The sequence below is a fragment of the Dietzia sp. IN118 genome (assembly GCF_032905965.1).
Classification (GTDB): Bacteria; Actinomycetota; Actinomycetes; order Mycobacteriales; family Mycobacteriaceae; genus Dietzia; species Dietzia kunjamensis.
In genome coordinates this window covers 109,287-164,987 of record NZ_JAUMSR010000001.1, presented here as the reverse complement: position 1 = coordinate 164,987, position 55,701 = coordinate 109,287, and the positions used below count along the sequence as shown (strand labels likewise).

Here is a 55,701-nt window from a genome sequence, read left to right as displayed (position 1 = left end):
CCTGCGATCTCCCGGGAGATGCAGTGGTCGACGAACGTGCGGGTGGCCATGACCTGGGTCTTGCAGTGCGCCAGCTCGAAGCGGGTGTTCTGGAAGTCCAGGATCGGCTTGCCGAACGCCTGCCGCTCGCGGACGTACTCGAGCGTCTCGATGACGGCGGCCTCGGCCATGGCCAGCGCGTCCACGGCGATCGCCAGGCGCTCGCGCGGGAGCTGGTTCATGAGCTGGTAGAAGCCCTGCCCCTCCTCGCCGCCGAGGAGGTTGGCCGCGGGCACGCGCATGTCGTTGAAGAACAGCTCGGCGGTGTCCGCGCCGTGGCGGCCCATCTTCTCCAGCACGCGCCCGCGCTCGAAGCCCGGCGTCGTGGCCTCCACGGCGAACAGGGCCATGCCCTTGTGGCCGGCGTCGAGGTCGGTCTTGGCCACCACCACCACGAAGTCGGCGGAGCCACCGTTGGAGATGAAGGTCTTGGAGCCGTTGATGACGTAGTGGTCGCCGTCCCGCTTGGCGGTGGTGCGCACGCCCTGCAGGTCTGACCCGGCGCCGGGCTCGGTCATGGCGATGGCGGAGATCCACTCACCCGAGCAGATCTTCGGCAGCCACTCGCGCTTCTGCTCCTCCGTGGCGTAGTTCGCCACGTAGTGGGGGGTGATGGTGGAGCCGACGCCCATGCCGAAGGCGGTGTCCCCGGAGTGGACGAGCTCCTCGGTGACGAGGTACTCCATGCCCGGGTCGCCGCCCTGGCCGCCGAACTCCTCGGGCACGTCGAGGCAGATGAGGCCGGCCTCGCCGGTGCGCAGCCAGGTCTCGCGGTCCACGTGCTTCTGTGTGGACCACTTCTCCTGGTTGGGCGTCATCTCCTTGGCGAAGAACGCGCGGGCGTGCTCGCGGAGCAGCCGGTGGTCGTCGGTCTCCCAGGTGGGGCGGTAGTCGGGGAAGAGTGCGGACACTGGGGGCCTCCATGAGGGGACGACGACGATGAGGTTCGCGGCAAGTTTACGTGTGCCCGTTCCGGCGACGGCGGGCACGCGAGCACCGAGGAGGGCCATACTCGGGTCATGAACGATTCCCCGGACCGGCCAGAGAACGCAGCCCAGCCCGAGAAGGCCACCACCCCGGCATCCTCGGGCCATTCCGTGCCCGAGGCGTTCCCCACCGACTGGACCCGAGGGCTGGTCCTGGTCGCCCACCCCGACGACCCCGAGTACGGGATGTCCGCCGCGGTGGCGCGCTGGACGGCCGAGGGCCGCAGCGTCGTCTACGTCCTGGCCTCCAGCGGCGAGGCCGGGATCGAGGGGATGGCACCGGCGATCGCGGGGCCGATCCGCGAGGAGGAGCAGCGGCGGTCCTCGGCGATCGTCGGTGTGGACGAGGTGGAGTTCCTCGGTTTCCCGGACAGCCGGATCGTCAACAACGCCGAACTGCGCGACGCGGTGGCCGACGCGATCCGCCGCCATCGCCCGGACGTGGTCATCTCCCTGTACTCCGGTGAGGAGTTCGGGCCGGGGATGCCCAACCAGAGCGATCACATGGAGTTCGGAGCGGCCGTGGGGGCCGCGTACGACGACCTGGTCGCCGCGGTCGGGGTGGACGCCGCGGAGGGGCGTCCGCAGATGTGGTTCGAGTCCTCGCCCGAGGTGACGCACTACGTCGACGTGAAGGGCTTCGTCGAGCCGGCCGTCGACGCGCTGGCCGAGCACTCCGAGTACCTGTCGGTGCTCGACCCGGAGACGCCGGTGCGGGACCAGGCGCGCGCGCAGGTCGAGGCCGTGTGCGCGTCGCGTGAGGGACTCGCCGGCGGCAACCCGGTGGTGGGCTTCCGGCGCATGCGGCCCTGAGCCGGGGGCGGACTCGGGGTCAGATCGATCCCTCCGCCGGCCGCAGGCGCTCGACGATCTCGTCGGCCCACTCGGCGTGGGGTGACGACATGGTGCCGTCGCCCGGACGACTGACGTAGGTCAGCCAGAAGCGCTGCGCGCCCTCGCCGACGACCGCCGAGTACACCAGTGCGCCCTCCGGGCCGATGATGTCCTGCTGGACCGCGGGGAGCACCCGGAACGACACCGACCAGCCGTCGCCGACGCGCGTGGAGAGCGGTTCGATCCGCTCCTCGACCGGCCGCCCCGGGACGGGGAGCAGGAACTGACCCATCCCGTTGGCCAGTGCGAGCGCCGCGAGCTGGTTGTCCGGGTTCTCCGGGTCGAACAGGTCCTCGGTGAGGCGAGCGGCCAGCACGACCCCGTCCGAGCGGCTCGGATCGTCGGCAGCCGCGACCGGACTCATGACGGTACTGCCGAAGACCAGCTCCCCCGACTCCGCGCGCCACCCCTCGGGGACCCGGATGACCAGGCCGGTCTCGGGATCGACATGGTCGGAACCGGCCGCCACCTGGATCTTCGGGGACAGGGTGCGCACCCCCGGGGCGTACGTCGCCGACGAGACGACCACCGTCACGACCGCGGCGACCACCGCCAGGACGGCGACGAGCGCCACCACGAGGATGGTCCGGCTCCGGCCGGCGGACGGGTTCTGCCCAGACGTCATTCGCCCAGCGTAGGCGGCCGGGTTTCCCGCAGCGTGATGTTGACCCTCCCCGGCTCCGCGCCCAGCACCTCGCGGCACCACGCGGGGGCGCTGCCGTCGAAGACCTTCGGGACGCCGTGGAAGGCCATCCGCGACGGCCCGCCGAACACCACGAGGTCGCCCGACTCCAGGCGCACGTCGGTGTACGGGCGCCCGCGGTGCTCCGGGGTCCCGAAGCGGAACGTGCACGCATCACCCAGGCTCAGCGAGACGACCGGTGCCATGCACGCCTCGTCGCGGTCCTGGTGCAGGCCCATCGTGGATCCACGGCCGTAGAGGTTCACCAGGGCGGTATCCGGGGTGTAGTCAGCAGTACGGTCGGCCCCGGGCGTGTGTGCCGACCCCGTGACCGCCGGCTCCACCGCCGCTGCCGCCGCGAGCCCGTTCCGCGCCGCCCGCACCAGCCAGTCCGGGACCGGCGGTACCACCTCGTCGTCGTCGTACCGGTACGGCACCCAGTGGCGCCCCAGGCTGAACGTGCGCACCGACATCCGGCCCCCGCCCGGCAGCACTATCGAGCGAGGCACGCGCACGGCGGCCCAGTCCACGCACGCCCGGAGGAGGAACTCCTGCTGCTCCCGACTCAGCCAGTCGGGTACGTGCACGGCGCCGGGGCCCAGGATGGTGGGCGCGCGGTCGACGCCGAACAGGGGATCGGTCACCCCAGGTCCGTGCCCAGCACCGCCCACGCCTGCTCCGCCAGCTCCGGGGTCGCGGCCGCCACGACCGTGCCGCCCTCGAGCGGCTGGCGGCCGTCCGGGCCGGTGATCACGCCGCCCGCGGCCTCGATGATCGGGATCAGCGCCACGATGTCGTACGAGTTCAGGTCGGCCTCCACGACCAGATCGACGCGCCCCGCGGCGAGCATGCAGTAGGCGTAGCAGTCCCCGCCGAAGCGCTGCAGGCGGACCCGGCGGCCGAGCTCGTCGTAGCGGCTGCGCACCTCGCCGTCGTCACCGAACATCGACGGGTGGGTGGTGTACATGATCGCCTCGGACAGCTCCGTGCACCCCGACGCGCGCAGGTCGATCGCGCCCGGGCCGTCGGAGCGGCGCCGCACGGTGGCGCGGCCGTGCACGGCCGCGAAGGTCTCGCCCAGGATCGGCTGGTCCATCCACCCGGCCACGGCGCGGCCGTCCTCCACCACGCCGACGAGCGTTCCCCACCCGGCCATCCCCGTCATGAACGCCTTGGTGCCGTCGATCGGGTCCAGGTACCAGGTCCGGGCGGCGCCGGCCGGCCCGGTCTCGCCGTTCTCCTCCCCCACGATCCGGTCGCCCGGGTAGACGTTCGAGATCCCCGCCCGCAGCAGCGCCTCGATCGCACGGTCGGCCTCGGTCACCGGGTCGTAGCGCCCGTCCGTCGCGCCGTTCCCGGCGTGCCCTGACTCACCGCGCCCGGCCACGCCGTTCTTGTCCGCGGCGGCCAACGACTCGAGGTCACCGTGGAAGTGCCGACGGGCGATGCGGCCAGTGGCGGCGAGGAGCTCGTCGAGGCGCTCGGTCAGGTCGTGATCCAGGGGGCGTGCGGGCCGTGACGTCATGCCCCCATGGTGCACCACGCCCCGCCACCGTCCCGACGGATCGGCGCATGTGCGCCCTCTACGCCCGCCGATCCGGCTACCGTGGGCGCACCCGAACACGGAACGCACCACCCACGGATGGAGCCGAGATGCGATGACCGCCCTGATGGACTTCATCTCCACCCGCCGCTTCCAGCTCGCGACGGACTCGTGGCAGCACATCAGTGCCACCGTGCAGGCCGTGCTCATCGCGACGCTGCTCTCGGTCGCGCTCGGGGTGGCCGTCTACCGCAGTCGGTCGGGGTCCGCGATCGCCACCGGCCTGGCCGCCACCGCCCTGACCGTCCCGTCGTTCGCGCTGCTCGGCCTGCTCATCCCGGTCCTCGGACTGGGCGTCCTGCCCACCATGACCGCACTGGTGATCTACGCGGTGCTGCCGATCCTGCGCAACACCATCGTCGGCCTGGACGCCGTGCCCGCGGCGACCGTCGACGCCGCCCGAGGGGTGGGGATGAGCCGGATCGGGGTGCTGGGCCGGGTCGAGATCCCGCTGGCGTGGCCGTCCATCCTCGCCGGGATCCGCATCTCCACCCAGATGTCGATGGGCATCCTCGCCATCGCCGCGTACGCCAAGGGCCCGGGGCTGGGCAACCTCATCTTCGCGGCCCTGTCCCGGGTCGGCACGCCCACCGCGCTGCCGATGGCGCTCACCGCGACCGTGCTCATCGTCGTCCTCGCGCTCGTCCTCGACGCGCTCCTCGTCCTGCTCGGACGTCTCACCATCAGGGGGAACCAGTGAGCACCTCAGAACCCGTATCCGGCGTGCCGATCGTGCTGGACGACGTCACCAAGGTCTACCCCGGTCAGGAGCGCCCGGCGGTGGACCACGTCTCGCTCGAACTGCCGGCCGGGCGGACCACCGTGTTCGTGGGCCCGTCCGGCTGCGGCAAGACCACCACGATGCGGATGATCAACCGCCTCATCGAGCCCACCTCCGGCACGATCACGATCGACGGCGAGGACAACCGGACCCTCGACGCCGACACCCTGCGCCGCAGCATCGGCTACGCCATCCAGGCCTCCGGACTGTTCCCGCACATGACGGTCGCGCAGAACGTCGGCACCGTCCCGCGGCTGCTCAAGTGGAAGAAGTCGCGCATCCGTGAGCGGGTGGACCAGATGCTGGAGCTGGTCGGTCTGGACCCGTCGGACTACCGCGACCGCTACCCCGCGCAGCTCTCCGGTGGTCAGCAGCAGCGCGTCGGCGTGGCCCGGGCGCTGGCCGCGGACCCGCCGGTGCTGCTCATGGACGAGCCGTTCGGGGCGGTCGACCCCATCACGCGCGCGTCACTGCAGGACGAGCTCGTGCGGCTGCAGGACGAGCTACGCAAGACCATCGTCTTCGTCACCCACGACTTCTCGGAGGCGGTCAAGCTCGGGGACCGGATCGCGGTGCTCGGCCCCGGATCGTCGGTGCTGCAGTTCGACACCCCGGAGGCGATCCTCACCAATCCCGCCGACGAGACGGTGAGCGGGTTCATCGGCGACGACGCCGCGCTGAAGACACTGACCCTCCGGCGCGTGGGGGACGTGGAACTGCAAGGGGCGACGACGGCGAGGGCCTCCGAGAGCCCGACCGATTTCGCGGCCCGGTTGCGCGGAACCAGCGACGAGTGGGCCGTGGTGCTCGACGACGCCGGCCGCCCCCTGCGCTGGGTGCGCGGGGACCGGGTGTCGCGAATGCCGGACCTGGGCTCGGGCGGGTTGCCGATCACCGGCACCGTGACGGTCGACTCCTCGCTGCAGGAGGCGCTGGACGGACTGCTGTCCACGGCGAGCGCCACCACGGTGGTCGTGGACCGGGACGGGGCCTACTGCGGCACCATCGGGATCGACGACCTGGTCGCCGAGTTGCGGCGTATCCACCACCGGCACAACGACGAGGGCCTCGCCGAGCAGGACGTGGCGCCGTGAGCGCCCCCGCCACGGCGACGCGCGGGGGCTCCGCCGGTCGTGGTGGCGCTGCCAATGGGGTCGCCGCTCTCCAGGACTCCGCGCGGCTGATCGTGCAACCGCTCCTCATCGTGGCCGCGGCCGTGGGCGTGCTGTGGTGGGCGTTCTCCAGCGAACTGGACGAGACACAGAAGGCCTCGCTCAACGCCGCCTCCATCACCCAGCGCACGCTCGAGCACGTGCAGATCACGGTGACGGTCGTGGCGATCGTCGTGGCGGTCGGCGTGCCGCTGGGGATCCTGCTCACCCGCAGGCGCACGCGGTTCCTCGCACCCGTGGCGGTGGGGTTCGCCAACATCGGCCAGGCGGCGCCCGCGATCGGCCTGATCGTGCTCCTGTTCCTGGCCACCAACCGGACAGGGTTCTGGATCGGTGTGCTGCCGGTCGCGTTCTACTCCCTGTTGCCGGTGCTGCGGAACACCATCGTGGGGATCCGTAACGTCGACCCCGCACTCATCGACGCGGCGCGCGGACAGGGGATGTCGAGCGGACGGGTCCTGCGCACGGTCGAATTGCCGCTCGCGGTGCCGTTCATCCTCGCCGGCCTGCGCACCACCCTCGTGCTGGCGGTGGGCACGGCGACGCTGAGCTTCCTCGTCGACGCCGGCGGGCTGGGGATCTTCATCGACACCGGATACCGGCTGCAGGACTACACCACCCTCGTGGTCGGCTCGGTGCTGGCGGTGTGCCTGGCGCTGTTCGTCGACTGGCTCGGCGGGGTCGGCGAGATCCTGTTCAATCCGAAGGGGCTGCGATGACGCGCGCCGGGCCGACACGAACCGGGCTGACACGAACAAGGCGCCTGGTCGCCGCGCTCCTGGCCACCGTGATGCTGGCGACGGGATGTGGGCTCAACAACGGCGGTTCCGTCCCGCTGCCCGTGGGCCCCGGCCCCGAGGGCACCGTCCCCGCGCTGGAGGGAGTGCGCATCACGGTCGGCGGCAAGGACTTCACCGAGGGCGTGATCGCCAGCTACCTGGTGGAGTTCCTGCTGGCGGCCGCGGGGATGGAGGTGTCCGACATGTCGTCACTGGCCGGGTCGAACAGTTTCCGCCAGGCGTTGGTGACCGGGCAGGTCGACATCGGCATGGAGTACACCGGCACCGCGTGGATGAGTTACCTGGGCAACTCCGACCCCATCCGCGATCCGCAGGGGCAGTGGGAGGCGGTGCGTGACGCCGACCTGGCCGAGCACGACCTGAGGTGGCTGGCCCCCACCACCGTGGACAACACCTACTCGTTCGCGATGAACCGGGCCACCGCCGAGGAGACCGGGGTGCGCACGTTCTCCGAGTACGCCGAGTTGGCCCGGACCGATCCACAGGCGGCTCTGACCTGCATGGAGACTGAGTTCTCCGTGCGTCGCGACGGCTGGCCCGGGCTGGCGGAGGCCTACGGGTTCGACGCGGACGCCGTGCCCACGCCGATCATGCAGCCGGGGATCATCTACCAGGCGACCTCGGTCGGCCGGGAGTGCCGGTTCGGCGAGGTCTACACCACCGACGGCCGGATCAAGGGCCTGGACCTGCTGGTGTTGGAGGACGACCAGCGCTTCTTCCCCGTCTACAACCTCGCGACGGTGGTCCGCGGTGAGATGCTCGACGCGCACCCGGAGATCGAGGACGTCCTCGCACCGCTGGTGGACATCCTCACCAACGAGGTGATGGTGGAGATGAACATGCGTGTCGACGTCGACGGCGAGGATCCCGCGCTGGTCGCACGCGATTTCCTCGAGGACCGGGGGTTGGTCTCGGTGGACTGACCGCAGGTGCGCCCCCGCGCGGCCGGATGCGCCCGCCCGCCCGGTGACACACAATCGGATACCACTACCAGGAGGTGCCCTGTGTCCAGGAGGTCGATCGTCTCGCTGCCGCGGACGGCCGCGCGACTACCGCGGATGATCCCCGACCTGGCGCATCTGCCACCCGGGCGGATCGTCACGCTCGCGGACGGTGTCACCACGAAGGTCCACGACACCGGCGAGGAGCACCTCGCACCGGCGATCCTGCTGCACGGGATGGCGGCCACCGGGATGCTGAACTGGTACCAGACGTTCGAACGGCTGCGGGGCGAGTACCGGCTCATCGCGTTCGACCAACGCTGGCACGGCAAGGGCTTCCACGGGGATTTCCGGTTCGAGACCCTCGCTGAGGACGTGCTGCGGGTCGCCGACCACCTCGACCTGGCGGCACCGGTGGTGGGCGGCTACTCGATGGGCGGGATCGTCGCCCAGCTGGCGGCCCGCCGCGACCCCTCCCGGCTCGGCGGCCTCGTGCTGGCCGCCACCGGGACGGGCGCACAGCGCAATGCCCTCGAGAAGGTCGCACTCAGCGGGTTCACCCGCTCCCAGCCGCTGCTCAACACCGTTCCGGAGGAGGTCGGCGAGGTGGTGGAGGAACAGGTCGACGACGAGGCGCTCAGGCCGCACGCGTGGGCGCTGCGCGAGTTGTCGTCGGTCTCGCTCGCCACGCACCGCACCGTGATCGCCCAGGTGGCCGGGTTCAACTCGACACCCTGGCTCCACGAACTCACCCTGCCCGTCGCGGTGGTCAAGACCACCCGTGACCTCGCGTTCCCGCAGTGGATCCAGGACGAGATGGCCGATCTGCTGCCGCACAGCGCCGTGTTCCCGATCCACGCCGGCCACGCAGTCTGTGCCACCCACCCCGGCACGTTCGCCCGCCGGATGCGCACCGCGATCGGCTGGGTCGTGTCGAACGCGCGCTAGAGCGCCGAGTACCGCACCGCGGTCACCACGAACACCACCAGGGCGATCACGCCCAGGACCACGCCCGCCAGTGCGCGACGTGGGTTCGCATCGTCGTTGGTGAGCCAGCCGGTGGGCCAGCGGGCGAGCAGGCCGAACGCGACGGCCATCAGGCCCGCGAGGAACGCGATGATGTTGAGCACCGGCACCCACGAGATCACCAGGGCCCCGACACCCAGCACCAGCGCCCGGGTCCCCAGGTCCATGCCGTCGGACGAGCGCCTGCGTGGCGAGGCGGCCTCGGAGCGGGGGCGGAGCGGCATGAGTGCAGCCTAGTCGCCGGGGCGTCCCCGCTGGTCGTCCAGACGAGCGACCCGCCGGCCCCCGGCGGTCTGCCGGTACGAGGATTCGACGAGCTCAGCCACCTCATCCCAGTCCGGTCCACGGCCGCCACCGTCCACTCCACCGTCCAGCGGCAATGCCAGCCAGCCGGCCGGCCCGTAGTACGCCGGGACGTGGAATCGCTCGTCCTGCGCCAGCGCCGCGCGCTCCCCCGGATCCGGCAGGAACAGGAGTGCCCGGGCCAGGAGGGGGTCCGAGTGATCCCCCTTGACCGAGCCGCCGTACACCGCGAACACCTTGGTCGTGTACCAGGTGGGCCGGCCGTGCGAGATCTTCTCGCCGGCGTCCGGCAGCGCGAGGCACACCTCCCGCAGACGCGTCAGCAGAGGATCCGCGGCGTCGAACATGATCGGATGACCCACACGGCCGAGACTACGACCGCCGACCGCATCATCCCGGGCGAACGGTCGCCGAAACCCGCCGCGGGCCGACTCAGCCCCCGAACTGCCCCGCGACGAACCCCGCCAGCAGCACCGCGAACCCGCCCATCTCGCCGACGATGAGCGCCACCATGCCGATGTGCAGCGTCGCCGTGGGGTGCTCGAACTGGTTGGTCGTGTCCCTCCGCGCGCCGTGGAGGATGTAGCTGCCGATCGCCACCAGGAAGAAGAAGACCACCACTGCTGCCGCTGTCAGGTTCACCCAGGTCGGCCAGCTGCTCAGCTCGACGAACGCGGCGATGAGCAGCGTCGCGAACGAGTACAGCAGCGAAGCCCGGTGCGCGATGTCGACGTACGGGTGGGCGAGGTGATCGGCGGTGGTGGCCATCTGCCGGTACTTCCACACCCCCAGGCCGAGCGCCAGCAGGAAGATGAGACCCGCGGCGAGCAGGGTGAGGCGCGTGTCGAGGCCGAGTTCCATGGATCCTTCCGAAGTGCACTTGACAGCAGTGCGTGATTTGTATGCTTCACGACCATAGGACAGCGCGCTGACCTGCGCGCTCGTTCGCGCGCGATCGCACACGGGAGGCCTCATGGACGCGCAGGTGGTGCACGCCGCGGCAGTGCAACTGGAAGGCGTGCCGGGGCACGTGGACCTCACACTGGGTCGACTGGAAAAGATGATCGTGGAGGCCGCCGGGCGGGGCGCGCGCCTGATCGCGGTGCCGGAGTTCTGCACGTCGCCGGTGCCGATGCGCGGGCAGGTCCACGACGCGGTCCTGCCGCGCGAGAACGTGGCCGTCGAGATGTTCCGACGCCTCGCCGCACGCCACTCCGTCACCGTCGGTGGGTCGATGCTCGTGGCCGACGACGACGAGGTGTTCAACCGCTATCACCTGGTCGAACCCGACGGACGCGTGCACATCCATGACAAGGACCTGCCGACGATGTGGGAGAACTGCTTCTACACCGGCGGCGGCTTCTACGCGGACGGCAGCGACGACGGGGCGTTCGTCACCGGGCTCGGCGGGGTGGGGGTGGCGAGCTGCTGGGAGCTGATCCGCACCGGGACCGTGCGCAGGCTCCGGGGGCGCGTCGCGGTGGCGGTGACCGGGACCCACTGGTGGACGGTCCCGGACAACTGGGGCGGGCTGACCCGGCGAGCGCTCGGTTCGCTCGCGCGGTACAACAGGGACCTGTCGGAGAACGCGCCGGCGGAGTTCGCCCGGCGGCTGGGCGCGCCCGTGCTGCAGGCCTCCCACTGCGGGGCGCTGCGGACGGACTTCCTGTTGCTGCCCGGTTCCGACGCATCGGTGCCGTACGCCACGGAGTTCGTCGGCGCCACCCAGATCGTGGACGCCTCGGGCACCGTCCTGGCCACCAGACGCACGGACGAGGGGCCCGGGATCGTCTACGCGGACGTGCCCCTCGGAGCCACGGACCCCGTCACGCCGCTGGAGGACCGGTTCTGGATCCCCGACCTGCCTCCGCTGCTACGCGGGTACTGGCACCAGCAGAACGTCGCGGGCAGGAGCTACTACCGCCGCCGAGGTCGCGTAGCCGGGCTGCGCGCGGCGCATCACAGGTGCACGTCGTTGTAGGCCCGCTCGTCCTCGATCGGCTCGAGGTGTGTGGTGATGTGCGAGCTCGGCAGGACCGCGTGGATCTCCTGCTCCACGGTCTCCACGAGGTCGTGCCCGCGTTCGACGCTCCACTGACCGGGCACCAACGCGTGGAACTCGACGAAGCGCCACCTGCCCGACTCCCTCGTCCGCAGTTCGTGGAAGTCGACGCGGCCGGGTTCGCGGTGGCGTTCGAGGACCTCCTCGATCGCCCGGTTGTCCTCGTCGGGGAGCGTGGCGTCCATCAATCCCATCCCCGATTCGTGTACCAGTCGATAGCCGATGAACAGGATGTTCAGTCCCACGCCGATCGCGACGATCGGGTCGAGCACCTCCCAGCCGGTGGCCCAGGCCAGTGCCAGCCCGGCGACGACGCCGACCGACGTGATGACGTCGGTGACGAGGTGCTTGCCGTCGGCCTTCAGGGTGGGTGACCGGTGACGGGTCCCCGCTCGCACGAGCGCCACACCCACCACGCCGTTGATCACGGCGGCGCCCACCGAGATCGCCAGACCGATGCCGAGTGCCTCCAGCGGTTCCGGATTGATCAGCCGCTCGACGCTGACGACCAGGATGAACGCGGCGGCGACGAAGATCATCGCGCCCTCGACACCCGCGGAGAAGTACTCGGCCTTGGAGTGGCCGTACTGGTGGTCGTCGTCGGCCGGGCGCTCGGCGACCGTGATGGCGCCGAGCGCGATCACCGCGGCCACGAGGTTGACCACGGACTCCGCGGCGTCGGAAAGCAGGCCGACCGAACCGGTGACCCACCAGGCCGCGATCTTGAGCACGATGGTCACGATCGCCGTGGCCACGGACAGCCACGCGAACTTCTTCAGAGTCGACACGTCCCAGCAGCCTAGTCCCGCACGCAGGAGACCTCCTGCCCGTCGCCCGTTGTCGGTAGGCTCGGTGTCATGCATGTGGGACTGGCCTGGCTCGGAGCAGCGGTGTTGCTCGCCGCCGGAGAGGCGGCCGGGGGCGAGCTGTTCATGCTCATGCTCGCCGGCGGCGCCCTCGGCGGTTCGGCCGCGGCGTTCCTGGGCGCGCCGGTCTGGGGGCAGGCCCTGGCGTTCGCCCTCGTCTCCCTCGTCCTCGTCCTGGGGGTCCGCCCCCTCGTCCGGCGGCGCCTGCTCGCCGCACTCCCCGAGCACGACACCAACACCGCCGCGCTCACCGGCCGGGACGGCACCGTCGTCGAGGCGATCGGTGCGGGCGGCGGACTGGTCGAGATCGCGGGCGACACCTGGACCGCGCGTCCGCTCCTCGAGGGCGAGACGTTCGAGGCCGGGGACAAGGTCCTCGTGCACCAGATCGAGGGCGCCACGGCGATCGTCGTGCGTGGCATCTAGAAGGCGCTGGTCTCCGGCCAGCGGACACGCACGAGAAGCATCGGAGGAACCATGGAAGGCTTGATCTTCCTCGCCGTCATCGTCATCCTCATCGCCTCGGTGGTGGTGAGCTCGGTCAAGCTCATCCCCCAGGCGGAGGCCGCGGTCATCGAACGGCTCGGCCGTTACCAACGCACCGTGAGCGGCCAGCTCACGCTCATCATCCCCTTCATCGACCGGGTGCGCGCCAAGGTCGATCTGCGCGAGCGGGTCGTGACCTTCCCGCCGCAGTCGATGATCACGGAGGACAACCTCACACTGAGCATCGACACGGTGGTCTTCTTCCAGGTCACCGACCCCAAGGCTGCGGTCTACGAGATCAACAACTACATCGTGGCCGTCGAACAGCTGGCCACCACCACCCTGCGCAACGTCGTCGGTGGGCTCACCCTCGAGCAGACGCTCACCAGCCGCGACATGATCAACAAGCAGCTGCGCGGGGTGCTCGACTCCGAGACCGGACGCTGGGGCCTGCGCGTGGCCCGGGTCGAGCTGCGGTCCATCGATCCGCCGATGTCCATCCAGGAGTCGATGGAGAAGCAGATGAAGGCCGACCGCGAGAAGCGCGCCACCATCCTCACCGCCGAGGGACAGCGCGAGGCCGCGATCACCACGGCGCAGGGTGCCAAGCAGGCAGCCATCCTCGACGCCGAGGGCAACAAGCAGGCCTCGATCCTCAACGCCGAGGCCGACCGGCAGTCCCGCATGCTGCGCGCCCAGGGTGAGCGCGCAGCCCGCTACCTCGTGGCCGAGGGCCAGGCCGCCGCGATCGCCCGGGTCAACGCCGCGGTCAAGTCCTCCAAGCCCACGCCGGAGATGCTGGCCTACCAGTACGTGCAGAACCTTCCGGAGATGGCCAAGGGCGAGGCCGCCACGATGTGGATGATCCCCTCGCAGTTCGGCGATTCGCTGGAGAACTTCGTCAAGTCCGTCGCCAAGAAGGACGACGACGGGGTGTTCCGCTACGAGCCGGCCGACGTCGACTCCGATGCCGATCTGCCGTCGGCGCCCGACGAGTGGTTCGACACCTCCACCGACCCGGAGATCGCCCGGTCCGTGGCCGCCGCGGAGGCGGCGGCCAAGAGTACGACCTCGGTGATGGACGAGCAGCCGAGCCGGCCCAAGCCCAAGCCCGGCGTGTTCGACATGGTCCCGGAGTCGGAGGGTGGCGTGGCGCCCGACAGCCCCTCGCAGTCGGCAGGCCAGGACACCCCCGCGATCGGCGGGCCTCAGGCTCCCGGGCCGGGGCAGCCGTCCGGGTTCGACCAGGCCGCTGACCAGCGGTCGGGCGAGGGTGCCTACCCCGTCGATGGTGGCGACCAGCCCCGGCGGTGACCCCCGACGGGTGGCATTCCGCGCAGCCACCTCGGCCGGGCGTCGTAACATGGGGGCGTGACTCGTAACACTGGCCTGGGTGGTGGCCGCGCGCCTGACGCCGAGGATGTCCGGTTGATCGAGACGGCGTCCGCGGTGTTCGCCGAGCGTGGCATCAAGGGCACGAGCACCGACGACATCGCGCGGGCGGCCGGTGTCACCCGCGTGACCCTGTACCGGCGTCTGGGGCCGCGGGACGACATCCTCCGCGCCATCTACGCCCACGAGGCGCAGCGCCTGATGATGACCGTCAACGCGCGCTACACGCCCTTCGAGTCCCTGCAGTGGGACCCGGTGAGGCACATCGAGGACCTGCTGGTCGGGACCGTCTTCGACATCCGGCAGAACGAACTGCTACGTCGGCTCGTCGAGGTCGACAAGGTCGAGGCCATGGCGTTGCTCGCGGGCCAGTCCGACACGGTCCTGGACGCGATCACCGAGATCCTCGCCCAATTCGTCCGAAGCACGTGGAACGCGGACGTCCACACCCGCCAGATGGACGACGAGGAGTGCGAGCAGCTCTCCCGCGAGGTCGCCAGCGTGGTCGGCCGGTTCCTCCATTCACTGGTCGTGATGACGGACGGCCCGCCCGCGGTCGACACGGAGGAGCAGATCCGGGCACTGGCCCGTCGCGTGCTCGTGCCGATGATCCTGCAGCGCTGAACGCTGCATCCTCCTGCGCTGAACGCTGCACCCTCCTGCGCTGAACGCTGCACCCTCCTGCGCTGAACGCTGCACCCTCCTGCGCTGAACGCTGCACCCTCCTGCGCTGAACGCTGCACCCTCCTGCGCTGAACGCGCTGTCCCCCTACAGCCCCCCGGGGAGCTCCTCGGCACCGAGTTCGTGGGCCAGCGCGCTCTCCAGCCACGGATGACGAAAACGGTGGTCCACGCCGGTCAGCGCTGTCGGCAGGATCCGCTGACTCGCCAGGGCGAGCTCGTCCGAACCCCGCCCGCCCAGGACGAGCGCCGGGGCCCATCCGGGCACCGGGACGACCGTCGGGCGCCGCAGGACCGAACCGAGAACCCGGGTGAACTCGGAATTGGTGACCGGTTCGGGGGCTATGGCGTTGACCGGGCCCGTCACCGCAGGGTCGACGATCGCCCGCAGGTAGATGTCGGTGAGGTCGTCCAGCGAGATCCACGACATCCACTGCCGTCCCGAGCCGAGGCGGCCGCCGAGCCCGGAGCGCGTGATGGCGGCCAGCGGCGGGAGCATCCCCCCGGAACCGGACAGCACGATGCCCGTGCGCACGTTCACCACCCGGGCCCCGGCGAGACGTGCGGGCTCGCAGTCGCGCTCCCAGTCGACGACGATGTCGGCGACCGGACCGGAGCCGGGAGCGGAGTCCTCGACGAGCCGCTCGTCGCCGCGGTCGGCGCCGTAGTAGCCGATCGCCGACGCGGACACGAGGGTGGTGGACCCGCCGCGGGCGGCGACGAGTTCGGCGAGACGCCGGGTGGGGCCCACGCGACTGTCGCGGACGAGTTCGAGATGCCGGTCCGTGAAGCGCCCAGCGATGGGGGCACCGGCGAGATGGACCAGGACGTCGACGCCCTCGAGGAGGTCAGCGGCGGGATCGCCGGTGTCCCAGTGGCGCTCCCCCGGGCCACGGGCGTCGCCGCGGACGAGGCGGATGACCCGGTGTCCGGCGACCCCGAGCAGCGCGGTGAGGGCGGTGCCCACGAGGCCCGACGCGCCGGTGACGGCGACGGTCAGAGCGCGGTTGTCGTACCGGGCGAGGCTGTCGAGGTCGGCGGCCATCTGGCGGTACCGGTAGGCGAACACCGGCGAGAGCATCCGGCCGGGCACCCGGGCGTCGACCCTGTCGCCGAGCAGGGCGGTGCCGTCCGGACCGGCCGTCAGCGTATGCGTGTGGACCCATCCGGTCGTCGCGGCGTACGGCTGGGACACGCAGCGGTCGACGAACCGCTCACCCTCGATGAACCCGGCGGGATCGTGCTGCGCGAGCCAGCGGGGTCCGAAGCGGACTCCGAGAGGTCCCGGCAGCGCCGTACGCGGTTCGAGGACCGCCACGCCGTCCCGCAGTGAATCGGCCTCGCTCACCGGTCGCAGCGGCATGAACGGGGGCGAGAGCCGGCGGAAGGCGCCGGGCGAGGCGAAGTAACGCCACGCCTCGTCGGGGGTGGCCGGAACCGTGCAGGTGAGATCGATGCTCATCGGGTGCTCATCACGGCAGTAGGCACAGTGGGGTCACGTCGCCGCGGCCGCCCGCCATAGGAACGGTGAGGAAGGCGCATGACCACCAACCGCGGTCCTCGATCACATCGCGGACGGTGGACCACTGCTCGGCGTCGAGGACCGGCTCGCGACTGAGCACGAACCCGGAGGACCGCGTGGGGTCGCCCACGATGGCCAGCGAGTAATCGTCGGCCAGGTAGGTGATCCGGTAGTTGACGGGTCCGCCCTCGTCCTGGAACGGGACCATCGGGAAGTTGACCCGGAGCGAGGCGTTGGTGTCGGTGTCGCGGACCTTCGCCTCGCCCTCGATCACCGAGTCCGAGCTGATGGCCGAGCCGCACGAGTTGCGCACGGAGACCGTGCCGGGCGCGGTCACCGCGTACTCGGCCCTGGTGTCGTTGGTGCACTGCAGCGTGTACGGCTGCGGGATGGCGGCGACCTGGAACCACTCTCCCTGATACCGCTCGAGGTCGACGGAGTCGACCTGGGTGAGCTCGGGTCCACCGAGGGAGCCCACGGCGACACCGTCGGGCAGGAGCTGCGAGGAGCCGCCGCCGAGGCGTCCGCCGTCGGTGACGTCCTGGGCGCTGGCCACGGGGGCGGTGCCCAGGCCCGCCGCGAGGAGCGGCGCGACGGCCAGGGGCGTCATCAGGCCTCGCAGGCGGGACCGGGACGGGCCGGGGCGGGAGCTGGTGCTGGTGCGGGCGGCGGTGCTGGTGCGGGCGGTGGTGCTCATGCGTGGATCTCCTCGGTCGTGGTGGGGCCGGCGCCGTGGTCGCCGGTGCGGCGGTCGGGGTCGTCGGACGCCGAGCCTGCGGTGGCGCCGCGGCGGGTCTGTCCTCGCGGGTCACCCGGCCACCACACCTTGTCCCCCACGAGGGTGAACAGGGCGGGCACGACCAGGGTGCGCACGACGAAGGTGTCGAGCAGGACACCGAGGGCGACGATCACGCCGACCTGGGTGAGCACGATCAGCGGAAGGACGCCGAGGACCACGAACACCGAGGCGAGCACGATGCCGGCGGAGGTGATGACGCCGCCCGTCAACGCGACGGCGCGGACCATCGCCTCCCTGGTGGCGTGGGTGGAGGCCTCCTGGCGGGCCCGGATGGTGAGGAAGATCGAGTAGTCCACGCCGAGGGCCACCAGGAACAGGAAGCTGTACAGCGGCACCGACACGTCCAGGCCGGGGAAGCCCAGGATCTGGGTGGTGACGAACGTGCCGAGCCCGAGAGCGGCGAGCGACGAGAGCACGGTCGCCGCCATGACCAGCAGGGGCGCGACGACCGACCGCAGGACCAGAACCAGGACGACGAACACCACGAGCAGGATGAGCGGCGCGATCAGGGTGAGGTCACGCAGGTTGCCCTGGGACGTGTCGACGGCCTCGGCCACCGACCCGCCCACCAGCGCCTCGGCACCGGGGACCGTGTCGACGGCCTCGCGGAGCGCGATCACGCTGTCCTCCGACCGGTCGGTCGCGGGCGCGGCGTCGAGGACCACGGTGACGCGGCTCCATCCCGTTCCGGACTCGCCGGCCGGGCGGGCGGACACGACACCCTCCACATCCCGGACCGCCTCGGTGATCTTTCCCTCGGTGCCGGTGCGGGTGAGCACGGTGACCGGGTCGGTGACGCCGGCCGGGAAGTGCTCGGCGGCGGTCTCCAGCCCGGCGGCCGCCTCGGAGGGGGTGCGGAACTGCTCGGTCTGGCTCAGGCCGATACGGGTGCCGAGCAGGCCGAGCGACAGCACGGCGAGGAGCAGGACACAGGAGACGAGGACCGTCACGGGGCGATTGACCACGCGCGCGGCGACGCGGCCCCAGACGCCCGGGGGGACGTCCTCGTCGAATTCCCGCGGGGTCTCGGGGGCACCGTCGTCGGCGTGCGTGCCGGCGGGCCCCTCGACCGGGCGCGGGATGAACGGCCAGAACAGGCCGCGGCCGCACACGGCCAGCGCGGCGGGCAGCGCGACGAGCGCGTAGACCAGGGCGACCAGCAGGCCCACGGCCGCGGAGGCGCCGAGCGATCGGTAGTTGGGAAGGGCCGCCAGGAGCAGGGTGAGCAGGGCGAGCACGACCGTGACGTTGCTGGCGACGATGGCCGGGACCGCGCCCCGGTACGCGTCGCGGAGGGCGGTTCGACGATCCGAGGTCTTGCGGAGTTCCTCGCGGTAGCGGGACACCAAGAGCAGAGCGTAGTTGGTTCCGGCACCGAAGACGAGGACGGAGACGATGCCGGAGGTGGACCCGTCGACGGTGATGTCGAGTGCCTCGCCGACCTCGGCGACCAGCAACGCTGCGACGCGGTCAGCGACACCGATGATGATCAGCGGGACGAGCCAGAGCACCGGAGAGCGGTAGGTGACGATGAGCAGTACCGCGACGACCAGGGCCGTGGCCGCCAGGAGTCGGAAGTCGGCGCCCTCGAACGCGGCAGCGGTGTCAGCGGCGAACCCCGGGCCGCCGGTGAGCTGGGCGCTGATGCCCTCGTCGAGACCGTCGGCGACGGCGTCCCTCATCTCCGACACCAGGTCGCTGGCCGCGCCCCCGGAGAGGAACTGGGCGTCGACCGGCACCAGCATGAGGGCGGCGGCGCCGTCCTCGGACGGGATGGGGCCCTCTGCGGGAGCACCGACGACCTCGGCCATGCGCTCGCCGGCACCGACGGCCGCGGCGATGCCCTCGGGCCCCAGCTCGCCGCCGTCCTCGCGGGTCACGACGAGGACCGCCGGAACGGACTCGGACCCCGGGAACTCGCGCTGGATCTCGGAGACGAGTGCGGCCTCGGAGTCGTCCGGGAGCGTCTGTGGCCCCTGCGACGAGCCCTCCGATGAGGCGAAGGCGAACACCGCGCCGCTCACGAGGAGCACGACCACGAGCATCAACCACGCGGAGAGCTTGCCCGTGACGACGCCCACCCACCCGTCGGCCGCCCCCGGCCGCCCCGTCGACCCTGACTCGTCTCTAGCCGAGCGCTCAGCTCTCATCGGCTCCCTTGGCTTCACACGTCGTATTCGGAGAGGAACGCCTCGAGGATGGTGGTGACCTCGTCCGGGCGTTCCATGCTGGGTGAGTGCCCCGCGCCGGGGATCTCGCGATAGCGCGAGCCCGCGATCAGCTCGGTGATGCGTCGGGATTTGTCGGGGGGCGTGGCCGCGTCCTCGGACCCCACCACGACCAGGGTCGGGGCGATGATGCGGATGGCCTCGTCCTCGCACGGGTCACGGTCGGCGACGGAGTCGATGGCCTTGACCAGCCCCACGCGATCGGTGCGCTCGAGCTGGGTCATCCACTCCTGCACCCAGGGGGCGTCGAGGTTGCCCTCGGCCAGCATGATCGGCGCCACCCGCGCACGCAGGGGCTTCATGCCGGCCACGCGGTACACCTTGGACAGCGTCTTGTACTTGCTGCGGTTGGCCGGCTCCTCCGCGGTGGCGGCGGTGTCCATGAGCGTCAGGGTGTGCACGATCTCCGGGTTGCGGGCGGCCAGGCGCATCCCCACGAACCCGCCCATGGACAGGCCCACGAAGTTCACCACCGGGATCTGCAGGTGCCGCAGGAGTTCGGACACGTCCACCGTCAGGGTGTCCATGTCGTAGCCACCCATGGCCCGCGGGGAGTTGCCCTGCCCGCGGAAGTCGATCGTCACGCACCGGTACTTGTCGCGCAGACGGGCGATCTGGTGCTGGAACATCCAGCCCGAGAACAGCAAGCCGTGGGCGAAGAACACCACCGGGGCGTCCTGGCGTCCCGCGGGGGCGCCGGTGTCCGTGTAGGCGATCGTCGTGTGACCGCGCTGGAAGGTGGGCATCGTGGCGTTCTCCTGACGTGCTCTCGTGGCCGCCTGGAACGGCCTCTACGGTCGTACGATACGACGCCCGCCCGGGCGCGAGGCGGCCTCGAGCCGATCCGACGTGCGGTCGGCCGACATCGTCACCTCAGGGTGACCAGTCGGCGCGGGTCGTCGGGTCCGGCCGCCCGCTCGAGGTGCTGGTGTTCGTTGACCGCGATACACGTCATCCCGCCCCGACCCACCACGACCCGGGCGGTCCCGGTGTTCACGGTCACGCGCTGCAACCGGGTCCACAGCCCCACGACTCCTTCGGGGTCGGCGAGGAGGCCGGCGACCGCCAGGGAGATCGTGCCGGCGGAGGAGACGACGACGGTCGTCCGGCCCGTCCCGGACCTCGCGGCGGCGTCCGCCAGGGCGTCGTCGGCGTCGCGTCGGTACTCGGCGAACGCCTCGAGTCCCGCCCAGTGTCCGAGGGCGGCGTCGAGTTGACGCTGGAACGCCTGTTTGGCCTCGTCGGAGGCACCGGCGGAGTCGAGGGTCCCGTGCTCCGTGGTCAGGCCGGCCACGCGGGCGGCCTCCAGCACCGCGTCGGCGTCGTACTCGGCCCAGCGCTCGTCGACCTCCACCGCGACGTCCTCGGCGGCGTCCCGGTCGTCGTGGGCGCGTAGCCCGGCGAGCAGGCCCTCCGCCGTCTCGCGCTGCCGGCGCAGGCCGCCGTGGATGATCACGTCGGGCCGCAGCCCGCGGCCGGCCATGTCCTCGCCGGCCAGACGCGCCTGCAGGTGGCCGGTCTCCGACAACCGGTCGTAGTCGCCGCTGCCGAACGAGGCCTGCCCGTGGCGGACGAGGTGGATGGACCCCATCAGCGCCCACCGCCCGACGTGCCGGTGGGTCGCCCGCCGATCACGGGGAGATCGCCGATCACCGGCAGGCCTCCGAGCAGACCCGTCACCTTGCCCCGGACGTCGTGGACGCCCCCGGCGAGCAACGGGAGCACGACCCGGGGGACGCCGAGCAGTTCCGGGACCACGTCACGCGGGGAGACCCGGGTCGGAGTGAGACGACCGTCGCCCGTGCGGATGATGCGCAGGCACCGCTGCTCGAGGAACGCCACTCCGGGGCGGAAGGCGCGGAACGCCGGGTTGGTGGTCTGCCCGTGGAAGTAGCGGTGGTTGATCTGCTGCGCGATCACGGCCAGGCGGAACAGACCGAACACCTCGTAGAAGCGCCACTGCTCCGCGGTGATGTCCAGTCCGGCCCGGCGGGCGTACCGCTCGACGACCTGCTTGCGGGTGAGCATCCCGGGCGCGTGGGTGGGCTGGCGGCGGAACGCCTTGAACAGCGGGCCGTCGTCGTCCTGCACCCAGTAGGCGAGTGCCCCGCCGAGGTCCATGAGCGGGTCGCCGACGGTGGCCATCTCCCAGTCCAGGACGCCGATGACGTGGGTGACGTCCCGGGGATCCAGCACGAGGTTGTCGAAGCGGAAGTCGTTGTGCACCAGGCAGTGGCCCACGTCGTCGGGCTGGTTGGCGTGCAGCCACTTCATCACCGGGGCGAAGTCGGGCACGTCGGGGGTGCGGGCGCGACGGTAGCGGGCGGACCAGCCCTCGACCTGGCGGCGCACGTACCCCTCGCCGCGGTCGAGGTCGCCCAGGCCCGCGGCCCCGACGTCCACCGAGTGGAGGTCGGCGAGCGCGTCGACGGCCGCCTCGGCGAGGCGGCGGGTGGTGACCCGGTCCATGAGCAGTTCGCGGGGCAGCTCCTTGCGCAGGATGGTGCCCTCCATCCGCTCCATCACGTAGAAGTCCGAGCCGATCACCGAGTGGTCGCCGCAGAACCCCACCATGCGCGGCACCAGCGGGTACACCGGTCGCAGCGCCGACTGGACGCGGTGTTCGCGCTTCATGTCGTGGGCACCGCGGGCCTTCGTCCCGGCCGGCGGGCGGCGGAGGACCAGGTCCGCGCCCGGGTAGCGCAGCAGGTAGGTGAGGTTGGACGCGCCACCGGTGTACTGCCGGACCTCGGGGATGACCGGCTCGTCGTCGTCGCCCAGATCCACCCCCGCCAGCACGGTCGGGTCGTCGGGCGTGATCGACCGCAGCCACGCGGCCACGGCCTCGACGTCGAACGCGTCCTCACCGCGCACCGCGTCGGTGCTGGGGACGCGGCGGCGCAGGGCGGCGTCGCGGTCGGGCGCGCCGTCTCGGGCGGTCACCGGTTCGTCCCGGTCTTCTCGGTGCCACCGGTGGTGGCGGCGTCGCGGTAGGGCGCGAGCAGGGCCCGGGCGACGACGCCGAGGTGGACCTCGTCGGGGCCGTCGGCCAGTCGCAGCGACCGCGCGGTGGCGTACGCCCCGGCCAGGGGGAAGTCGTCGCTCATGCCGCCGCCACCGTGGAGCTGCAGGGCCATGTCGATGACCTGCTGCGCCATCTTCGGGACGGCGGCCTTGATGGCACTGACCTCCACTGCGGCCTGTCCCTCGGTGTCGAGCTTCCAGGCTGCGTGCTGGACCAGCAGGCGCGCCTGGTCGATCGCGATGCGCGCCTCGGCGAGACGCTCACGGTTGCCGCCGAGGTTGACGATGGGCTTGCCGAAGGCGACGCGACCCGAGGCACGGCGGCAGGCCAGGTCCAGCGCCATCTCCGACAGGCCGATCAACCGCATGCAGTGGTGGACGCGCCCCGGGCCCAGTCGGCCCTGCGCGATCTCCGCGGCCCTGCCCGGTCCGGCGATGATGCTGGACACCGGGAGCCGCACGCCCTCCAGCGTCACCTCGCCGTGGCCGAGCGGTTCGTCGTAGACCCCCTGGGCGGTGAGCATGCGCTCGACGCGGACCCCGGGGGCGTCCATCGGCACCAGGACCATCGAGTGGCGCAGGTAGCGGTGCGCGTCCGGATCGGACACGCCCATGAAGATGCCCACCTTGCAGTCCGGGTGACCGACGCCCGTGGACCACCACTTCCGGCCGTCGAGGACGACCTCGTCACCGTCGATGCGGGCGGTGGCGGCCATGTTCGAGGCGTCCGAGGAGGCCACGTCCGGCTCGGTCATGAGGAAGGCGCTGCGGATCCTCCCGTCGAGCAGCGGGTCCAGCCACCGGTCCTTCTGCTCCTGTGAGCCGTACTTGAGCAGGACCTCCATGTTCCCGGTGTCCGGGGCGTTGCAGTTGAACACCAGCGGGGCGAGGAACGAGCGGCCCATCTCCTCGGCGACCGGCGCATAGTCGGTGTTGCTCAGGCCGGTGCCGCCGTGGGTGCCGTAGCGCTCGGCATAGGGCCCCTCGTGTCCGGCCGGGAGGAAGAGGTTCCACAGTCCCTGCTCGCGGGCGCGGGCCTGGAGCTCCGTGACCCGCGGATCGACCGCCCACGGGTCCTGGCCGGCGAGCCGACGCCGGGCGATATCGGCGTGGATCTCCGGCTCCACCGGGGCGATGTGGGTGTCGATGAACTCGCGGACGGCTGCGGTGAGCTCAGCGGCGCGGGGCGAGGAGGAGAAGTCCATGGGTTCATCGTGGCACAGCCCGACGAACGGGTCCCGGCTCCGCGGCGTCTCCACGCGCGGGCCGGGGCCGGGGGTCGCGCGCGGGCCCGCCGACGGGTGACCCACAATGGCGAGACGGAGACCCCCTCCGCGACCCGCCCGACCGGTGGGTCGTCACAGCGAGAGCGAGACGCCCGACGATGCTGCCGGACACCGAGGGTTGGTTCCGACGCCGGAGCCTGACCGCCCGGGACTTCGACGCCGCCGGGGTGGCCGCGGCGAAGGCCGGCCGACGCCTGTCGGTGGTGCTGCCCGCCCGCGACGAGGAGGCCACGGTCGGCGCCATCGTCACCGCGCTGCGCGAGCACCTGGTGGAGGCGGTGCCGCTGCTCGACGAGATCGTCGTGATCGACTCCGACTCCACCGACGACACCGCGCGGGTCGCCCGCGCGGCCGGCGCCGTGGTCCACGCGCAGTCCGAGATCCTGCCGGAGTGGGGGTCGGTCCCGGGCAAGGGCGAGGCGCTGTGGAAGTCCCTCGCGGTGACGACCGGGGACGTGGTGGCGTTCATCGACGCCGACCTGCGCGACTTCGACCCGACCTTCGCCGTGGGGTTGCTGGCCCCGCTGGTCCTGGATCCGTCGCTGGGCTTCGTCAAGGGGTGCTACGACCGGCCGCTCGCGGACGGCGCCACGGTGCTGCCCTCGGGGGGCGGGCGGGTGACCGAACTCGTGGCCCGACCGCTCATCGACGCCTGGTGGCCGGAGCTGGCGGGGTTCGTCCAGCCACTCGCCGGGGAGTACGCGGCCACCCGGGAGGTCCTCGAGCAGATACCGTTCGCCCGGGGCTACGGCGTGGAACTCGCGCTCCTGGTGGACGTGTGGGAACTGGTGGGACTCGACGCGATGGCGCAGGTGGACCTGGGCACCCGGCGTCACCGCAACTCCCCCGACGACTCGCTGGCCCGGATGGCCGCGCAGATCCAGCTCACCGCACTCGACCGTCTCATCCGCGCGGGCCGCGTCACCACGACGGCCGAGCCGCATCAGCGGCTCACCACGTTCACCCGGTCGCTGGCGGGGGCCTACTCGCCCACCACCACGCGCATCGAGACCGGCGACAGGCCTCCGATGTGCGAGGTGAGGGTTCAGCCGCGGGCGGGCTCCTGATCCTCGGGGCTGCGGGCGTCCGGCTCCTGCCGCGCCCGCGCGCGGCGGCGGTCGCGTAGCGCCCACACCGCGAGGCCGACGGCGGCCACGGCCAGCGCGGCGACGGCGAACCACAGGTCGTCGATCCCCGCGACCCGGCGCTCGATGGCGAGCTGCAGGTCGAACTGGGCGTCCACTCCCATCACCGAGCCGAGGGCCGCGGTGCCGTCGGTGAGGACGAACAGCAGTCCCACCACGATGAACAGCACCCCGGCGATGAGTGAGGTGGTGTGCGTGCGGATGGGTCCCAGGGTGACGTCGCGACCGCGGATCCATCGCCGACGCGACACGCCCAGCCGGTCCCACGCCAGGGCGAGCACCGCGAGCGGGACGACCATGCCGACCGCGTAGGCGCCCATGACGGCCGCACCGTAGGCGGGCGAACCCCCGGCCATCGCCAGGGTGAGGACACCGCCGAGCAGCGGGCCCGAGCAGAATCCGGCGAACCCGTAGAGGGCGCCCAGCGCGAGGACGGCCACGGGGCCGCTGCCCGTGACGCGGGACGAGGCGTCCGAGAGTCCGGGGAGCCGGAAGCCGCCCCCGAGCGCGGTGTAGACACCCAGGGCGACGACGACGAGGCCACCGATCAACGTCACGGTCCCGCGGTGGACGGTGAACAGCGAACCGATGGCCCCGACCCCCGCGCCGAGCGGGACCAGGACGATGGCGAGGCCGAGCAGGAACAGCCCGGTCCGGGCGAGGAGCACCCGGCGGGTTCCGAAGGCGTAGGCGAAGAAGGCGGGCAGCAGCAGGGCCGAGCACGGGCTGAGGATGCTCAGGACGCCGCCGAGGAATCCGCCGATCAGTCCGATCTGTTCGGTCATCGGGCCCACGTCACCCGTCGAGTGAGCTGTCGATGACGTTGCGGAACGTCTCCGTGGAGCGGGCGCCGATGATGCCCGTGCCGTTGATGAGGAACGTCGGGGTCGAGGTGGCACCGAGTGCGGTGGCCGCCTCGTAGTCGGCCCGGATCGCCTCGTCGTACCGGTCGCTGGTCATGTCCTCGCGGAAGCGCTCGATGTCGGCGACGCCGGCCTCGCGGGCGTACCCGACCAACTTCTCCTCGCCGAGGTCCGGATGACCGCGGTCGGGGGAGTCGGCGAAGACCACCTCGGTGAACTCCCAGAACCGCCCCTGGTCGGCGGCGGCGCGGCCGGCTCGCGCGGCGGCCATCGACTGCTCACCGAAGATCGGCAGGTCCCGCCATTCGATCCGCAGGTCGCCCTTCTCGACGTACTCCTCGACCAGGGCGGGCTCCACCTCGCGGGAGAACTTGGCGCAGAACGGGCAGCGGAAGTCGGTGTACATGGTCATCACGACCGGTGCGTCGACGGGCCCCATGGCCATCGGGTCGCCCTCCTCGAAGCGCGCGATGCCCTCCATGGACTCCGGGCCGGGGGCCTGTTCCGGGCTGGTCTGGCGGTCGTCGGACACCTCCGACGTCCCCGCGGCGGACCCGTCGGCCGACGGTTCGCCCCCGCCCACCTCGCGGGCGAGGAGGATCGCCACGAGGGCGAGGAGTACGGCCACCACGAGGGACAACGCGATGACCGGGACGCTCGGACGACGGGACACTTCAGGTCTCCTGCGGGTGCTATCGAGAACGGGGACCGACCCGCGAGCGGGCCAGTTACTACTACGTTGCATAGTAGTTCGCGTCGGTGGCGCGATGTCAACCCGCCAGCGCGGAGCACATCCCCAGCACGAGTGTCGTCGCCGCGGCCGCGGAGACCGCCGCCGGCGAGACCGCGTGCACGAGCGCCAGCGCGAGGCCGGGCCCCGTCCCCCGGGGCCCGGCCGGCACCGAGGACAGGACGGCCACCCGGCCGGCCGGGGCGCCGAGCTCGCCGAGGGCACCGCGCACGGCCGCCGCTCCACCGGCACCGAGCGCGGCCCGCCGGTCCGCGGCCAGCTCGGCGAGGACGGACACCTCCGCTGCCGCTCGCCGCAGCAGGGGCACCGGAGAGAACACCGTGCGCAGTGCCGCCGCCGACGTCACCGCGACGTGGTGACGTCCCCGCAGATGCGCGATCTCGTGGTCGAGCACGGCCCGTCGGCGCTCCTCGCCGAGATCCCACAGGGCGGTGGAGGCCACCACCGTCCCGCCGGGCGAGGCCGACCCGCGTCGCCCCACGCCCGGGAGCCCGCGCGCCGACGCCCCCGGCAACGCGTAGGCGACGGGTTCGTCGTCGGCGATCCACCACACCCGTACCCCGTCGACGTGGTCGGTGGCCTCGACCAGTGACCGCAGGGACCGGGCGTGCGCCCGCGCCGAGCGCCGGGCCCGGGACATCGCCGCCACGACCACCGTGACCGCGGACACCGCCGCCACCACGGCCACCGCGACGACCACGCCACGGACGGCGGCCGGCCACACACCGCTCGCCGCCGGATCGAACATCGTCGCGCAGGCCGTGACGGCGGTGGCGGCGGGCGCGAACCCCCTCAGCGGCTGCACGTGCATCACCACCGGGGCGGCGACGAGCAGGGTCACGAAGACGACGCCGGTGCCGATCCAGGCGCCCAGCGCGACGCCCGGCCGCGCCGCCGCGTCCACGGCGCGCCGCAGGTAGGCAGGGCCGGCGGCGCCGACGACCAGCGCCGCGAGCAGCATCCCGATGCCCATCAGGTGTCCCCGCCTCCGCGGAGGCGCGCGGTGATCCTGCGGAGCACTCCCGCCTCCTCCGGGGCCAGGTCTCCACCCTCCCTCGAGACGAAGTGCAGGAGGAGCTTCTCCGCGTCGCCACTCGACAGGAGCAGTTCACCCAGGGCGTCGGCGCCGAAGTCCTCGCGGCTGCGCGCGGGCCGGTACCGGTACCCGCGTCCGACCTTCTCGCGCGTCACCGCCCCTTTGTCGTACAGGTGCGCCAGCACGGTCATCACGGTCGTGTAGGCCAGGGGCCGCCGGTCCGCGAGCCGATCCGAGACCTCGCGGACGGACAGGTCGTCGCCGTCACCCGCGCACTCGTCCCACAGCAATTCGAGGACGGCGGTCTCGAGCTCACCGAGACCGGGCAGCGAATGCACCACGACAGCGCTCCTCCCGATCGATCTACCAGGGCCGGTGGCGGATACCCCGCCCGTATGCTGACCATGGTGGCATGAACCACTCGTCCGGCGCGTCGGCCGCCCCCCGGAACGCGCCCGCTCCCGAGACCGCCTCTTCCGAGGCCGCGTCAGCCCAGACCGTGCCTTCCGAGACCACGTCGACGCCGGCGGTGTTCGCCCCCGCCCGCGCCGCCCTGGCGGCGCTCGGGACCTTCCTGCTGATCGGCATCCCCACCGACATCCTGCCCAACCCGGTGTTCGGCCGCGAGATCCCCGTCCGCTGGTGGGAGTACCCGGTGCTCGCCGCCACCGTACTGCTCACCGCCGCCTGGTTCGGCATCAGGTCCGCGCGGGAGGCCGGCGTCGGCAGCGCCGCCAGGCATCCCGCCGGAGCCGAGCCGTCCGAACGCCCTGCGCTGGTCACCGTGGGCGTGGCGACCGCCTGGTTCGCGGTGGCGTGCCCCGTCTGCAACAAGATCGTGCTGATCCTGCTCGGCACCACCGGCGCGCTCGGGGTGTGGGCCCCGCTGCAGCCGTGGCTCGCGGCCCTGTCGCTGGCCCTCCTGGCCGGCGCCATGATCTACCGGTGGCGGGCCCGCCCCTGCGCCGATGGCGCCTGCGCGTCCGACGCCTGCGCGGTGCCGCCCACCGGGAGCGGGGACCGCGCTACCGACGCCGCGCGGACCCGCTGAGCATCGGCGTCAACGGCACCACCGGCGGGAACGGACGGGCCTGCAGGCCGGAGACGTCGAAGCCCGCCTCCGCGACGTGCCGGGCGGTGTCGCGGTTCGGGTGACACCCGCCTCCGAGTCGGCTCCACACGGGCTCGATCCGGTCGGCGACGCGACCCAGCCGACCGTCGGCCCGGACGTGTTCGAGCAGACGCAGCTCGCCGTGCGGGGCGAGCACCCGCCGGGCCTCGGCCAGGGCGGCCGGGACGTCGGGGACGGTGCACAGGACGAGCCCGAACACCACGGCGTCGGCCTCACCGTCGGCGAGCGGGAGCGCCTCCGCCACCGTGTCCACCACCTCGACGTCCACCGCCGCCCGCTGTGCGTGCCGGCGGGCGTACGCGCGCAGGTGCGGGTCCGGTTCGACCGCCACCACCCGGGTGACCTCCGGCGGGTAGTGCTCGAAAGTCACCCCGCTGCCGGCGCCGACCTCCACCACCGTGCCCGACAGGCCGTCGACCAGACGCCGTCGCGACTCGGACAGGCCGATCCACTCCAGCACCGGGCTGGCCACCACCCACGCGCGGGCGAAGAGTGACGCATCCTGCCGTTCGCGAGACCTATTCATGCGAAGATACGGTACCGGGTATCCGCCGGTCCCGGGGCCGGTCCAACGATTCCCACCGACACAGCGATTGCCACCGACACAGCTATTCTCGCCGACACAGGGAGGTCCGCCGCGATGCGCACGACGACCGGGTTACCGGACTGGGACACGGTTCTGGCCGTGGTCGCCCACCCTGACGACGAGTCCTTCGGCCTCGGCGCGATCCTCTCGACCCTCGCGGTCGCAGGCGCGCGTGTCCACGTCCTCTGCATGACCCGGGGCGAGGCCTCGACCCTCCACGGCGCCCGTGGAGAGGAGATCGAGGGCGAGCTGTCCGTGATCCGCGAGCGCGAACTACGCGCCGCCGCCGACGCGCTCGGCGCGCAGGGGGTCACCCTCCTGGACCTCCCCGACGGTGGACTGACGGCGCTCGGTGCGGCCGGGCTCGACGACGCGGTCGAGCAGGAGATCGAGGCGGTGAGGCCTGACGGGCTGGTCGCCTTCGACTCCACCGGCATCAGCGGCCACCCCGACCACGTGGCCGCCACCGCGGCGGCCGTCCGCGCGGGCGAGCGCCACGACCTGGGGGTGCTGGCGTGGGTCCTCCCCGACGACCTCTGCGCCACACTGGCGGGCGAGGGGTACGCCGGGTTCCTCGGGCGCCCGGCCGACGAGATCGACCTGGCCCTGACCGTCGACCGTGCCGCGCAGCTGGCCGCGGTGGAATGTCACCCCAGCCAGGCCGTCCCGGGCAGCGTGCTGTGGAGGAGACTGGAACTGCAGGGAGACACCGAACACCTCCGGTGGCTCCGCCACCCCTGACCGCCCTGTCTGACCGAACCACCGAACCACCGAACCAGTCGCCGGCGAACCGGCCCTCCGCACCGAAAGGACCACCGCCCGTGGACGCCTCCGAATGGAACGCCCGTTACCTCGCGCAGCCCGACGTCTGGGGCACGACCCCCGCCGCCCGGATCGTCGCCGAGGTGACGGCCGCCGAGGACACCGGGCTGGACGTGGGCACCGCCGTCGACCTGGCCTGCGGTGACGGCCGGCACGCGCGGTGGCTCGCCGCGCACGGCTGGCAGGTGCAGGCGGTCGACTTCTCCGAGGTCGCCATCGAGCAGGCCCGCGCCAAGGACTCCGACGACGGACGCAGCGGCAGCGTCGACTGGGTCGTCGGCGACGCCACCACCTGGGCCCCGTCCGAGGCCGTCGACCTCGTCGTCGTCGGATTCCTCCACCTCGACCTCCCCGCACTGACCGCCGTGCTGCGCAGCGCCGGCACCTGGCTGCGCCCCGGCGGCCACCTGGTCTACCTCGGCCACGCCGCCGAGAACCTCCGCCGCGGCGTCGGCGGCCCGCAGGATCCCACCGTGCTCCCCGACATCGCCGACCTCGCCCGCGGCGCCGAGGGACTCGAGGTGGTCTCGCTGCGGCACGACCTGCGGCCTGCCGGCAAGGCCACCGCCGTCGACGTGCTCCTGCACGCCCGGACCTGGGGCGGGGCGTGACCCGCGCCGGCGACGCCACGCACACCGCACCGGAGACGGGCCGGGCAACGGCGCAGCGGCGGATCCTCACCGTCCTCGTCCTGGCCCAGTTGCTCGCCGGGGCCGGACTCGCCGCGGGCATCACCGTGGGTGCGCTGCTCGCCGAGGACCTGCTCGGTGGCCCCGGCCTGTCCGGCCTACCGTCGGCACTGTTCACCGGTGGCTCCGCCCTCGCCGCGATCGCGGTCGGCAAGCTCTCCCAGGCCCGCGGCCGCCGCCCGGGCCTGGCCGCCGGATTCGCGGTCGGCGCACTCGGTGCGGTCGGCATCGTCGCGGCCACCGCCCTCGAATCGCTGCCGCTGCTGTTCGCCTCGTTCGTCATCTACGGCTCCGGCACGGCCACCAACCTGCAGGCCCGCTACGCCGGCGCCGACCTCGCCACCGACGCCACCCGCGCCCGGTCCCTGTCCTACGTTCTGCTCGGCACCACCGCGGGCGCCGTCGCCGGGCCCAACCTCGTGGGGCCCACCGGCGTCGTCGCCGAGGCGCTGGGCCTGGCCCCGCTCGCGGGACCGTTCCTCCTCGCCGCCGCGGCCTACGGCGGTGCCGCGCTGGTCATCTCCCTGCTGCTGCGGCCCGACCCCCTGCTCGAGGCGCGCAGGATGGAGATCGCGGCAGCGGAGGCGGCGCTCACCTCGTCGTCGTCGTCATCGACACCGTCACCGTCGCCGTCCCCCTCCCCCGCCGCGGAGGCCGCGGCCACCGCCGCCGACTCCGAACGGCACGCCGTGGCGCCCGTACCGACCCGCATTTGGACGGCCGACGTCATCACCGGTGTCGTGGTGATGGCGCTGACCCAGTTCGTCATGGTCGGGCTCATGACCATGACCCCCGTGCACATGCGCGCCCACGACCACACCGTGACCGTGGTGGGCGTCGTGATCTCGCTGCACGTCGCCGCGATGTTCCTGCCCGCGCCCCTGTCCGGACTGCTCGTGGACAAGTTCGGCACCCGCGCAGTGGCGGTGTCCGCGGGCCTGGTGCTGTTGGCCGCCGGAGGGCTCGCCGCCCTGGCCCCGCCGCAGTCGACGGCGCTCGTCGCGCTGGCACTGATCCTGCTGGGACTGGGCTGGAGCCTGGGACTGGTCGCCGGCACGACCGTCCTCACGACGTCCGTCCCGACCACCGTGCGCGCCAGCGTCCAGGGGCAGGCCGATGTGGCCGTGGCGCTGTCCGGCGCGGCCGGCGGTCTGCTGTCCGGCCTGGTGTTCGCGTGGATCGACTTCCGCGGGCTGGGCTTCACGCTCGCCGCACTGTCGCTCGTCGTGGTGGCGGCTGTGCGGCCGCGGACCGCGCGCCGGACGGTCGCCCCGGCGTCGACGGTTTGACGACCCGGGGCCCGGCGGGCGGCTGACGTCGGACAGTCCGTGGTCAGCCGACCGGCAGCTGCTCCCGCCGCTGCCCGGCGGGACCGGCGACGTCCGCGCGCGCGGCCAGATCCACGCGCCACCACACCAGGAAACCCCAGATCACAAACGCGCCGTACACCAGGTACAGCGCCGCCGACGGGTAGTAGCCGGCCTTGAGCAGCAGCGGCACCCCCACGATGTCGACGCCGATCCACAGCAGCCAGAACTCCGTCCACCCGCGGGCCATGCCGTAGGTCGCGAGGATCGACCCGGTGAAGATCCACGCGTCGGCCCACGGCCCCCACGAGCCGAGCTGGGCGAAGATCCAGCCGAACACCAGGGTGCCGGTCACCATGCCGATGACGAGACCCGCCCGCTGCCGGCCGGTAGCCCAGTGCGGATGGACGGCCACCGCGCCGGCGACCGAGCCGCCGGGCAGGGCGGCGCTCGCACGCCTGGACTGCGACCACCGCCACCAGCCGTAGACACCCACGGCCAGGAACATGACCTGCCGGCCGGCCTGACCGTAGAGGTCCACGTCCTGCGGGGTGTGGAAGACGCCGCCGAGGAAGACGGTCAGAAGGGTGAGGTTGCCGACGATCCCCACCGGCCACGCCCACACCACCCGGCGCATACCGCCGATGGCGGCGGCCAGGCCGAAGACGTTGCCGACGATCTCGCGCCACAGGATCGGAACGCCACCGATCATCAACTGCGCGTCGAGGAATTCCACGAGAAGGCTCATCGTGTGCCCCTTTCACGGGCTCTACACAGACGGCCCAGGGCTTGTGACACGACGCCCGCCCGGCCACGGTCGTCGTCGACCGGGACCGCGTCGGGTGACGCGCGGTTCTCTTCCATCCGGACTATGACCGTCGGCCCCGGGGTCACACCGGGTCTGCTGACCCCCGCGTGCGTGGCGTGGCCGGACCGGGAGTCCAACCGCACCGCGTGTGCGGGGCGCTCGCGGGCTCGCCGCCGGCCATGGGGCCGGTGACATCACCGCCGGTGGGGAGTTTCACCCCGCCCTGAGAACGTGTTCCCGTTCTACCCCTGACCGTGGCCGCGCCGCAAGCCGAGGCGGCGGCGGGTCAGCGGGCGCGGGCGGCGGCGGGTCGGCGGGCGCGGGCGGCGGCGGGCGTCAGCCGAGGGTGAGCTGCCCGCCGGACTCCGTCACCGGGATCGCGTCGAGCGGGCGCGGGGCCGGGGGCAGGGTGTTGCGGCCGTCGGTGGCGTCGTACTCGGCGCCGTGGAGCGGGCAGCGCAGGGTCATGCCCTCGATCACCTGGACCACCCCGCCCTGGTGGGTGCAGCGCGCCGAGTAGGCGACGAACTCGCCCTCGACGGGCTGCGCGACGATCACCGTGGCCTCGCCGGCCCTGAACTGCTTGGCCGTGCCCGGCGGGATCTCGGCGGCGGCGATGGTGGTCGCGGGGACCGTGGTGGTCTGCTGCACCGTCGACGGGGGCTGCGCGGGCTCGGTCATGCCACAGGCCGAGGCGATGCCCGGCAGCAGGATGATCCCGGGCAGGGCGGCCAGCACCGCGCGGCGCTGGGTGCACGGCCCGACGGCGGCGGCTCCACCGGTCGAGGCGGACGTGGCGGCGAGGGGCTCGGTCATGACGCCCATGGTATCGGTCGGCGCCACCCGTCTTGCGTGTGCCGAACACCGTGGGCCGAACACCTAGGCTGCCCGTATGACGGTCCGCAGACTCCGACCCCACGCCACGACGATCTTCTCCGAGGTCTCGCAGCTGGCCACGCGGTTCGACGCCATCAACCTGGGCCAGGGCTTCCCCGACACGGACGGACCGGAGTCGATGATCGAGGCGGCCACGCGCGCCATGCGGGAGGGCCACAACCAGTACCCGCCGGGCACCGGCACCCCGGAACTGCGCCGGGCCGCCGCCGACCACGAGACCGCCCACACCGGACTGGTGCACGACCCGGACACCGAGGTGCTGGTGACGGTCGGCGCGACCGAGGCGATCGCCGCCGCGATGGTGGGCCTGGTGGAGTACGACGACGAGGTGGTCGTGATCGAACCGTATTACGACTCCTACGCGGCCACGGTGGCGATGGCCGGCGCCACCCGTCGCGCCGCGAGGATGGTCCGCTCGGGCGGCGAACTCCGACTCGACGTGGACTCGTTGCGGGACGCGTTCTCCCCGCGGACGCGGGCCGTGCTGGTGAACTCGCCTCACAATCCCACCGGGGCCGTCCTGCCGCGCGAGGACCTCGAACAGATCGCCGCGCTGTGCCACGAGTTCGACGCGATCGCCATCTCCGACGAGGTGTACGCCCACCTCACCTACGACGGGGTGGAGCACGTGTCGATCGCGACGCTGCCCGGGATGGCCGAGCGGACCCTGCGCATCTCGAGCGCCGGCAAGCTGCTCAACTGCACCGGGTGGAAGATCGGATGGCTCACCGGGCCGGCGGACCTGGTGGCGGGTGCCCGCACCGCGCGGCAGTACATGAGCTTCACCGTCGCCTCGCCCCTGCAACTGGGCGTCGCGCACGCCCTGCGTCACGAGCAGAGATGGATCGCGACGCTGCGGCAGGACATGCAGGTTCGGCGGGACCAGTTGATGGACACGCTCTCCGGTGTCGGGTTCGACCTCGTCGTCGCGCAGGGCACGTACTTCCTCACCGCGGACCCGCGCCCACTCGGGGTGACCGACGCGGCGGCCTGGTGCCTGGAGTTACCGGAGCGGATCGGTGTGGCGGCGGTGCCGTTCGCCCCGTTCACCGACGTGTTCTCGGACGACTGGTCGCACCTGGTGCGGTTCGCGTTCTGCAAACGGCCCGAGGTGCTCGACGAGGCGGGGCGACGGTTGCGAGCCCTGCAGGGGTAGTCGGTCCGGCACCGCCACCCACATTCCGGACTACAGTCCGTAATCGCGCCGACCGCGGGGCGCCGTGCTCTACGGTGGGCACGTGACGCGCCCCCCTGTGCGAACCACCTGTTCGACGTGTTCGGACTCGACGAGATCCTCGAGCGCGACGACGCCACCGAACTCGACGGCGACACGGTCCGCACCATGCTGCGGGAGGCCGCCGCGCTCGCCGAGGGACCGGTCGCCGCGTCGTTCACCACCGCCGACCGCAACCCGCCCACCGTCGACCCCGAGACCCACGAGGTCACTCTCCACCCCGACTACGTGGCCTCCGTCCGCCCCTGGCAGGACGCCGGCTGGGGCCTCGTCGGCGTGGACCCGGCCGTCGGCGGCGTGGCCGCACCGCGCCTGGTGACCTGGGCGATCACCGAGTATCTCGTGGGCGCCAACCCGTCGATCTTCATGTACCTGTCCGGGCCGCTGTTCGCCGGCATCATGCACTCGATCGGCAACGAACAGCAGAAGAAGTGGGCCACCAAGATCATCGAGCGCAACCACGGCTCGTCCATTATGCTCACCGAAGCCGAGGTCGGCTCCGACGTGGGCGCCGTGCGCACCAAGGCGATCCAGCAGCCCGACGGCACCTGGCACATCGAGGGCACCAAACGGTTCATCACCGGCGCCGACACGGGCGACCTGTTCGAGAACATCTGGCACCAGGTGCTCGCCCGGCCCGAGGGCGCCGGCCCCGGCACCAAGGGCCTGAGCTACTTCCTCGTCCCCAAGTACATGCCGGACCCGGAGACCGCCGCGCCGGTCGAGCGCAACGGCGTCTACGCCACCGGCATCGAGAAGAAGACGCGCCTGGCCGCCTTCGCGACCTGTGAGGTGGCGTTCGGCGCGCACGGCCGACCCGCGGTGGGGTTCCTCGCCGGTGACGACCACCTGGGCATCAAGCAGATGTTCAAGACCATCGAGGCCGCCCGGATGATGGTCGGCACCAAGGCCATCTCGACCCTCTCCACGGGCTATCTGAACGCTCTCGAGTTCGCGCGCGAGCGGGTCCAGGGCAACGACATGGCCGACGCCGGAAACCCGGACGCCAAGAAGGTCACCGTCATCCACCACCCCGACGTGCGGCGGTCGCTGCTCACGCAGAAGGCGTACGCCGAGGGGTTGCGCGCGGTGTACCTCTACGCCGCCGCCCACCAGGACATCGTGTCCGCGGAGGTCGTCTCCGGCGCCGGGCCCGAGCTCGCGCACACGGTCAACGACCTGCTCCTGCCGATCGTCAAGGGCGTGGGCTCCGAGCGGTCCTACAAGTGCCTCGCCGAGTCGCTCCAGTGCTTCGGCGGCTCCGGGTACCTCAAGGACTACCCCGTCGAGCAGTACATCCGCGACGCCAAGATCGACTCCCTCTACGAGGGCGCCACCGCGATTCAGGCGCAGGACTTCTTCTTCCGCAAGATCATCCGCGACGGCGGTACCGCACTGGGCCACGTCGCCGCGCAGATCCACCGCACCGTGGACGAGGCCGGACCCGCCGAGACCGGCCCGGCCGAGCTCGAACCCGCGCGCGCCGGGGTGGCCGGCGCCCTGGCCGACGTCGAGTCGATGGTCGGCACCCTCACGGAGCACCTCATGGGCGCCCAGGAGGATCCCGAGAAGCTCTACCTCATCGGGCTCGGCGCGGTCCCCCTCCTCATGGCGGTCGGCGACCTCATGGTGGGCTGGATGCTCCTGCGCGAGGCGGGCGTCGCGCTGGACCGGCTGCCGGAGGCGACCGGCGACGACCACGACTTCTACACCGGCAAGGTGACGGTGGCGAACTTCTTCGCCCGCGCCCACCTGCCGCAGGTCGGCGCCGCGCGGGCCACCATCGAGGCGCTCGACGTGGACGTCATGCACATGCCCGAGGGCGCGTTCTAGGTCGGGGCCTTCCGGTTCGGCCCGCCGGGGCGGCAGCGCACCTCGTCGTCGTCGATCCCGGCCCGCCCCGCCCCTCCCTCGTCGAGAAGAGCGTTTCGCCCGCGTCTGCCGAGTAGAAGTGGGCGAAAAGCTCTTCTCGACGGGGATCTGGGACGGGAGGGAACTCAGCGGCCGGTGGTGAGGACGATCTTGCCCACCGCGCCGCGGCCGTCCATGAGCTCCAGGGCCTCCGTGGCCTGATCCAGGGGGAACTCGGCGCCCACCAGCGGGTCGAGCTTGCCGGCGGCCAGCAGCGGCTCGACCTCGGCCCACTGCTTCTGCAGGTAACCGGGATTGGACATCCAGTACTCGCCCCAGCCCACGCCCACGGCGCTCTTGTTGCCCAGCAGCAGCCGGTTGACCTTGACCGTGGGGATCTCGCCGCCGGTGAACCCGATGACGAGGATCCGCCCCTCCTGGCCGAGGGATCGGATGGAGTCGGTGAACCGGTCCCCGCCCACGGGGTCGACGACGATGTCGACACCCTTCCCACCGGTGAGCTCCTTCACGGCGTCCTTGAAGCCCTCGGGCGCGATGGCGTCGCTCGCCCCGGCCTTCAGCGCCAGGTCCCGCTTCTCCTCCGTGGAGGCCACGGCGATGACGTGGGCACCCATCGCGGTCGCGAACTGGGTGGCCGCGATGCCGATCCCGCCGCCCGCGCCGTGGACCAGCACCGTCTCCCCCGCCTGCAGCCGGCCGCGGTGGGCCAACGCGAAGTGGACGGTGAGCACGTTCATCGGGATCGAGGCGCCCTGCGTGAACGACAGGCTGTCCGGGAGACGGAACACCTGACCGGGATCGGCCGAGACCACCTCGGCGAACCCGCCCAGACCCGGGAACGCACACACGCGGTCCCCGGCGGCGAAGCCCGAGCCGTCGGGTGCGGACCGCACCACGCCCGCCACCTCCGAGCCGGGGACGAACGGCAGCGGCGGCGAGATCTGGTACTTGCCGCGCGTCTGCAGCACCTCGGGGAAGGTCACCCCGGCGGCGTGGACGTCGATCAGCACCGCACCCGCGTCGGGCTCGGGGACGTCCACCACCTCGAGAGCGGCGGGTCCGTCATGGCTGGAGATGTGGATGGCACGCATGCGGTCCATAGTGTCAGCCCGTCACCGAACGCGTGCGCCCTCCGCCTCACGCTGGTGCCGCCGACGGCGGAGCAGGTGCAGGGCCAGCCCCACCGCCACGAACACCTGACCGATCTGGAAGGCCAGTGCCATGACGATGAACTCACGGCCGAACGTCGTCGGCGAGATGAGGAGTGCTGCGCAGATGCCCAGCAGGACGACCGTGATGAGCTGCCCGCCCGCCAGGAACCTCCGCGGGTTCGTGGTGAGCTGACGACGGAACGCCATCAACAGCGAGTTGAGCGCCACCAGCAGGCACACCGGGACACCGATCTGGGCCGGGAAGAGGAACAGCACCACGAACAGCGGGTGGGAACTGAGGGTGACCGTGCCCTCGAACAGGAACTGCGGAACACTCCACAGGGCCGTGAGCAGCGCGCAGATCACCGAGATCCACGAACCGCCCACGAGGATCCTCACGCGGAGAGGATAACGCCGCGGGTCACTCCCTCGTCAGCGCCTCACCGATCGGGATGTCGCCGTCCGAGAATTCGATGGTGCGACCGGCGGTGTCCGGGCGGCGCAGGACGGCGGCGATGACAGCGGCCACCGCGTCCCTGCTGGTCGACCGGTCCTCACGCTTGTCGTCGCCCACCCCGATGGTCTCGCCGCCGGGATCGTCGGTCAGTGCCCCCGGCCCGAGGATCGTCCACCCCAGGTCCGAATCGCGCAGGTGCGCGTCCGCGGCACCCTTGGCCTCCGCGTACGGGAAGAACGAGTCGTCCTCCGGGACGCCGTGGTCGGGGCCCGCACCGTCGTAGGAGACCATGACGTAGCGTCCCACCTCCTCGGCGGCGCTCGCGTCCATCGAACGGATCGCGGCGTCGCGGTCCACCGCGAAGGTGCGGTCCGGGTTCCCGCCGCCGGCGCCGGCGGTCCAGACGACCGACCCGCTACCGCGCACGAGTTCGCGGAGGCCATCGACGTCGAGCGTCTCCACGTCCGCGACGACGGGGTTCGCACCCGCGGCACGGACGTCGTCGGCGTGATCGGGATTGCGGATCACCGAATACACCTCGGCACCCGCCTCGGACAGGATCCTGGCGGCGCGGAGGCCGACCTTGCCGTGGCCGCCGATGATGGTCACTGGTTTGTCGATACTCATCTCTCCGTTGTACGCCTCCGCGTTCGTCAGCGGGGGCTCCCGGGTTCGATCACGAACTCACAACGACCGGGGGTCCGTCGGTCCGGCGATTGGCCCGGTGTCGGACCCGGAGTGCATCATGTGGACATAAGCCGGGACTCACCGGCGGCCCCGCGTTCGTTCTTTCGGAGTACCGCATGTCCCTGTCCAGCTCTGGCACCCCCTCGACTCGGGCGGTGTCGGGTCCCCTCGGCCTGCTCGCCGCTCTCCTCGCCCTGCTCCTGGTCACCGCCGGGTGCACGATCCCGATGCCCGTCGGTTCCGCCGGGGAGACGACGCCCACGACTCCGACCTCCGAGGCGCCCGCCCCGGCGACGCTGGAGGTGACCCCGGCCGACGGTGCCACGGAGGTCGCCGTGGTGGACGGTGTCCGGGCCACCGTGGAGAACGGGACCATCACGGACGCCGTGCTCACCAACGATGCCGGCAAGGAGATCGAGGGCGAACTCTCGCGCGACGGTTCCCAGTGGAAGCCGTCCGTCACCCTCGGATACGGGCGCACCTACACCCTTGAGATCACGTACGAGGGCGCGGCCGGCGGGAGCAGGAGCGACACCCGCACGTTCACCATGGCCGATCCGCTGGCCGTCGTCACGCCCAGCCTCGTCACCACGGGCGGGGCCGCCCTCGAGTCCGACCGCGAGTACGGCGTCGGGATCATCGTCGCGGCCAGGTTCGACCAGCCGATCGCTGATCGCGACGAGGCCGAGAAGGACATGACGGTCACGACGACCCCCGAGGTCGAGGGCAATTGGTTCTGGCTCAACGACTCGACCGCGCACTGGCGACCCCGCGACTACTACGAGCCCGGCACGCGCGTGCAGGTCGCGCTGGACGTCGAGGGACGCAGCCTCGGCGGCGGGCAGTGGGGCGGGGCGAGCGCGGAAGCCGACTTCACCATCGGCGAGCGTCGCGTGGCGATCGCCGACGACGCGACCAAGACCGTCACCGTCTACCACGACCAGAAACCCGTGAGGGTCATGCCGACCTCCATGGGCAAGGGCGGATGGGCCACCTACGGCGACGTGACGATGCACTTCTGGACCCAGCCGGGCAACTACACGGTGCTCGACAAGGCCAGTTCCGTGGTGATGGATTCCTCGACCTACGGCCTGCCGTTGTCCGCCGGGTACAAGGTGACCGTCGACCACGGTGTGCGCCTCACCAACGACGGGATCTACTTCCACGCGCTCGAGTCGTCGATGTGGGCACAGGGGAACACCAACACCTCTCACGGCTGTCTCAACCTGTCGCCCACCGACGCGAAGTGGTACTTCGACCAGGCCGTGACGGGCGACGTCGTGGAGGTCAAGGGCACCGGCGGACCCGAACTCGGGGTCTGGCAGAACGGTGACTGGTCGGTGCCGTGGGAGGTCTGGCAGTCCGGCTCCGCCGACTGACGTCCCCCCACGTCCCCGCACACGGCCCACGTAGCCCACGCGACCTACGAAATCCGCTATCCGGATTCCTGATCTGCGCTCCCGAATGGAGTAGCCGATCCGGAATCCGGATAGCGGATCTTCTTATCTCGTGGTGTCTGGGGGCGGAGTCAGCGCACGCCCATCATGTTCTTCCTGATCCACGGCGACAACGCGGCCATGATCCCGGCCAGGACGATCGAGGCGACGCCCAGCACGAGGAAGTAGTTGCGCTCGGCGCCGGCGTCCGTCGGGTCGTAGTACCCCGCGAGCACGCCGGACAACGCGCTGCCGATCGAGACGCTGAGGAAGAACAGCGCGACCATCTGCGTCTTGAACGCCTCCGGGGCGAGCTTGGTGGACAGGGACTGCCCGACCGGTGAGAGCAGCAGCTCGGCCATCGTGAACAGGAACAGGATCCCGACGATGCCCAGCAGCGGCGTCGCCACACTGCCCACGAAGAACAGGAACACCAGGTAGGCGATACCCATGATGAGGTTCGCGAGGGCGAACTTCATCGGGCTCGAGGGCTGACGGTTCCCGAGCTTGACCCAGAGCGTCGCGAACACGGCGGCGAAGATGATGATGAACAGCGGGTTGATGGACTGCACCCAGCTCGCCGGCATCTCCCAGCCGCCCAGGTTGCGGTCCAGTCGCTGGTCGGAATAGATCGCGATCACCGTGAACTGCTGCTGGAACAGGGCCCAGAACGCCACCGAGGCCACGAACATCGGGATGAACGAGACCACCCGGCTGCGCTCGACCGGCTCCGTCTTGGCACTGGTGATGAGGAGGGCGAACAGCGCGATCGCGCCGACCACGGCGATCGCGGTGACGATGTCCGCCAGTGACTCCAGCGGCACGAGGCCGGTGGCGATGGCTGCGACGACGAGCACCGCCACGACCGCGCCGATCCCCAGGTAGCGGACGCGCTGTGGCCGCGGGAGCGGGTCGGGGACGACAGCGCCGACGCCCTTGAGGGTGGCGCCGCGCATCGCGACGTACTGGATGAGCCCGATTGCCATACCCGCGGCCGCCGCCCCGAAGCCCCAGTGGAAGCCGAAGTTGTCCCACAGCACCCCGGTGAGCAGCGGGCCCGTCAGACCGCCGATGTTGACCGCCATGTAGTAGATCGAGAACGCGGCGTCCCGCCGGTCGTCGGTCCGGCGGTACATGTCGCCGACCACCGTGGAGGTGGTGGCCTTGAGGGTTCCCGCACCGACACCGACCAGCACGAGGCCGATGCCCAGGCCGATCGCCCCGGGTACGAGCGCCAGGGACAGGTGGCCGAGCATGATCATCACGGCTGCGCCGAACAGCGTCCTCTCGGCGCCGAGGAGGCGGTCCGAGACCCAGCCGCCCAGGATCGCGGAGGCGTACACCAGACCGCCGTACGCGCCGACGATCGAGGCGGCGATCTCCTGGGAGTAGCCGAGTCCGCCGTCGCCGACCGCGTAGTAGATGTAGTACGCCAGCAGACCCTGCATGCCGTAGAAACTGAACCGCTCCCACAGTTCGATCCCCGACAGGTTCGCCAATCCGAGTGGGTGGCCGAAGAACCTGCGGTCCGAATCGGCGAGAGCCACCTCGGCGTTCCGAGTTGTCATGTACGTCAGTGATACTCCTGCTCCCCGAGCCGGACAAAACCGGTGCCGCGCGAGCTGCCCCGTAGGGGTGGGAGTCGACAATCGGTGCCCCAGACGGGAGAATCGGACCGATCAGCCCGGGCGATCTGCCCCGGGCGTAATCGAGAAGCGCAGGAGCACCTCCAGTGAGCCGAGCCGACACCCCGGCCCGATCTATCAGCCCCCTTCACCGAAGGGGGGACACCGGATGAGCATCGCGCTCTCACTCCTGGTCGGCGTCGTCGTCGTCCTGGCCATCACCGCGCTCACGGGCTACTTCGTGGCGCAGGAATTCGCCTTCATGGCCGTTGATCGCTCGCGGATGGGGGCTGCCGCCGAAAAGGGCGACCCCGTCGCCGACCGCGTACTCGGGGTCACCAGGCGGACCTCGTTCATGCTGTCGGGTGCGCAGCTGGGCATCACCGTCACGACCCTCGTCGTCGGCTACGTGGCCGAGCCACTCATCGGGCGGGCCCTGGGCGAACTACTCGGTCTGGCCTCCGTTCCACAGGCCATCGGCGTCGGTGTGGGCACGGTCCTGGCCCTGCTGTTCTCGACCGTCGTGCAGATGCTCTTCGGCGAGCTCGTGCCCAAGAACCTGGCGATCGCCAAACCCGAACCCGTCGCTCGCTGGTTGGCGCGGTCGACCACCATCTACCTGGCGCTGTTCGGCTGGCTCATCGGGCTGTTCGACAAGGCGTCCGAGGCCCTGCTCAAGGCCGTCGGCATCGAGCCGGTGCACGACAAGGAGCACTCCGCCACCGCCCGCGACCTCGAGCACATCGTCCACGAGTCCAGCGAGACCGGCGAACTCTCCCCCGAGCTCAGCCGCCTGTTGGACCGGATGCTCGACTTCCCCGGACAGCCGGCGGAGCACGCGATGATCCCGCGCTCCCGTACCGACGTGGTCCGCGGGGAGGACGCGGTCCCGGACGTGCTGTCGAAGATGGCCACCGGTCACACCCGCTACCCCGTGGTCGGTGAGGACTCCGACGACGTCATCGGCATCGTCGACCTGCACGACCTGCTGGTGATCTGCGACGACGAGCGGGACACCTCCCTGACCCTGGTGTCGGAGGTCATGCGGGCCCCGATCGTCGTGCCCACCTCCCTGCCGTTGCCCGAGGTGGCGGCGCGCCTGAGCGAACAGAAGGCCGAGATGGCCGTGGTCGTCGACGAGTACGGCGGGTTCGCCGGAGTCGTGACGATGGAGGACATGGCGGAGGAGATCGTCGGGGAGATCGCCGACGAGCACGACCCTCAGGCCGCCGGGGACGCCCCGGTCAGTGAGGGGTTGGGCTGGGTCCTGGGGGGCGACACCCACCTGGACGAGGTCGAGCGCCTGCTCGACATCACCCTGCCCGAGGTCGACGCCGAGACGCTGGGCGGCCTCGTCGTCGAGACGATCGGTGACCTGCCGGACGTCGGCGACCGGGTGGACATCCCGCTGCCCGACACCGACATCCTCGAGGAGGTCTCCGCCGATCGCGTCCTGCGGGCCGAGGTCCGTCGTCTCGAGCGTCGCGTCCCCGCCGAGCTGCATATCGTGGTCGAGGAGGCCACACGATGACCCCCACCACGACCCTCATGGCCGCCGAGGCCCAGTCCGGACTCATGAGCAATCCCTGGGTGGTCCTGGCCGCGACCGTCCTGCTCATCGCGGCGTCCGCGTTCTTCGTGGCCGTCGAGTTCTCCCTCATCTCCGCGCGGCGCCACCGCCTCGAGGACGCCGCCGCCACCAGCAGGGCCGCCCGGGCGGCCCTGCGCAACGCCTCCGAACTCACCCTCCTGCTGGCGGGAGCGCAGCTGGGGATCACGCTGTGCGCGCTGGCGCTGGGGTCGATCACCAAGCCCGCCGTGCACCACTGGCTCACCCCGGTCTTCTCCGGCTGGGGCCTGCCGTTGTGGACCGCCGACGTCATCGCGTTCATCCTCGCGCTGATCATCGTGACGTTCCTGCACCTCGTGGTGGGCGAGATGGCCCCCAAGTCGTGGTCGATCACGCATCCCGAGTACTCGGCCACCCTGCTGGCTATTCCGATGCGGGCGTTCCTCTGGCTCACCCGTCCGCTCCTGGTCGCCCTCAACGCCATGGCGAACAACATCCTGCACCGGCTGGGTGTCGAGTCGAGGGACGAGGTGTCCGCGGGCCAGGACGCCGATTCACTGCGCGAGCTCGTGCGGCACTCCGGTGAGGCGGGGACCCTGGACGACACCCATCAGCGCCAGCTGCTCAGCGCCCTCGAGCTGCAGGAGCTCACCGTGGGCGACCTGCTCGGGGAGCGCGGGGTCGACACGCCCGCCTCGCCCGAGGAGATGTCCTCCGTCGGCGCGGACGCCACCCCGGGCGAGATCCGCGACACCGCCCGCCGCACCGGCCACCTGCGGCTACTGGTCCTCGAGAACGACACCGCCGTCGGCGTGGTGCACGCTCGGGACGCCATCGACGTCGAGGGGCCGGCCACCGCCCGCGAGCTCATGCGGTCGAGCCTGTCCCTCGAGCACGACCTGACCGTCGCCGAGGCGTTCCGCCGGATGCGCGACGCACGGGCGCACCTCGTCGTCGTCGAACAATCCGGCGGGCACCCGGGCACCCACGTCTCCGAGGTCCGCGGCGTCCTCACCCTCGACGACGTGGTCCGTCGCCTCCTGCCCGTCACCTCGGGGTAGATAGGCGGGGGGTAGATCGGCGCAGGTGGACCGGCGCGGGTCAGATCCGGCTGATGAGCCAGACCACGCCGAACAGCGCCAGCCCGGCGATCCCGAGCAGGACCAGCAGCATGAGCCCGACCGCGCCGATCGCCCTCAGCAGGTAGCCGCGCGCGTCGGTGTCGACGCGTCTGCCGTCGGCGATGGTGCGGTCGACCAGCCGCAGGTTCTTGGACGTGGCCTTGTGGGCGGCATCGGCGACGTCACCGACGAACGGGATCAGCCCGAGCACGGCGTCCACCAGGTAGTTCCAGCCCATCCGGAACAGGATCCGCACGGGCACCCGGTTGCGCACCGCCTCGGCGAACACGGCGGCCGCGAACACGGTGCCGACCGCGTCGCCGACCACCGGGACCAGCCCGATCACCGGATCCAGACCGACGCGATAGCGGGTGCCGGGGATGCGGACGAGGTCGTCGAGCACGCGCGCGAGACCGGTGGTGACCGGGGAGGCGCCGGTGCGGTCGACGGGTGCCGGGGCGGGGTCGGGGCGGTCGGGGTTCACGGGCCCGAGCCTACGGTCCGCGCTCCCGGTGCGCCCGGGCCCGGGATCTGGTTTCGTGGAGAGATGATGCCCACGCCCGCCTCTCAGCCGAGTCTCCGCCCGCTGCGGCCCCACCGCGATCCCGGCGCGACCCGGCGCCCGGATCGTCGCGCCGGAGGCCTCGTGGCGGCGGCCCTCGCCGTCGTGCTCGTGGGGTCGGGGTGCGCCGCGCTGACCGGCGACACGGGCGCCGACGAGGTGGACCAGTTCCTGGCCGCCCTCAATCGGGGCGACGTGACGGGCGCGGCCGCGCTGACCACCGACCCGGCCGCCGCGGAGGAGACCATCATCGCGAGCGTCGAGGGGATGGGGTTGCCCGCGATCTCCGCGACCACCACCGGCGACGACGGGCGCCCCGACCGCGACCCGGTGACGGTGGAGATCACGTGGGACATGGGCGCCGCCGGAGCCGACGATGAAGGCGGCGAGAACGAGGGCGGCGCCGACGGTTCTGGTGACGACGACGAGGCGGGCTCCGGCCCGGCCGGCGGGGACGAGGCTGCCGGCGCCGGGACGCGCAGCGTGACCACCCGCGGCGAGGTGCGGACGACCGAGGTGGGCGACCAGTGGAAGGTGCAGTGGGCGCCGACGGTGCTCGACACCCGGCTGGCCGAGGGGGGTCGGCTGACGTTCGCCGAGGAACTCGACTGGGACACCGACATCCTCGACCGGACCGGCGAGCCGCTCATGCAGTGGACGCCGGTCACCGCGGTGACGCTCGCACCCGACGCCGCCGGCTCCGCGGACGCGGTCGCGTCGCTGGTCAGCGGGGCCGCACCGACGATCACCGGTCAGACGATCCGCGACGGGATGGCCGAGGCCGGCGACCAGCCGTACCAGGTCGTGGCGTTGCGCCCGGCGGACATCGACCCGATCCGCGATCAGCTCGCCGCGGTCCCGGGCGTGAGCCTGCCGGAGCAGGGCCAGCTCATCCGCACCGACCGCGACCTGGATTCCCCCGCCCTCGACGGCCTGCCGAACGCCTGGACGGAGGCGCTGCAGTCCGAGGCCGGGTGGTCGGCGCAGATCGTCAACCCCGGCGCCGAACCGATCGAGATCGGGGGCGCACCGGCCGGAGAGGTCGACGACCTGGTCTCGATGGTCCAGATCTCGATGCAGCGTGAGGCCCAGCGGGCCGTGGACGGAAGCGGGTTGGCCGCGTCGATCGTGGCGATCCAGCCCTCCACCGGCGGGGTGCTGGCCGTGGCCCAGAACTCCGCCGCCGACCGGCAGGGGCCCGTCTCCCTGCAGGGGCGCTTCCCGCCGGGGTCGACGTTCAAGGTGGTCACCACCGCCGCCGCGCTCTCCGCCGGCGTCGTGGGCCCGGACGAGATCGTGCCGTGCCCGGCGTCGGTCACCGTCTCGGGCCGGACGATCCCCAACGACGACGACTTCGAGCTGGGCCCCGTCCCCCTGGAGACGGCGTTCGCCCGGTCGTGCAACACCACTCAGGCCGTCATCAGCGACCGCCTGGAACCCGCGGCGATGAAGGACACCGCCGCGACACTGGGCCTCGGCGTCGGGTTCTTCACCCCGGGGCTGAACACCTACACCGGGGAGGTGCCCGTCACCGAGCAGGGCCCGGCCCGGGTCGAGGCGGCGATCGGGCAGGGCGAGGTGCTGGCCAGCCCGTTCGGCATGGCCGTGATGACGGCGTCGCTCGCGAACGGTGGCCGGATGATCCTGCCACAGCTCATCGACGGGATGCCCGCGGTCGCCAACGACTCCCCGGAGCCGCTCGACCCGGCCGTGGTCGACACCCTGCGCCGCTACATGGTGCAGACCGTGCAGTCGGGCACCGCGACGGCCGCGAGGTCCGTGCCCGGCCTGGGCGGCAAGACCGGCACCGCCGAGGTGGGCAGCGGGCCGTCGCACGGCTGGTTCGTGGGCTTCACCGGGGACATCGCGGTCGCGGTCCTCATCGAGGGCGCCGACTCGTCCGGCCCAGCGGTGGAGATGGCCGCCGACTTCCTCGGGGGTGTCGGACAACCGGCACCGTTGGCCGCTCGGTAGTTTCGGCACATGCGCCTGCCCAAGGTCTCGCTCCCTGAATTGACCCTGCCCGATCTATCCCTGCAGAATCTGCCGCTGCCCGGCCTGGACCGGCTGCCGTTCTCGTCGTCGTCCCCCTCCCCCGCGGACACCCACCGCCGCGTCCTGGTGACCGGCGGTGCGTCCGGCCTCGGTCTGGCCCTGGCGACGGCGTTCCTCGAGCGCGGTGACCGGGTGATCGTCGCCGACCTCGCCCCCACCGACGACCGCCCCGACTCCGTGCCCGCCGACGCCCACTACCTGCGGCTCGACGTGCGCTCGGAGGACGAGTGGCAGGCCGCACGCGCCGAGGTCGAGAAGATCTGGGGCGGCCTGGACGTGCTCGTCAACAACGCCGGCATCGCCCAGGGCGGCCGCATCGAGATGCTCACCGAGGACGACTGGCGGCAGATCGTCGACATCAACCTGCTCGGCGTGGCGCGCGGATGCCGCACCTTCGTCCCGATACTCAAGGCGCAGGGCAGCGGCCACCTCGTCAACACCGCCTCGCTCGCCGGCCTCGTCCACCCGCCCACCATGTCCTCCTACACGGCGGTCAAGGCGGCGGTCGTGGCGATCTCCGAGAGCCTGCGGTGGGAACTCGAGCCGTTCGGCGTGGACGTGTCGGTGCTGTGCCCCTCGTTCTTCCGCACCAACCTCGCCTCGAGCCTCAACGCCTCCGACCCCGCCGCCAGCGGGTTCGCGAGCAAGCTCATCGACCGCTCCGAGCGGGGCGCCGACGAGATCGCCGCGGAGGTGATGACGGGCCTGGACGCCAAGCAGTTCCTCATCCTCCCCGACCCCGACGCCCGCAAGTCCTACCGCGCCAAGCGGTTCCTGCCCGCCGCGTACGCCAGGACCATGCTCGGCATGGGCCAGAAGTTCGCGGCGGTGACACGGGCCACGGGCGGGGCGGGCGGGGCGGGCGGAACGGGCGCGACGGGCGCGTGAGCACCGGGGGCGGCCCCCGCTGGTACCGCCCGCTAGTACCCTGCGGGGCATGACCCCCTCGCACCTCCTCTCCCGCGCCGACCTCGATTTCCTCCTGCACGACTGGCTCCGCGTCGCCGAGCTGTGCGAGCGGGAGCGGTACGCGGAGCACTCGCGCGAGACGATCGACTCCGTGGTGGACCTGTCGGCCGAACTCGCCGAGAAGTACTTCGCACCCCACTTCCGCAAAGCCGACCTCACCGAGCCCCGGTTGGTCGGCGAGGACGTGGAGCTCATCCCCGAGATCGGCGAGGCGCTGGCGAAGTTCGCCGAGGCCGACCTCGTCGGTGCGGCGATGGACGAGCGCGTCGGCGGGATGCAGCTGCCCTACACCGCCTACCTGGCGTGCATGGCCTGGTTCTACGCCGCGAACATCTCCACCGCGGCCTACCCGCTGCTCACGACCGGCAACGCCAACCTGCTCATCGAGCACGGCTCCGACGAGCAGATCGAGCGGTACGTCAAGCCGATGATCGAGGGCCGCTTCACCGGGACGATGTGCCTGTCCGAGCCGCAGGCCGGGTCCAACCTCGCCGACATCACCACCCGGGCCGAGCCGCAGCCCGACGGCACGTACCGGCTGTTCGGGCAGAAGATGTGGATCTCCGGCGGCGAGCACCAGATGGCCGAGAACATCGTGCACCTGGTGCTGGCGAAGGTTCCCGGGTCGCCGGCGGGCACCCGCGGCATCAGCCTGTTCGTCGTGCCGAAGTTCCTGGTCGCCGACGACGGCACGATCGGCGAGCGGAACGACATCGTCATCACCGGCCTCAACCACAAGATGGGCTTCCGCGGCACGGTCAACACCATGCCCACGCTCGGCCAGGGCATGCACACCCCCGGCGGTGAGGCGGGCGCGATCGGGTACCTCGTCGGAGAGCAGAACACCGGCCTCAAGAAGATGTTCACCATGATGAACGAGGCCCGCCTCGGCGTGGGCCTCGGCGCGACCGCCATCGGCTACACCGGGTACCTCAAGTCGCTGGACTACGCCCGGAACCGTCCCCAGGGCCGGCAGGTCGGGGCGGACCCGTCATCGCCGCAGGTCATGCTCACCGGCCACGCGGACGTGCGCCGCATGCTGCTGGCCCAGAAATCGTACGTGGAGGGCGCCCTCGCCCTGGGGCTGTACTGCGCGCGACTGGTCGACGACGAGAAGACCGGATCCCCGGAGGAGTCGGCGGCGGCGAAGATGCTGCTCGACGTCCTCACCCCGATCGCCAAGTCGTGGCCCTCGCAGTGGTGTCTCAAGGCCAACGAGCTCGCGGTGCAGGTGCTGGGCGGGGCCGGCTACACCATCGACTACGACGTGGAACAGCACTACCGCGACAACCGTCTCAACCCGATCCACGAGGGCACGCACGGCATCCAGGGCCAGGACCTGCTGGGACGCAAGGTGATGGCCGGCGGCGGTGCCGGGTTGGCCGCGCTGACCGGGCGGATCACCCAGGCGTGTGACCGGGCCGCCGAGGCGGGCGGGTCCGCGGCCGGGATGGCCGCGCTGCTGCGGCCGCGTGTCACCCGCCTCATCGAGGTCACCACCGCGCTGGCGGAGGTGGGGGCCTCGGATCCGGAGGCCTTCCTGGCCGACGCCACCGAGTACCTCGAGGCCGCCGGGCATGTGGTGATCGCCTGGATCTGGGTCGAGCAGGTCTTGGCACTGGGCGCGCGCACCGGCGACGAGGGCGACGCCTTCGCCGCGGGCAAGCTCAGGGCCGCGGAGTACTTCCTGCGCCGCGAACTCCCGATCGTCGACGCCAAGTTCGACCTGCTCGCCGCGGGCGACCGCACGACGCTGGACATGCGTGACGACTGGTTCTGACTTCCGGTTCTGACCCGGGTCCGGTGCTGGACCGCGCCCGGTTCGGCCGACCGCTCGGCGGCGGCATACGACGAAGCCCGGGCCGGCGCTCTCGCGTCGGCCCGGGCCTCGTCTCGTCTGGTCGACCTCACCGGATGGGCGGGAGTTCAGGGCACCCGTCCGCGGCGATCGGTCAGATCACTCCTCGGGGATGAGGACCTGGTCGATGAGGTAGACGGTGGCGTTGGCGGTCTCGACGCCACCGCAGACCACGTTGGCACCGTTGACCATGAGCTCGTCGCCGGAACCGGTCACGTCGACGTCAGCGCCGTTGAGAGTGGTCTGCATCCCGGAGATCTCGTCGGGCGTGATCTGGCCCTCCACGACGTGGTAGGTCAGGATGCCGGTGAGCAGGTCGGCGTCGGTCTGGAGCGCCTCCATCGTCGCGTCGTCGATCTGCGCGAACGCGTCATCGACGGGGGCGAAGACGGTGTACTCGCCGTTGTTGAGGGTGTCGACGAGGTTGACGTCCGGGTTGACGCCGCCGGACAGGGCGGCGGTGAGGGTCGTCAGCAGCGGGTTGTTGGAGGCGGCCGTGGCGACCGGCTCCATCGCCATGCCGTCGACCGAGCCCGGTCCCTCCGGGTTGGCCTCGGCGTAATCCGCGCACCCGGGGCCGACGAGCATGCCGGCCGGCTCGGCCTCCATGGACGAGGTCTCGGAGGAGGCGGTGGTGCTCATCATGGAGCTGGCGGTGCCCTCGGCGGTGGTCTCGGTGTCGCTTCCGTCATCGGTCGAGCAGCCGGCGAGGACGAGTCCGGAGACCGCGGCGGCTGCGGCGATCGAGGCGACTCGGCGGGAGATCGTGATGCCCATTGTGCTGTCCTTTCGGTGGAGCCCCTGTGGTGTGGGGCTCTGTGCGGTGGGTCACCAGTGCTTCGCCGCCCCCCGTGATCCGGATGGGTCCGGCCCGAAAGTTTTTCTCGGGCCGCCGGCCGCAGCCGCCTGCCGCCGCCCGTCACGATGGCGTCTCGCGTGAACAGATGCGCAGGCCAGACGCCCTCCCCGGGGGCGGCGGTCGCCGGCGCGTCCATCCGCGCGAGCAATGCGCCATGCGCGGGAGCGGATGCCGATCGCGGGGCGTCGGTGAGGTGTCCCGGTGACGCCGGGGCGCCAGCCGGGGTGAGGCCACGCTGACTCCCGGGGGTTGACCTGAGCGCGCCCGGCCGTGCAGGCCGACCGGGCCGTCCGACCGGGCTGCGGCTCCGAATCAAGGACGTGAACACTCCACAGACCCGATCCCTCGTCGCGGCCAGAGCCTGCGCGGGCCTCCTCGCCACCGGCCTCGCCGTCGCGGTGGGTCATGCCGTCGCCGGAGTCGTGGCCCCCGGGTCGTCGCCGTTCCTCGCCGTGGCCGACTCGGTGGTCGACCGGGCCCCCTCCGCGGTGCGCGAGGTGACGATCGACGCACTCGGCACCGCCGACAAGCCGGCACTGATGGCAGGGCTGGCGGTCATCCTCATCGTGACGGGCGTGGTGGTGGGCCTCATCGAGCGCCGGGGACGTCCCGCCGGCACGATCGTGCTCGCCCTCTTCGGCCTCATCGGCACCGCAGCGGCGGTGACCCGGCCGACAGCGGGGCCGCTGTGGGCACTGCCGACGGTGCTCGGCGCGATCGTCTCGATCGTGGCCCTGCGGGCGATGATCGGCGCCCTGTTCCCCGCCTCTTCCGTCGCCTCGGATGCCGGACGCCCGGAGGGGGCCGCCTCCGCCGGCACCGGGGAAAGTGCCTCCTCGCCCGGCACCGCCGCGGCGGGGACCGCGACGCGACGAGATCCCGACCGTCGACGCTTCCTGATCCTGGCCGGGTCGGCCGCGGCCGTCATCGCCGCGGCCGGTGCCACGGGAATGGCACTGACCCGCCGTGCCGCCGAGGCGGTGGCCGAACGCACCGGATTGCGGTTGCCCCGGGTCCTCGCGCGGAACGCGGCGCCTGCCGTGCCGGCAGGTGTGGTTCCGGACGCGCCCGGCGTGACCCCGTTCCTCACCGACAACGACGAGTTCTATCGGATCGACACCGCTCTGCGGGTCCCTTCGCTGAGGGCCGCCGACTGGCGACTGCGCATCCACGGGATGGTGGAGCGCGAGATCGAGCTCGACTGGCAGTCGCTGATCGACAGGGAGACCCGCGAGCGCATCATCACCATGACCTGCGTGTCCAACGAGGTCGGTGGCGACCTGGTCGGCACCGCGAGCTGGACCGGCTTCTCCATCGCCGACCTGCTCGCCGAGGCCGGGCCCCTGCCGGACGCCGACATGCTGCTGTCGACGTCGGTCGACGGCTGGACCGCCGGCACCCCGCTCGAAGCACTGACCGACGGCCGCGACGCCCTGCTGGCCGTGGGGATGAACGGCGAACCGCTTCCGTTCGAGCACGGCTACCCGGTCCGTCAGGTGGTGCCGGGGCTCTACGGGTACGTCTCGGCGACCAAGTGGGTCGTGGACTGGGAGGTCACCCGCTTCGACCGGGCCAGTGCGTACTGGACGGATCGCGGGTGGGCGGAGCGGGGTCCGATCCGGACGGCCAGCCGCATCGACCGGCCCGCGCCGCTCGCCGAGTTGCCGCCCGGACCGGTCGTGGTGGCGGGCACCGCCTGGGCCCAGCGTCGCGGTATCGAGCGGGTCGAGGTCCGGGTCGACGACGGCCCGTGGCGCGAGGCGCAACTGTCCGAGGAGTACTCGGTCGACACCTGGCGGATGTGGTCGTGGACCTGGGACGCCGAGCCCGGTCTGCACACCCTGCACGTCCGCGCGACGGACGGGACCGGTCGGGTACAGCCCGAGGAGCGGCGGGAGCCCGTCCCGAGCGGCGCCACGGGTTGGCACAACCGGACGTTCCGGGTGGCGACGGCATGACCCTCATGGACATCCGCGCACCGGGAACACGGCCGCCCCGCGACCCGGACCCGATTGGCCCTAGACTGGGGATCGTGTCCGAGCCAGTCGCCCCGCCACTGACCGACCCGGGGCGCCTGCTCGAGCTCGCCGCCTCCGGTGACCTCCAGGCCTTCGGTCGCTTCTACGACCTCATGTCCCCGCGCGTCTACGGCCTGGCCCTGAGGGTCCTGCGGGACCCGGGGTACGCCGAGGAGACCGTGCAGGAGGTCTTCCTCCAGGTCTGGAAGCAGGCTGCCGACTACCGGCCGAGTCTGGGATCGGTGCAGTCCTGGGTGCTGACCATCACGCACCGTCGGGCGGTGGACCGGGTCCGATCGGAGACGTCCGCCGCGCGGCGCGACGAGATGGACGCGGCGGCGGACTTCACCCGGTCCGGCGACATCGCGGAGCAGGTCACCGAGCAGATCTCCCGTGACGAGGACGCCGCGGAGGTCCGCAGATGTCTGGGGACCCTCACGGAGAACCAGCGCGAGTCCATCGAGATGGCCTACTTCTCCGGACAGACCTACCGCGAGGTCGCCGACCATCTCGGCACCGCGCTACCGACGATCAAATCGAGAATCCGCGACGGTCTCCGTCGCCTGAAGAACTGCCTGGGAGGTGAGCTGTCATGAGCATTCGACACCACGATCATCCGTCGGACCTGGGCAGCGTTCGTCCCGAGGACCTCGACCTCTACGCCCTGGACGCCCTGGACGATGACGAGGCCGAAGCCGTCGAGATGGCGCTGGTCAGCGCATCGGCCGAGGAGAAGTCGTCCATGCTGGCGCACATCGCCTCGACGCGTGAGGTCGTCGCCGGCATCGTCGCCGACGCCGGGCTCGACACCGCGCCCCCGCCGCAGTTGCGGGATCGCGTCCTGGAGTTGGCCGCTGCCGGTACCCCCCGCGGGCCGGCACGGCCGGCCGACGCCGGGGACACCGACCGGGATCAGCCCGGCGGAGGCACCGACGTGGTCGACCTGAGCCGGGAGCGCGAGCGCCGGCGGCCCGGTCCGCTGTCGTTCCTCGCCGCCGCGGCGGCCGCCGTGGTGCTGGTCGCCGGTGGCTTGACCATCGGTCGCATCACCGACAACGCAGGGGGCGACAGCTCGGTGCCCGTCGCGGCCCCGCCGTCGATACCCGGCAAGGTTTCCTCGCTGCTGGCGGCGGAGGACCTCGCGGTGGTCCGCGGCCAGGTCGGCGCGACCGGTACCGCCACCGTCCTGGCGTCCAAGACGGAGGACATGGCGGTCATCTCGATGACCGACCTCCCCGAGCCGGCCACCGGCCGCGCCTACCAGCTGTGGTTGATGGGTGACCACGAGCCCATCTCGGCGGGGACGATGGAGTCCGGCCAGGTCGGACCGTCGCCCTCGGCGCAGATCGACGGCATCCGCAACTCCGAGCAGATCGGCATCACCGAGGAGCCCGCGGGGGGATCGCCGGCGCCGACCGGTCAGGTCCTCCTGGCCGTCGACATCGACTGACCCGGCGTTCCGGCTCGCAGGCGATGCCCGCGCGGGCGGCTGCCCCTCGGAGGCCTTCGTCAGGCCTGCCACCACGGCCGCAGCGGCACATCCCAGGTCATGGTGTCGCCCAGCCGGACCGCGAGGATCTGGTGCAGCTGGATCTTGTTGTGTTCGAACCCGTACTGGCACGCGCCCATGTAAAGGCCCCACAGTTTGGCCATGGGCTCGTCGACCTCCTCCACGGCGTCGTCCCAGTGCTCGACCAGGTTGGCGCACCAGTCCCGCAGGGTGAACGCGTAGTGCTGGCGCAGGTTCTCCTCGTGCACCACCTCGAAGCCCGCGTTCTCGGCCTCCAGGTGCACGGTCCCGGCGCCCGCGAGCTCGCCGTCGGGGAAGATGTACCGGTCGATGAACTGGCCCGCCTTGACCGTGCGCGAGTTGTCCGGCCGGGTGATGCAGTGATTGAGCAGGCGCCCGCCGGGCCGCAGATAATTGTGCAGCCGGGTGAAGTAGTCGTGGTAGTTCTTGCGGCCGATGTGCTCGGTGATGCCGATCGAGCTGACGGCGTCGAAGTCGCGTTCGGGTACGTCCCGGTAGTCCTGCAACCGGACCTCCGCCAGGTCGCCCAGCCCGTCGGCCTCGATCGCGGCCTGCCCCCACTCGACCTGTTCCTTGGACAGGGTCACGCCGATCACCCGCACGCCCCGCGCGGCGGCGTAGCGGACCATGCCGCCCCAACCGCACCCCACGTCGAGTAGCCGGTCGCCGGCCTGGAGACCCAGCTTGTCGAACACCAGCCGGTACTTGTTCTCCTGCGCCTCCTCGAGGGAGGTGTCGGGGGCGGTGTAGCAGGCGCACGTGTACGTCATGGATTCCCCGAGGATCCACTCGTAGAAGCGGTTCGACACGTCGTAGTGGTAGCTGACGACCTCGGAGTCCCGCTCCTTGGAGTGTCGGTGCATCCCCGACACCACCCGCTTCCACGCGGGCTTGACCTCCATGGGCGGCGTGGGGAGGAATCTGATGTTCTCCGTGCCCACCGCCCGGGCGATCCGGGCGAGGGTCCGGGCATCGGGGGTGCGGGTCATGTGTTTGCGGAAGACCTCGAGCGCCCCGAACACGTCGTGGGGCGCCCCGGGGTGGACACCGTCCATCTCGAGTTCACCCATGAGGTAGGCCCGCGCGA

55 protein-coding genes and 1 riboswitch (2 of these 56 running past the window's edge) are annotated in these 55,701 nt (G+C 71.7%); of the genes, 26 read left to right on the top strand and 29 right to left on the bottom strand.

The window, feature by feature from the left end:
• Positions 1-950: the 5' portion of an acyl-CoA dehydrogenase family protein gene (locus Q2K20_RS00875; RefSeq protein ID WP_317176519.1), read on the bottom strand. Its footprint begins 208 nt before the window's first position; the window shows 950 of its 1,158 coding nt (coding positions 1-950); the start codon lies at positions 948-950; the stop codon falls past the left edge of the window.
• A 108-nt stretch (positions 951-1,058) separates the two neighbouring features.
• Between Q2K20_RS00875 and Q2K20_RS00870 the strand changes: the two genes are divergently transcribed.
• A complete protein-coding gene (locus Q2K20_RS00870; protein WP_317176518.1) occupies positions 1,059-1,838 on the top strand; it encodes a PIG-L family deacetylase in 780 nt (259 codons plus the stop codon).
• A gap of 19 nt (positions 1,839-1,857) precedes the next feature.
• Here the strand turns inward: Q2K20_RS00870 and Q2K20_RS00865 are convergent, their stop codons facing one another.
• Genes Q2K20_RS00865 through Q2K20_RS00855 form a run of 3 tightly spaced genes read right to left on the bottom strand, consistent with a single transcriptional unit; the run spans position 1,858 to position 4,126 of the window.
• Complete coding sequence (locus tag Q2K20_RS00865; protein WP_269503417.1) at positions 1,858-2,544, bottom strand: APA family fibronectin-binding glycoprotein; 687 nt, start codon at positions 2,542-2,544, stop codon at positions 1,858-1,860.
• A complete protein-coding gene (locus tag Q2K20_RS00860) occupies positions 2,541-3,245 on the bottom strand; it encodes an alpha-ketoglutarate-dependent dioxygenase AlkB family protein (protein WP_096906625.1) in 705 nt (234 codons plus the stop codon). Before Q2K20_RS00860 ends, Q2K20_RS00865 begins: the two co-directional genes overlap by 4 nt.
• Positions 3,242-4,126, bottom strand: a complete 885-nt coding sequence (locus Q2K20_RS00855) for an inositol monophosphatase family protein (RefSeq protein WP_096906624.1) — start codon at positions 4,124-4,126, stop codon at positions 3,242-3,244. Before Q2K20_RS00855 ends, Q2K20_RS00860 begins: the two co-directional genes overlap by 4 nt.
• A 133-nt stretch (positions 4,127-4,259) precedes the next feature.
• Here Q2K20_RS00855 and Q2K20_RS00850 point away from each other — a divergent pair, with 133 nt between their 5' ends.
• From Q2K20_RS00850 to Q2K20_RS00830, 5 genes are all read left to right on the top strand, one after another.
• Entirely contained in the window at positions 4,260-4,904 is a 645-nt protein-coding gene (locus tag Q2K20_RS00850; RefSeq protein ID WP_067719103.1) for an ABC transporter permease, read from the top strand.
• Positions 4,901-6,079, top strand: a complete 1,179-nt coding sequence (locus Q2K20_RS00845; RefSeq protein WP_317176517.1) for an ABC transporter ATP-binding protein — start codon at positions 4,901-4,903, stop codon at positions 6,077-6,079. Before Q2K20_RS00850 ends, Q2K20_RS00845 begins: the two co-directional genes overlap by 4 nt.
• Positions 6,076-6,876 carry an ABC transporter permease gene (locus Q2K20_RS00840; RefSeq protein WP_410494158.1) on the top strand — a complete coding sequence of 267 codons (801 nt, stop codon included), beginning with the start codon at positions 6,076-6,078 and terminating at the stop codon, positions 6,874-6,876. Before Q2K20_RS00845 ends, Q2K20_RS00840 begins: the two co-directional genes overlap by 4 nt.
• Positions 6,873-7,880 (top strand): glycine betaine ABC transporter substrate-binding protein, encoded by a 1,008-nt coding sequence (locus tag Q2K20_RS00835; protein ID WP_317176516.1) that lies wholly within the window; start codon positions 6,873-6,875, stop codon positions 7,878-7,880. Before Q2K20_RS00840 ends, Q2K20_RS00835 begins: the two co-directional genes overlap by 4 nt.
• Positions 7,881-7,961: 81 nt before the next feature.
• Positions 7,962-8,846 carry an alpha/beta fold hydrolase gene (locus Q2K20_RS00830; RefSeq protein WP_227022194.1) on the top strand — a complete coding sequence of 295 codons (885 nt, stop codon included), beginning with the start codon at positions 7,962-7,964 and terminating at the stop codon, positions 8,844-8,846.
• On the opposite strand, the gene Q2K20_RS00825 is transcribed toward Q2K20_RS00830, so the two are convergent.
• From Q2K20_RS00825 to Q2K20_RS00815, 3 genes are all read right to left on the bottom strand, one after another.
• Positions 8,843-9,148 carry a hypothetical protein gene (locus Q2K20_RS00825; RefSeq protein ID WP_067719096.1) on the bottom strand — a complete coding sequence of 102 codons (306 nt, stop codon included), beginning with the start codon at positions 9,146-9,148 and terminating at the stop codon, positions 8,843-8,845. The genes Q2K20_RS00830 and Q2K20_RS00825 overlap by 4 nt on opposite strands.
• Positions 9,149-9,157: 9 nt before the next feature.
• Entirely contained in the window at positions 9,158-9,589 is a 432-nt protein-coding gene (locus Q2K20_RS00820; RefSeq protein ID WP_163376214.1) for an MmcQ/YjbR family DNA-binding protein, read from the bottom strand.
• Between the two features lie 70 nt (positions 9,590-9,659).
• Positions 9,660-10,088: a hypothetical protein gene (locus Q2K20_RS00815; RefSeq protein WP_069389911.1), complete on the bottom strand. Its 429-nt coding sequence runs from the start codon at positions 10,086-10,088 to the stop codon at positions 9,660-9,662.
• A gap of 112 nt (positions 10,089-10,200) precedes the next feature.
• Here Q2K20_RS00815 and Q2K20_RS00810 point away from each other — a divergent pair, with 112 nt between their 5' ends.
• Positions 10,201-11,208 carry a carbon-nitrogen hydrolase family protein gene (locus tag Q2K20_RS00810; protein WP_194307282.1) on the top strand — a complete coding sequence of 336 codons (1,008 nt, stop codon included), beginning with the start codon at positions 10,201-10,203 and terminating at the stop codon, positions 11,206-11,208.
• Here Q2K20_RS00810 and Q2K20_RS00805 read toward each other — a convergent pair.
• Positions 11,187-12,077, bottom strand: coding sequence for a cation diffusion facilitator family transporter (locus Q2K20_RS00805; protein ID WP_069389912.1), 891 nt, complete (start codon positions 12,075-12,077; stop codon positions 11,187-11,189). The genes Q2K20_RS00810 and Q2K20_RS00805 overlap by 22 nt on opposite strands.
• A gap of 69 nt (positions 12,078-12,146) precedes the next feature.
• On the opposite strand from Q2K20_RS00805, the gene Q2K20_RS00800 reads away from it, so the two are divergent.
• Genes Q2K20_RS00800 through Q2K20_RS00790 form a run of 3 tightly spaced genes read left to right on the top strand, consistent with a single transcriptional unit; the run spans position 12,147 to position 14,657 of the window.
• Positions 12,147-12,581: an NfeD family protein gene (locus Q2K20_RS00800; RefSeq protein ID WP_069389913.1), complete on the top strand. Its 435-nt coding sequence runs from the start codon at positions 12,147-12,149 to the stop codon at positions 12,579-12,581.
• 51 nt (positions 12,582-12,632) lie between these two features.
• Complete coding sequence (locus Q2K20_RS00795) at positions 12,633-13,955, top strand: SPFH domain-containing protein (RefSeq protein WP_067719082.1); 1,323 nt, start codon at positions 12,633-12,635, stop codon at positions 13,953-13,955.
• A gap of 57 nt (positions 13,956-14,012) precedes the next feature.
• Positions 14,013-14,657, top strand: coding sequence for a TetR/AcrR family transcriptional regulator (locus Q2K20_RS00790; protein WP_067719079.1), 645 nt, complete (start codon positions 14,013-14,015; stop codon positions 14,655-14,657).
• A 145-nt stretch (positions 14,658-14,802) separates the two neighbouring features.
• Here Q2K20_RS00790 and Q2K20_RS00785 read toward each other — a convergent pair whose 3' ends face one another.
• The 7 genes from Q2K20_RS00785 to Q2K20_RS00755 all read right to left on the bottom strand — a co-directional run bounded on the left by Q2K20_RS00785 (position 14,803) and on the right by Q2K20_RS00755 (position 23,492).
• Positions 14,803-16,176: a TIGR01777 family oxidoreductase gene (locus Q2K20_RS00785; protein ID WP_159148269.1), complete on the bottom strand. Its 1,374-nt coding sequence runs from the start codon at positions 16,174-16,176 to the stop codon at positions 14,803-14,805.
• 10 nt (positions 16,177-16,186) lie between these two features.
• Positions 16,187-16,846, bottom strand: a complete 660-nt coding sequence (locus Q2K20_RS00780) for a lipocalin family protein (protein WP_268093163.1) — start codon at positions 16,844-16,846, stop codon at positions 16,187-16,189.
• 83 nt (positions 16,847-16,929) lie between these two features.
• Complete coding sequence (locus Q2K20_RS00775; protein ID WP_227022207.1) at positions 16,930-19,080, bottom strand: MMPL family transporter; 2,151 nt, start codon at positions 19,078-19,080, stop codon at positions 16,930-16,932.
• A gap of 119 nt (positions 19,081-19,199) precedes the next feature.
• Complete coding sequence (locus Q2K20_RS00770; RefSeq protein ID WP_069389914.1) at positions 19,200-20,009, bottom strand: alpha/beta fold hydrolase; 810 nt, start codon at positions 20,007-20,009, stop codon at positions 19,200-19,202.
• 122 nt (positions 20,010-20,131) lie between these two features.
• On the bottom strand, positions 20,132-20,854 hold the full coding sequence (locus Q2K20_RS00765) for a histidine phosphatase family protein (protein WP_069389915.1): 723 nt from the start codon (positions 20,852-20,854) through the stop codon (positions 20,132-20,134).
• Positions 20,854-22,206, bottom strand: coding sequence for a phosphotransferase family protein (locus Q2K20_RS00760; RefSeq protein WP_386850674.1), 1,353 nt, complete (start codon positions 22,204-22,206; stop codon positions 20,854-20,856). The genes Q2K20_RS00765 and Q2K20_RS00760 overlap by 1 nt, the downstream gene beginning before the upstream one ends.
• Positions 22,203-23,492 carry an acyl-CoA dehydrogenase family protein gene (locus Q2K20_RS00755; RefSeq protein ID WP_096906620.1) on the bottom strand — a complete coding sequence of 430 codons (1,290 nt, stop codon included), beginning with the start codon at positions 23,490-23,492 and terminating at the stop codon, positions 22,203-22,205. The genes Q2K20_RS00760 and Q2K20_RS00755 overlap by 4 nt, the downstream gene beginning before the upstream one ends.
• 179 nt (positions 23,493-23,671) lie before the next feature.
• On the opposite strand from Q2K20_RS00755, the gene Q2K20_RS00750 reads away from it, so the two are divergent.
• Positions 23,672-24,640, top strand: a complete 969-nt coding sequence (locus Q2K20_RS00750; RefSeq protein WP_096906619.1) for a glucosyl-3-phosphoglycerate synthase — start codon at positions 23,672-23,674, stop codon at positions 24,638-24,640.
• On the opposite strand, the gene Q2K20_RS00745 is transcribed toward Q2K20_RS00750, so the two are convergent.
• The 4 genes from Q2K20_RS00745 to Q2K20_RS00730 form a co-directional block, all read right to left on the bottom strand.
• Entirely contained in the window at positions 24,619-25,503 is an 885-nt protein-coding gene (locus Q2K20_RS00745) for a cytochrome c biogenesis CcdA family protein (protein ID WP_096907439.1), read from the bottom strand. The genes Q2K20_RS00750 and Q2K20_RS00745 overlap by 22 nt on opposite strands.
• Positions 25,504-25,513: 10 nt before the next feature.
• Complete coding sequence (locus tag Q2K20_RS00740) at positions 25,514-26,254, bottom strand: DsbA family protein (RefSeq protein ID WP_069389322.1); 741 nt, start codon at positions 26,252-26,254, stop codon at positions 25,514-25,516.
• Positions 26,255-26,351: 97 nt separating this feature from the next.
• Positions 26,352-27,305: a M48 family metalloprotease gene (locus Q2K20_RS00735; protein WP_096906618.1), complete on the bottom strand. Its 954-nt coding sequence runs from the start codon at positions 27,303-27,305 to the stop codon at positions 26,352-26,354.
• Positions 27,305-27,706, bottom strand: coding sequence for a BlaI/MecI/CopY family transcriptional regulator (locus tag Q2K20_RS00730; protein ID WP_096907438.1), 402 nt, complete (start codon positions 27,704-27,706; stop codon positions 27,305-27,307). The genes Q2K20_RS00735 and Q2K20_RS00730 overlap by 1 nt, the downstream gene beginning before the upstream one ends.
• 74 nt (positions 27,707-27,780) lie before the next feature.
• Between Q2K20_RS00730 and Q2K20_RS00725 the strand changes: the two genes are divergently transcribed.
• The gene (locus Q2K20_RS00725; RefSeq protein WP_317176515.1) at positions 27,781-28,419 is read left to right on the top strand and encodes a hypothetical protein; all 639 of its coding nucleotides are present in this window, start codon (positions 27,781-27,783) and stop codon (positions 28,417-28,419) included.
• Here the strand turns inward: Q2K20_RS00725 and Q2K20_RS00720 are convergent.
• Entirely contained in the window at positions 28,394-29,026 is a 633-nt protein-coding gene (locus Q2K20_RS00720) for a class I SAM-dependent methyltransferase (RefSeq protein ID WP_096906617.1), read from the bottom strand. The two genes, Q2K20_RS00725 and Q2K20_RS00720, sit on opposite strands and share 26 nt — an antisense overlap.
• A 114-nt stretch (positions 29,027-29,140) precedes the next feature.
• On the opposite strand from Q2K20_RS00720, the gene Q2K20_RS00715 reads away from it, so the two are divergent.
• From Q2K20_RS00715 to Q2K20_RS00705, 3 genes are all read left to right on the top strand, one after another.
• A complete protein-coding gene (locus tag Q2K20_RS00715) occupies positions 29,141-29,827 on the top strand; it encodes a PIG-L deacetylase family protein (protein WP_317176514.1) in 687 nt (228 codons plus the stop codon).
• Positions 29,828-29,907: 80 nt separating this feature from the next.
• On the top strand, positions 29,908-30,519 hold the full coding sequence (locus Q2K20_RS00710; RefSeq protein ID WP_096906615.1) for a class I SAM-dependent methyltransferase: 612 nt from the start codon (positions 29,908-29,910) through the stop codon (positions 30,517-30,519).
• Positions 30,516-31,886, top strand: a complete 1,371-nt coding sequence (locus Q2K20_RS00705; RefSeq protein WP_283466037.1) for an MFS transporter — start codon at positions 30,516-30,518, stop codon at positions 31,884-31,886. Before Q2K20_RS00710 ends, Q2K20_RS00705 begins: the two co-directional genes overlap by 4 nt.
• 43 nt (positions 31,887-31,929) lie before the next feature.
• On the opposite strand, the gene Q2K20_RS00700 is transcribed toward Q2K20_RS00705, so the two are convergent.
• Both Q2K20_RS00700 and Q2K20_RS00695 read right to left on the bottom strand, forming a co-directional pair.
• Positions 31,930-32,652 (bottom strand): nicotinamide riboside transporter PnuC, encoded by a 723-nt coding sequence (locus Q2K20_RS00700; protein WP_283466035.1) that lies wholly within the window; start codon positions 32,650-32,652, stop codon positions 31,930-31,932.
• A 100-nt stretch (positions 32,653-32,752) separates the two neighbouring features.
• A riboswitch (FMN riboswitch) is annotated at positions 32,753-32,947 on the bottom strand.
• A 101-nt stretch (positions 32,948-33,048) separates the two neighbouring features.
• The gene (locus Q2K20_RS00695; protein ID WP_259821277.1) at positions 33,049-33,528 is read right to left on the bottom strand and encodes a Rieske (2Fe-2S) protein; all 480 of its coding nucleotides are present in this window, start codon (positions 33,526-33,528) and stop codon (positions 33,049-33,051) included.
• Between the two features lie 76 nt (positions 33,529-33,604).
• Here Q2K20_RS00695 and Q2K20_RS00690 point away from each other — a divergent pair, with 76 nt between their 5' ends.
• On the top strand, positions 33,605-34,765 hold the full coding sequence (locus Q2K20_RS00690) for a pyridoxal phosphate-dependent aminotransferase (RefSeq protein WP_268092743.1): 1,161 nt from the start codon (positions 33,605-33,607) through the stop codon (positions 34,763-34,765).
• 117 nt (positions 34,766-34,882) lie between these two features.
• Positions 34,883-36,676 carry an acyl-CoA dehydrogenase gene (locus tag Q2K20_RS00685; protein WP_317176513.1) on the top strand — a complete coding sequence of 598 codons (1,794 nt, stop codon included), beginning with the start codon at positions 34,883-34,885 and terminating at the stop codon, positions 36,674-36,676.
• Between the two features lie 164 nt (positions 36,677-36,840).
• On the opposite strand, the gene Q2K20_RS00680 is transcribed toward Q2K20_RS00685, so the two are convergent.
• Genes Q2K20_RS00680 through Q2K20_RS00670 form a run of 3 tightly spaced genes read right to left on the bottom strand, consistent with a single transcriptional unit; the run spans position 36,841 to position 38,950 of the window.
• Positions 36,841-37,806, bottom strand: coding sequence for an NADPH:quinone oxidoreductase family protein (locus tag Q2K20_RS00680; protein WP_317176512.1), 966 nt, complete (start codon positions 37,804-37,806; stop codon positions 36,841-36,843).
• 21 nt (positions 37,807-37,827) lie between these two features.
• A complete protein-coding gene (locus Q2K20_RS00675; protein WP_067719033.1) occupies positions 37,828-38,265 on the bottom strand; it encodes a hypothetical protein in 438 nt (145 codons plus the stop codon).
• A 22-nt stretch (positions 38,266-38,287) separates the two neighbouring features.
• Complete coding sequence (locus Q2K20_RS00670; protein ID WP_268092744.1) at positions 38,288-38,950, bottom strand: SDR family oxidoreductase; 663 nt, start codon at positions 38,948-38,950, stop codon at positions 38,288-38,290.
• A gap of 176 nt (positions 38,951-39,126) precedes the next feature.
• Here Q2K20_RS00670 and Q2K20_RS00665 point away from each other — a divergent pair, with 176 nt between their 5' ends.
• Positions 39,127-40,389 carry an Ig-like domain-containing protein gene (locus Q2K20_RS00665; RefSeq protein ID WP_317176511.1) on the top strand — a complete coding sequence of 421 codons (1,263 nt, stop codon included), beginning with the start codon at positions 39,127-39,129 and terminating at the stop codon, positions 40,387-40,389.
• A 149-nt stretch (positions 40,390-40,538) separates the two neighbouring features.
• On the opposite strand, the gene Q2K20_RS00660 is transcribed toward Q2K20_RS00665, so the two are convergent.
• Positions 40,539-42,014 carry a peptide MFS transporter gene (locus Q2K20_RS00660; RefSeq protein WP_119192557.1) on the bottom strand — a complete coding sequence of 492 codons (1,476 nt, stop codon included), beginning with the start codon at positions 42,012-42,014 and terminating at the stop codon, positions 40,539-40,541.
• Between the two features lie 226 nt (positions 42,015-42,240).
• Between Q2K20_RS00660 and Q2K20_RS00655 the strand changes: the two genes are divergently transcribed.
• Positions 42,241-43,602: a hemolysin family protein gene (locus Q2K20_RS00655; RefSeq protein ID WP_069390358.1), complete on the top strand. Its 1,362-nt coding sequence runs from the start codon at positions 42,241-42,243 to the stop codon at positions 43,600-43,602.
• On the top strand, positions 43,599-44,702 hold the full coding sequence (locus Q2K20_RS00650) for a hemolysin family protein (protein WP_241742394.1): 1,104 nt from the start codon (positions 43,599-43,601) through the stop codon (positions 44,700-44,702). Before Q2K20_RS00655 ends, Q2K20_RS00650 begins: the two co-directional genes overlap by 4 nt.
• Positions 44,703-44,742: 40 nt before the next feature.
• Here the strand turns inward: Q2K20_RS00650 and Q2K20_RS00645 are convergent, their stop codons facing one another.
• A complete protein-coding gene (locus Q2K20_RS00645; protein ID WP_119192556.1) occupies positions 44,743-45,246 on the bottom strand; it encodes a DUF4112 domain-containing protein in 504 nt (167 codons plus the stop codon).
• A gap of 63 nt (positions 45,247-45,309) precedes the next feature.
• Here Q2K20_RS00645 and Q2K20_RS00640 point away from each other — a divergent pair, with 63 nt between their 5' ends.
• From Q2K20_RS00640 to Q2K20_RS00630, 3 genes are read left to right on the top strand one after another with little or no spacing between them, the layout of a single operon-like run.
• Positions 45,310-47,298, top strand: coding sequence for a penicillin-binding transpeptidase domain-containing protein (locus tag Q2K20_RS00640; protein ID WP_317176510.1), 1,989 nt, complete (start codon positions 45,310-45,312; stop codon positions 47,296-47,298).
• A gap of 9 nt (positions 47,299-47,307) precedes the next feature.
• Positions 47,308-48,267 (top strand): SDR family NAD(P)-dependent oxidoreductase, encoded by a 960-nt coding sequence (locus Q2K20_RS00635; protein ID WP_283466014.1) that lies wholly within the window; start codon positions 47,308-47,310, stop codon positions 48,265-48,267.
• Between the two features lie 49 nt (positions 48,268-48,316).
• Positions 48,317-50,128 (top strand): acyl-CoA dehydrogenase, encoded by a 1,812-nt coding sequence (locus Q2K20_RS00630; RefSeq protein ID WP_283466013.1) that lies wholly within the window; start codon positions 48,317-48,319, stop codon positions 50,126-50,128.
• A gap of 177 nt (positions 50,129-50,305) precedes the next feature.
• Here Q2K20_RS00630 and Q2K20_RS00625 read toward each other — a convergent pair whose 3' ends face one another.
• Positions 50,306-50,983 (bottom strand): fasciclin domain-containing protein, encoded by a 678-nt coding sequence (locus tag Q2K20_RS00625; RefSeq protein ID WP_167457869.1) that lies wholly within the window; start codon positions 50,981-50,983, stop codon positions 50,306-50,308.
• Positions 50,984-51,463: 480 nt separating this feature from the next.
• Between Q2K20_RS00625 and Q2K20_RS00620 the strand changes: the two genes are divergently transcribed.
• From Q2K20_RS00620 to Q2K20_RS00610, 3 genes are all read left to right on the top strand, one after another.
• Positions 51,464-53,023 carry a molybdopterin-dependent oxidoreductase gene (locus Q2K20_RS00620; protein WP_409337958.1) on the top strand — a complete coding sequence of 520 codons (1,560 nt, stop codon included), beginning with the start codon at positions 51,464-51,466 and terminating at the stop codon, positions 53,021-53,023.
• A gap of 74 nt (positions 53,024-53,097) precedes the next feature.
• On the top strand, positions 53,098-53,679 hold the full coding sequence (gene sigK, locus Q2K20_RS00615; protein ID WP_119192554.1) for an ECF RNA polymerase sigma factor SigK: 582 nt from the start codon (positions 53,098-53,100) through the stop codon (positions 53,677-53,679).
• Entirely contained in the window at positions 53,676-54,533 is an 858-nt protein-coding gene (locus Q2K20_RS00610; protein ID WP_283466012.1) for an anti-sigma factor, read from the top strand. Before sigK ends, Q2K20_RS00610 begins: the two co-directional genes overlap by 4 nt.
• A 59-nt stretch (positions 54,534-54,592) precedes the next feature.
• On the opposite strand, the gene Q2K20_RS00605 is transcribed toward Q2K20_RS00610, so the two are convergent.
• On the bottom strand, positions 54,593-55,701 hold the 3' portion of the coding sequence (locus tag Q2K20_RS00605; protein WP_317176509.1) for a class I SAM-dependent methyltransferase. 208 nt of this gene lie beyond the right edge of the window; 1,109 of the gene's 1,317 nt are visible here — the last part of the coding sequence; its start codon lies beyond the right edge, outside the window; it ends in the stop codon at positions 54,593-54,595.

Bases quoted from the DNA above. Each gene is read 5' to 3' on its own strand.
- Q2K20_RS00870 (WP_317176518.1), top strand. From the start codon at position 1,059: ATGAACGATTCCCCGGACCGGCCAGAGAACGCAGCCCAGCCCGAGAAG.
- Q2K20_RS00865 (WP_269503417.1), bottom strand. From the start codon at position 2,544: ATGACGTCTGGGCAGAACCCGTCCGCCGGCCGGAGCCGGACCATCCTC.
- Q2K20_RS00855 (WP_096906624.1), bottom strand. From the start codon at position 4,126: ATGACGTCACGGCCCGCACGCCCCCTGGATCACGACCTGACCGAGCGC.
- Q2K20_RS00850 (WP_067719103.1), top strand. From the start codon at position 4,260: ATGACCGCCCTGATGGACTTCATCTCCACCCGCCGCTTCCAGCTCGCG.
- Q2K20_RS00835 (WP_317176516.1), top strand. From the start codon at position 6,873: ATGACGCGCGCCGGGCCGACACGAACCGGGCTGACACGAACAAGGCGC.
- Q2K20_RS00825 (WP_067719096.1), bottom strand. From the start codon at position 9,148: ATGCCGCTCCGCCCCCGCTCCGAGGCCGCCTCGCCACGCAGGCGCTCG.
- Q2K20_RS00815 (WP_069389911.1), bottom strand. From the start codon at position 10,088: ATGGAACTCGGCCTCGACACGCGCCTCACCCTGCTCGCCGCGGGTCTC.
- Q2K20_RS00810 (WP_194307282.1), top strand. From the start codon at position 10,201: ATGGACGCGCAGGTGGTGCACGCCGCGGCAGTGCAACTGGAAGGCGTG.
- Q2K20_RS00800 (WP_069389913.1), top strand. From the start codon at position 12,147: ATGCATGTGGGACTGGCCTGGCTCGGAGCAGCGGTGTTGCTCGCCGCC.
- Q2K20_RS00795 (WP_067719082.1), top strand. From the start codon at position 12,633: ATGGAAGGCTTGATCTTCCTCGCCGTCATCGTCATCCTCATCGCCTCG.
- Q2K20_RS00785 (WP_159148269.1), bottom strand. From the start codon at position 16,176: ATGAGCATCGATCTCACCTGCACGGTTCCGGCCACCCCCGACGAGGCG.
- Q2K20_RS00780 (WP_268093163.1), bottom strand. From the start codon at position 16,846: ATGACGCCCCTGGCCGTCGCGCCGCTCCTCGCGGCGGGCCTGGGCACC.
- Q2K20_RS00775 (WP_227022207.1), bottom strand. From the start codon at position 19,080: ATGCTCGTGGTCGTGCTCCTCGTGAGCGGCGCGGTGTTCGCCTTCGCC.
- Q2K20_RS00770 (WP_069389914.1), bottom strand. From the start codon at position 20,009: ATGCCCACCTTCCAGCGCGGTCACACGACGATCGCCTACACGGACACC.
- Q2K20_RS00765 (WP_069389915.1), bottom strand. From the start codon at position 20,854: ATGGGGTCCATCCACCTCGTCCGCCACGGGCAGGCCTCGTTCGGCAGC.
- Q2K20_RS00755 (WP_096906620.1), bottom strand. From the start codon at position 23,492: ATGGACTTCTCCTCCTCGCCCCGCGCCGCTGAGCTCACCGCAGCCGTC.
- Q2K20_RS00750 (WP_096906619.1), top strand. From the start codon at position 23,672: ATGCTGCCGGACACCGAGGGTTGGTTCCGACGCCGGAGCCTGACCGCC.
- Q2K20_RS00745 (WP_096907439.1), bottom strand. From the start codon at position 25,503: ATGACCGAACAGATCGGACTGATCGGCGGATTCCTCGGCGGCGTCCTG.
- Q2K20_RS00735 (WP_096906618.1), bottom strand. From the start codon at position 27,305: ATGGGCATCGGGATGCTGCTCGCGGCGCTGGTCGTCGGCGCCGCCGGC.
- Q2K20_RS00725 (WP_317176515.1), top strand. From the start codon at position 27,781: ATGAACCACTCGTCCGGCGCGTCGGCCGCCCCCCGGAACGCGCCCGCT.
- Q2K20_RS00720 (WP_096906617.1), bottom strand. From the start codon at position 29,026: ATGAATAGGTCTCGCGAACGGCAGGATGCGTCACTCTTCGCCCGCGCG.
- Q2K20_RS00715 (WP_317176514.1), top strand. From the start codon at position 29,141: ATGCGCACGACGACCGGGTTACCGGACTGGGACACGGTTCTGGCCGTG.
- Q2K20_RS00700 (WP_283466035.1), bottom strand. From the start codon at position 32,652: ATGAGCCTTCTCGTGGAATTCCTCGACGCGCAGTTGATGATCGGTGGC.
- Q2K20_RS00695 (WP_259821277.1), bottom strand. From the start codon at position 33,528: ATGACCGAGCCCCTCGCCGCCACGTCCGCCTCGACCGGTGGAGCCGCC.
- Q2K20_RS00690 (WP_268092743.1), top strand. From the start codon at position 33,605: ATGACGGTCCGCAGACTCCGACCCCACGCCACGACGATCTTCTCCGAG.
- Q2K20_RS00680 (WP_317176512.1), bottom strand. From the start codon at position 37,806: ATGCGTGCCATCCACATCTCCAGCCATGACGGACCCGCCGCTCTCGAG.
- Q2K20_RS00670 (WP_268092744.1), bottom strand. From the start codon at position 38,950: ATGAGTATCGACAAACCAGTGACCATCATCGGCGGCCACGGCAAGGTC.
- Q2K20_RS00665 (WP_317176511.1), top strand. From the start codon at position 39,127: ATGTCCCTGTCCAGCTCTGGCACCCCCTCGACTCGGGCGGTGTCGGGT.
- Q2K20_RS00660 (WP_119192557.1), bottom strand. From the start codon at position 42,014: ATGACAACTCGGAACGCCGAGGTGGCTCTCGCCGATTCGGACCGCAGG.
- Q2K20_RS00655 (WP_069390358.1), top strand. From the start codon at position 42,241: ATGAGCATCGCGCTCTCACTCCTGGTCGGCGTCGTCGTCGTCCTGGCC.
- Q2K20_RS00650 (WP_241742394.1), top strand. From the start codon at position 43,599: ATGACCCCCACCACGACCCTCATGGCCGCCGAGGCCCAGTCCGGACTC.
- Q2K20_RS00640 (WP_317176510.1), top strand. From the start codon at position 45,310: ATGATGCCCACGCCCGCCTCTCAGCCGAGTCTCCGCCCGCTGCGGCCC.
- Q2K20_RS00635 (WP_283466014.1), top strand. From the start codon at position 47,308: ATGCGCCTGCCCAAGGTCTCGCTCCCTGAATTGACCCTGCCCGATCTA.
- Q2K20_RS00630 (WP_283466013.1), top strand. From the start codon at position 48,317: ATGACCCCCTCGCACCTCCTCTCCCGCGCCGACCTCGATTTCCTCCTG.
- Q2K20_RS00625 (WP_167457869.1), bottom strand. From the start codon at position 50,983: ATGGGCATCACGATCTCCCGCCGAGTCGCCTCGATCGCCGCAGCCGCC.
- Q2K20_RS00610 (WP_283466012.1), top strand. From the start codon at position 53,676: ATGAGCATTCGACACCACGATCATCCGTCGGACCTGGGCAGCGTTCGT.